The sequence below is a fragment of the Gelidibacter salicanalis genome, from assembly GCF_016469035.1.
Taxonomy (GTDB): domain Bacteria; phylum Bacteroidota; class Bacteroidia; order Flavobacteriales; family Flavobacteriaceae; genus Gelidibacter; species Gelidibacter salicanalis_A.
In genome coordinates this window covers 115344-173014 of the sequence record NZ_JAEHJZ010000004.1, presented here as the reverse complement: position 1 = coordinate 173014, position 57671 = coordinate 115344, and the positions used below count along the sequence as shown (strand labels likewise).

Sequence of the window (57671 nt, the reverse complement as noted above, 5' to 3'; positions counted from 1 at the left end):
GTAGTCTTTACAACCAGAAATACGCTCAAGTTCTGCCGCTAACTCTTCTTGTAACGGATTTTGAATTGCGTTGCTATAAAAACCTAAGTTTTTGACTTGGTTAGAGATGGCCGATACATATTCTGGGTGTGAATGTCCAATAGAAATTACCGCATGACCGCCGTATAAATCGAGATATTCAATCCCTTTATCGTCGTAAACCGCCAAGTCTTTGGCACGCACAGGTGTGATGTCAAAAAGCGGATAGACATTAAATAAACTCATAATTGTTCTTTTTTAATGTTGCTAATTTTATTGTATGAGGCAATCATGCCTTGTATTAAGGACGAGCTCAAGCCTTTGTGTTCCATTTCATTCAAACCTTCAATAGTACAGCCTTTTGGGGTAGTTACCCGATCAATTTCCTCTTCTGGATGGTGTCCATTGGCAATTAGTAAATTTGCAGCACCCTCACTAGTGTACATTGCTAATTCTTGGGCTTCTTTAGCATCAAAACCTAATTGAATTGCCGCTTGGGTTGTAGCTCGAATTAAGCGCATCCAAAATGCAATTCCACTGGCACACACCACTGTTGCGGCTTGCATTTGTGATTCTGGAATAATCAATGAATGTCCCAAACGGTTAAAAATAGCCTGCGCAATTTTAATACGCTTAGTGCCTTGAGCATTACTGCAAATGCAGGTCATTGATTTGCCAACCGCGATAGCCGTATTTGGCATCGCCCTAATGATGAATTGTTCCGCACCAATAAGTGTTTCAATTTTTGGAATTGAAAACCCAGTCACCGTAGAAATGACCACATGCTTTTCAGTAATCATCGGAGCGATATCCTGTAGTACTTTTTCCAAATGTGAGGGTTGAACGGCTAAAATTAAAATGTCAGAATGTTGAACCGCCAACACGTTGTCTGTTGTTAAAAACACATTTTTGTAGCCTTCAAATTCTGAGATGCTATCTGTATTTCTTTTGGTAAGGTATAAGGTGGTAATCGCGTTATTGGTGATCAGCCCTTTTGCGATGGATTTTCCTAAATTTCCTGTACCAATAATTGCTATTTTCATATTTATGACCGTATTTCGACTCCGCTCAATATACACTAGGCGGGTATCTTTTTAATTCAACTTCCATTTTTATTAAATCCATTTTCAGATTTAATTTTCACTAAAAATAATTTGCTTTAAGCAATAGACCCTTAGTTTCCGCAAATCCAAACATCAAATTCATGTTTTGAATGGCCTGACCTGAAGCACCTTTCAGTAAGTTGTCAATAATACTGGTTACTAAAAGCTTGTTATTGTGTTTATGCAAATGAAGGATGCATTTATTGGTATTGACGACTTGTTTCAAATGAATGTCTTCATCAGAAACCACCGTAAAGGCAGCATCCTGATAATAGGTTTTATACAGCGTCTTAGCATCTTCCAAACTGCCTTCAAAATTAGTGTATGCTGTAACAAAAATGCCTCTAGAAAAGTTACCTCTATTGGGCACAAACAGTACTTCTGATTTGGCATTTTTATGTAACTCTTGGATGCGTTCATTGATTTCGCCCAAATGTTGATGGGTAAAGGCTTTATAATGTGAAAAGTTATTATCACGATAGGTGAAATGTGTGGTTTCTGATAGAGAAGTACCTGCTCCTGTAGACCCGGTAACCGCGTTAACATGAACATCGCTTTTTAAAAGTTGATAGGCCGCTAAAGGCAAAATAGCCAATTGAATTGCCGTAGCAAAACATCCAGGATTTGCTATATGGCTCGCTTTTTTAATCGCTTCTCTTTGCAATTCAGGTAGTCCGTAAACAAAATGATGCCCTTGAAACTCGCGATCGCTTTCCAATCTAAAATCATTACTTAAATCAATGATTTTAGTAGTGGACGAGAATTTATGACTTTCTAAAAAGGCCTTCGAGTTTCCATGGCCCAAGCACAAAAACAAAACATCCACATCGGGATTAATACTGCTAGAAAATTCCAAATCTGTGCTGCCCACCAAATCTTGATGCACCTTGCTGATTTTATTTCCAGCGTTAGACGTACTGTAAATAAAATTTAGGTTTGCTTTTGGATGGTTTAAGAGCAACCGGATCAATTCGCCAGCGGTATATCCTGCACCTCCTATAATGCCAACATCTATCATGATTCTGAATTTACTTGGTGATAAATTTTATTTTGATTGCCAATAATTTTTATAAATCCTTTGGCTTCATCTGCGGTCCATCCTTTGTTGAGCTCACCATAACTTCCAAACTTTGCATTCATCAAATCATGAGCAGAGCTGATGCCGTCTAACATAAAATGATATGGTTTTAAGGTCACCACAACATCTCCTGAGACATTTTGTTGACTGCTTTCTAAAAACGCCTCTATGTTACGCATTACAGGGTCCAGGTATTGGCCTTCGTGTAGATGCATTCCGTAAAAACTTGATAGGTAATCTTTGTGTTGCAACTGCCATTTGGTAAGCGTATGCTTTTCCAACAAATGGTGCGCTTTTATAGTAATCAGTGCAGCAGCAGCTTCAAAACCGACACGTCCTTTAATACCGACAATCGTATCACCAACATGAATGTCGCGGCCAATGGCGTAAGCTGAAGCACGGTTATTTAAGGCTTCAATGTTTTTTTCTGGGGAATCAGATTGTCCATTAAATGCAGTAAACTGTCCATTTTTAAAGGTTAAGGTTACTTTTTCTTCTCCCTCTTTCTCTAATTGCGATGGATAGGCGTGTCCTGGTAACGGTTTTTCTGATGTTAAGGTTTCTTCACCGCCCACGCTTGTTCCCCAAAGACCTTTATTGACTGAGTATTTGGCTTTTTCCCAAGACATATCAACACCATTACGTTTTAGATACTCAATTTCTTCCTGTCTGGATAATTTCAAATCTCTTATGGGAGTGATAATTTCAATATGGGGTGCCAAGGTTTGAAAAATCATATCAAATCGTACTTGATCATTACCAGCGCCTGTACTGCCGTGGGCAATATACTGTGCATCAATGCTTTTCGCGTATTCAACAATTTCAATGGCCTGAATGATGCGTTCTGCACTCACCGATAATGGATAGGTATTATTTTTAAGCACATTCCCATAGATCAAATACTTGATCACTTTCTCGTAGTAGGAACCTACTGCGTCAAGATTTTTATACGTAGATACACCCATTTTGTAGGCATTAGCTTCTATAGTATTGATTTCTTCTGATGTAAATCCACCTGTGTTTACACTCACTGCGTGCACTTCATAGCCCAAATCTTTACTTAAATGGACGGCACAGTACGAGGTGTCTAATCCGCCACTGTAGGCTAAAACTAATTTTTTGCTCATGATTTATCTTTTTTTAAAAACAAGGCTTGTTTGATTTGCTTTAATCTCTGAAACGTCTTGGTTTTTACGTGTTGCGGTTCATTGCTGTCTTTTGCCTTAGGGTCATATAACATGCCTGTACATAAGCACATTTTTTGTTCAGTACGTTGAAGTACATCATAGTTTTTACAGGTTTGACACCCGTTCCAAAAACTTTGATCATCGGTTAATTCTGAAAAGGTGACAGGTTTATAACCTAATTCACTGTTCATTTTCATAACAGCCAACCCCGTAGTGATACTGAAGATTTTAGAATCTGGAAATTTCTCTCTAGAATGTTGAAAAATACGTGCTTTTATTTTCTTAGCTAGGCCTTGTTCTCTGTAGTCTGGATGTACAATTAATCCAGAATTGGCTACAAATTTACCATGGCTCCAAGCTTCGATATAGCAAAAACCAGCAAACGTGTCGCCATCCAATGCGATGACGGCATTCCCGTTTTCCATTTTAGTAATGATATATTCAGGCGTCCGTTTCGCGATGCCCGTACCTCTTACCTTTGCTGACTCTGAAATGGCGTCGCAAATGATCTGTGCATAAATAGCATGAGATTTATTAGCAATAACAATGTCCATTGTTTTTGATGTTTAGATTTTAAAAAAAATTAAAGATGTGTTGTCGAAAAACAGAACCGGACTCACCTAAGTTCCAAATATAAAGCGCACCCTTAAGGGCGACGGAACAGTATAGGGCATGTCCTCGCGCGATTGCTATTTAAAACAACTGAATTTGAAAAGTAAATTATGTGTGTTGATTTGTTCAAGGTAAAAAAATAAAAATACGTTAGTGGCTTCTTTTTAAGATTTAGAATGCACAGCGTCTGCGCAAAAATAGTGCGGGACTTGATGGTCGTATTTTATTTTTCATTAGAAACATAAATCAAAAGTAACATTTTATTTTACACCTCAATTTCTTTTTAACTTTTTTTTTAAAGGATATAATCCGTGCTGACAAAATTTGATGCCTTGCTATCTAATAGGTTTTTTAAAATGGCATTGTTATAATCGTTATTTTTAGAAGCGACAAAAGTTCTGATAGAAAAAGAGCGCAAAGCATCATGAACACTCAAAGTGGCCACAGCCGAATCCTTTCGTCCTGTAAATGGATATACATCTGGTCCGCGCTGGCAAGAACTGTTCAAATTCACACGGCATACCAAATTTACCAAGGTATCAATTAAAGGTGCCAAGGTTTTGATGTCACTACCAAATAAACTCACTTGCTGTCCATAATTGGACTCCGCCATATCGTCTAATGGCTCGTCAATATCTTTGAATGAAAGCACGGGAATCACAGGTCCAAATTGCTCTTCTTGAAATACACGCATCTCCTTATTGACAGGATATAGTACAGCAGGAAATATATAGTTTTCAGTGGTTTCGCCACCTTTCTCATTTAATATTTTAGCACCTTTTGCAAGCGCATCATCAATCAATTCCTGGATGTATTGCGGTTTGTCAGGTTCAGGTAATGGCGTTAATTTTACTTCAGCCTCCCAAGGGTTTCCAAATTTTAGAGCATCGACTCTTTCGGAAAAACGCTTATTAAATTCATCAACAATTGCTTCATGAACGTAGACTATTTTTAAAGCCGTACAACGTTGTCCGTTAAATGAGGTAGATCCAGTAATACATTCATCTATGGCCAAATCTAAATCGGCATCTTTAAGAACGATGGCAGGATTTTTTGCTTCCAATCCTAAAACTAGACGCAGCCGATTACTTTTTGGGTGTTCGTTTTGTAAGGCATTGGCAGATTTACTATTACCGATCAGCGCCAACACATCAACTTTTCCTGATTGCATTATTGGTGTGGCAACTGTTCTACCACGACCGTAAATGATATTGACCACACCTTTAGGAAAACTGCTTTGAAAAGCTTCCAACAATGGCGAAATCAATAATACGCCAAGTTTTGCCGGTTTGAAGATGGTTGTATTACCCATAATCAGTGCAGGAATTAAAAGCGCAAATGTTTCATTTAAAGGATAGTTATAGGGCCCTAAACATAGCACGACACCTAGTGGACCTCTGCGAATATGGGCATAAACACCATCATTTTCTTCAAACTTGGCGTTGTCCCTATCCAATTGTTTGTATTCTTCAATAGTATCGTAAATATAATCGACGGTTCTATCAAACTCCTTTTCAGAATCAGGTAATGTTTTACCAATTTCCCACATTAACAGTTTTACAACTTCGTCACGCTTGGTTTTCATTTCGGCTACAAAGGTTTCCATGCAGGCAATACGGTCTTTCACTTTCATAGTGGGCCATAAGCCTTGACCTTTATTATAGGCATTTACAGCAGCATCCATCGCCTCTAAGGCTTCTTTTTCGCCTAAAGTTGGAATGGTGCCCAATAAGGTTGGGGCATAGTTTTCAGTTGAAGAAATGGTAGAATATACCTCTGAGCTTTCGCCAGACCATGCTTTTAATTCGCCATTAACTAAATAGCTGTTTTGGTGTATAAGTGATTTTATTTGGTATTGTTCAGGAATGTTCATAGGTTGTTTTTAGACTAAAAATTGAAATAAATCGGGTTTATCGTTGAGGTAATCGCCATAAAAATTACGGAGTTTCATTTTGGTAATAAGTGGTTCTAAATCGTCCGCTGATTTTAATTCTAAACCCACTACAGCCGCACCGTTTTCACGATTGGTTTTCTTCGTGTATTCAAAATAGGTAATATCATCAGTAGAACCTAATATATCAACTACAAACTCGCGCAATGCGCCCGCCCGTTGTGGGAATTTAATAATAAAATAGTGTTTTAAATTGGCATATAAAAGTGCACGTTCTTTAATTTCAGCTGTTCTGGTAATGTCATTATTACTTCCGCTGATAATGCAAATGACATTTTTACCTTTAATTTCATCCGCATAGTGATCTAAAGCAGCAATACTTAAAGCACCAGCAGGTTCTACTACAATAGCGTCTTTGTTGTAGAGATCAAGGATGGTTTCGCACACTTTACCTTCATCAACCGTAATCATATCGTGCAAATTTTGTTGACAGATGGCGAAATTCAAATCGCCCACACGTTTTACCGCAGCACCATCCACAAAATTCTCAATATTTTTTAATTCGGTATTGCGTTTGTTGGTCAACGAGGTTAACATGGAAGGCGCCCCTTTTGGCTCAACTCCAATGACTTTGGTGTTTGGAGACAGCTGTTTAAATACAGAAGATAATCCAGCTGACAAACCGCCGCCGCCAACAGGAACAAATACATAATGGATTGGATGTTGCGCCTGATCAATAATTTCCAAACCTACTGTGGCTTGACCTTCAATTACTTTTTCATCATTAAAGGGGTGGATAAACGTCTTATTTAAACGCTCACATTCTAACATCGCAGCAGCATTGGCATCATCAAATGTATCACCTACTAAAACCACGTCAATAAAATCTTCACCAAACATGTAAACTTGCTCAATCTTTTGTTTAGGTGTAGGCGAAGGCATGAAAATAGTTCCTTTTGTTTGCAATAATTTGCAGGACAATGCCACACCTTGTGCATGATTTCCGGCACTGGCACATACAATTCCATTTTCAACTTGGGTGGGGCTCAGCGATGACATTTTATTGTAAGCTCCCCTAATTTTATAGGAGCGTACTTGTTGTAAATCCTCGCGTTTAAACATAATATTCGCTTCAAATTTCTTTGAATAACGAAGGTTTTGAATTAACGGAGTTACCGCAGCAACGTCTCTTAATTTTCTCGCGGCTGCCTCAACGGCAGCTATACTTGGGTAATATATTTTGGTTTCAACGTTCATCGTGTTTTTTTAGAGGCAGGAAGCAATTTCTGCCTTAATTATAGCTCCACATTAATTGTTATGCTAACACTGAGTTTTCTGCCTCAGCATCTGTTTTTATCACTTTCATCGCGGTCATGGCTGCTCTCAATCGTTTCCCAACGGTTTCAATAGGGTGGTTTCTAATCGCGTCATTAACTGCAATCAATTCTTGGTTATCCGCACTGTTGGAATCTGCAAACGACTTTCCGATCGTATTTTGATCCACGTTTTTCATGAAGTCTTCTAATAAAGGCTTACATGCATGATCAAACAAATAACAACCGTATTCTGCAGTGTCAGAAATAACACGGTTCATTTCGTATAGTTTTTTTCTGGCGATGGTGTTTGCAATTAAAGGCAATTCATGAAGTGATTCGTAATATGCCGAGTCTTCAATAATGCCTGCACTTACCATCGTTTCAAATGCCAGTTCAACCCCTGATTTAACAAAAGCGACTAACAGCACCCCGTGATCAAAATAATTTTGTTCTGAGATATGGTCTGGGGTTAACGCTGTTTTTTCAAATGCAGTTTCTCCCGTTGCAGCACGCCATTTCAAAAGATTTACATCATCATTGGCCCAATCTTCCATCATGGTTTGTGAGAAATGCCCAGAAATGATATCGTCCATGTGTTTTTCAAACAATGGCTTTAAAATGGTTTTTAATTCTTCTGATAATTCAAAGGCTTTAATTTTCGCTGGATTTGACAAACGGTCCATCATGTTGGTAATCCCGCCATGTTTTAAAGCTTCGGTAATGGTTTCCCATCCCAATTGAATCAATTTTGCAGCGTAATTGGCATTGACACCATCTGCTACCATTTTGTCAAATGCTAAGATTGAACCTGTTTGGAGCACCCCACAAAGAATGGTTTGTTCTCCCATCAAATCACTTTTCACTTCTGCAATAAATGAAGATGCCAAAACACCCGCTCTATCCCCACCTGTTGCCACAGCGTAAGCCTTAGCTTGATTCCAACCTTTTTGTTCTGGATCATTCTCAGGATGTACTGCAATTAATGTTGGCACACCAAAGCCGCGTTTATATTCTTCACGAACCTCGGTGCCAGGACATTTTGGTGCTACCATAATTACCGTTATATCTTCACGAATTTTGGTGCCTTCTTCCACAATATTAAATCCGTGGGAATAGCTTAAAGTTGCTCCTTTTTTCATTAACGGCATAACGGCTTTTACAACGCTAGTGTGTTGTTTGTCAGGCGTTAAATTCAAGACCAAATCAGCGGTTGGGATTAACTCATCATAAGTGCCTACGTTAAACCCGTTAGAGGTTGCGTTTTTATAAGATGCACGTTGCTCTTTAATGGCGGCGTCACGCAAAGTATAGGAAATATCCAAACCAGAATCGCGCATGTTCAAACCTTGGTTTAAACCTTGGGCGCCACAGCCTACAATAACTATTTTCTTTCCTTTTAAAGCGTTGATGCCATCTTCAAATTCTGAAGTGTCCATAAATCGGCATTTTCCCAATTGCTCTAATTGTTGTCTTAATGGTAATGTGTTGAAATAATTTGACATTTTATTTGATTTTTAATGTTGAAATGCTTCAAGCATTTTTGATATTTTCATTTCGTCTTTGGTCACTGCAATACGCCCAGAACGTGTAAATTGCATGATTCCAAAAACACTCAATTCGCGATGTAATAATTCTAATTCCTCTTTACGACCTGATTTTTCAATGACGAAAAACTCTCGGTTGACCGTCACTATTCGGGCGTTACTCTCTTTAATGATATTTTGAATCTCGCGTTCATCAAAAAGTAAATTTGACCTGAGTTTGAACAAGCAGGATTCTTGATAAATGGTCTCCTCTTCGGTATGGTAATAAGCTTTAATGACCTCAATCTGTTTTTCTATCTGACCGATGACTTTTTTCATTCGTTCTTCGGAAAGTTGTAAGACGATGGTCCATTTAGAGACGTTCTCAATCTCAGAAACCGAAATATTAATACTGTCGAGATTAAGATGACGGCGTTGAAAAATAGCCGAAATACGGTTTAGCAAACCAATATTGTTTTCGGTATAAATGGATACGGTATATAATTTAGTTTCACTCATTGTTCTAATAAGATTTTGGATGATAGAGAATAGAGGATAGACTTGATGTTGCTTCATTTTTAAATTTTGATAGCATCATCTCTGTTCTTTTCTCTTTATTCTGTTTTCTCAGTTATAATATTCCTTCAAGTTTCGTGCTTCCAACTTATTCCAAACGCACCTCCGAAACACTCGCGCCACTTGGAATCATTGGGAATACATTGCCTTCTTTCTCTACGCATACCTCTAAAAAGTAAGGGCCTTCGCAAGCCATCATTTCTGCAACGGCATTTTTCAAATCTTCTCTTTTGGTAACTTTCTGCGCATCTATATAGTATCCTTTTGCGATGGCCACAAAATCAGGATTGGTCATTTCAGTGGAGGCGTACCGCTTATCAAAAAACAACTGCTGCCACTGACGTACCATACCTAAAAACTCATTGTTCAAGACGACGATTTTTACAGGAACTTTTTGTTGAAAAATGGTACCCAATTCCTGAATGGTCATTTGGTAGCCTCCATCACCAATAATAGCGACGACATCGCGTTCTGGAGCCGACATTTTAGCGCCAATGGCTGCAGGAAGCGCAAATCCCATGGTGCCCAATCCGCCAGAAGTGATATTGCTTCTGGTGGTGGTGAATTCTGCATAACGGCAGGCAATCATTTGGTGTTGCCCAACATCCGATACAATAGCGGCATTCCCTTTGGTTTGGATATTGATTTCTTTGAGCACTTCGCCCATAGTCAACCCTTCCTTTGTAGGATACAGATCATCTTTAATGACTTTTTCATATTCTATAGCGTACAAATCTTTGAATTTTTGATGCCATTCAGTATGTGAATTCGGTTTTAACAATGGTAAAAGTTGTGATAAACTTTCTTTGGCATCACCTAAAACGGAAACGTCAGTTTTTACGTTTTTATCAATTTCTGCTGGGTCAATATCAAAGTGAATAATTTTAGCTTGTTTTGCATAAGTGGCTAAGTTTCCGGTGACACGATCGTCAAAACGCATGCCGATCGCAATTAAAACATCACAATCATTAGTCAGTACATTAGGTGCATAGTTACCATGCATTCCTACCATACCTATATTTAATGGATGTGCTGTAGGGACTGCCGAAGCACCAAGAATGGTCCATGCTGCCGGAATCCCTGCTTTTTCGATGATGGATTTTAGTTCATTTTCTGCTTTACCAAGAATAACGCCTTGTCCCCAAACAATCATCGGTTTCTTAGCGGAATTTATTAAAAGTGCTGCAGCCTTAACATCGTCTATATCCGTTTTTGGAACCGGGTTATAGCTTCTGACGCGTGTGCATTTTTCATACGAAAAATCAAGTTCCTCAAATTGTGCATCCTTAGTGATGTCAATTAAAACAGGGCCTGGACGTCCGCTTTTGGCAATATAAAATGCTTTAGCGATGATTTCAGGAATTTGGGACGCTTTGGTAACTTGATGGTTCCATTTGGTAACTGGTGTTGAAATGCCAATAATATCAGTTTCCTGAAACGCATCACTTCCCAATAAATGAGACGCAACCTGACCTGTTATACACACCATTGGGGTAGAATCAATTTGTGCGTCTGCAATTCCTGTAATCAAATTTGTAGCTCCCGGACCAGAAGTGGCTATGGCTACACCAACTTTACCCGAAATACGTGCATACCCTTGTGCAGCGTGTGTAGCACCTTGTTCATGGCGCGTTAATACATGATGAATTTGTTCTCTAAACTTGTAAAGTTCATCATAAACTGGCATGATTGCGCCACCAGGATATCCGTAAAGAATATCAACCCCTTCAGCGATAAGACATCTGATGATTGCTTCGCTGCCTGAGATACGGATAGTAGTAGCGGTTTTTGTTTGTTCTTTATTTAAAGTTTTTGTATTCATATTGAAAACTTGTTTTTTTTTATTCCTTCAAAAGGAACCTCAATAATCTATTTTCTTAAGTTTTTACTTCCAACATTTTGCTAAGTGGTTCCTGTTTGCACTTCGGCAAGCTTAGTAATAACCACGCAGGAATTTGTTTAGAATTCATCCGTAACACATCCTTTAGATGCTGACGAAACTGTTTTTGCATATTTGTAAAGAACACCACGATCAAATTTCAACGCAGGTGCTTGCCATTGTGAACGACGCTCCTGAAGTTCATCTTCAGAAACTTCCAGAGATATGGTATTGGTTTCAGCGTTAATAGTAATCAAATCGCCATCTTTTACCAAAGCAATGGTGCCGCCTTCTTGTGCTTCAGGAGTGATATGACCCACTACAAAACCGTGGGTGCCTCCTGAAAAACGACCATCGGTAATCAACGCAACATCATTTCCTAAGCCTGCGCCAATTATTGCTGCAGTAGGTTTTAACATTTCAGGCATTCCAGGGCCACCTTTTGGGCCTTCATATCTAATAACGACGACATCGCCTTTTTCAACTTTACCATCTCTGATGCCATCATTGGCTGCGTATTCTCCTTCAAATACTTTTGCCTTTCCAACAAATCTTAGACCTTCCTTGCCTGTAATTTTTGCCACACTACCTTCCGTTGCCAAATTACCATAGAGCATGCGTAAATGTCCAGAGATTTTAATCGGATTTTCTATAGGCATAATGACGTCTTGTCCTTCTTTTAAATCCTCCACATCCAACAAGTTTTCTGCCATTGTTTTTCCGGTAACAGTCATGCAATCGCCATGAAGCATTCCTTTTTTGAGGAGATATTTTAAAACCGCCGGAATGCCACCAACCGCATGCACATCTTCCATAAGGTACTTGCCACTTGGTTTTAAATCGGCTAAAAATGGGGTATTATCACTAATATTTTGAAAATCTTTAAGTGTAAAATCTATTTGAGCTGCTCTTGCAATAGCTAAAAAATGGAGTACAGCATTGGTAGAACCTCCGAGAATAGTCACTAACCGAACTGCATTTTCCAAAGATTTTCTGGTGATGATGTCTGATGGTTTGATGTCTTTTTCCAACAGAAGGCGCATGGCTTCGCCTGCTTTGACGGACTCAGTTTTCTTGGCATCACTCAACGCTGGGTTTGAAGCGTTATAAGGCAAGGTCATTCCCAATGCTTCAATTGCAGAAGCCATGGTGTTTGCCGTGTACATCCCGCCACAAGCTCCTGCGCCTGGGCATGCTTTTTCCACAATACTTTGATAATCGGTTTCTGTCATGGTGCCAGCTACTTTGCTCCCCCATGCTTCAAATGCTGAAACGATATCTAATTTTTTTCCATTATGACACCCAGAATCGATGGTACCACCATAAACTAAAATACTTGGTCGATCTAACCTGATCATCGCCATTAATGCTCCAGGCATATTTTTATCACAACCAACTACAGTTACCAAACCATCATAACTCATTGCTTGCACTACAGTTTCCATGGAGTCTGCAATGATATCACGAGATGGTAAGGAGTAGCGCATTCCGGGAGTTCCCATTGAAATGCCGTCACTTACACCAATCGTATTGAAAATCAAACCAATAATATCTTCGTTTTTGGTACCTTCTTTCACCAATTTGGCTAAGTCGTTCAAATGCATGTTACACGGATTGCCTTCATATCCTGTACTGGCAATTCCGATCATGGGTTTGAAAAAATCTTCGGTAGTTAGTCCGATGGCGTGCAACATTGCTTGAGCAGCGGGTTGCGTAGGATCTTGTGTAACTGTTTTACTATATTTATTTAATGTACTCATAGCGCTTTTGATAATTTATTTTTGCGTTGTCCTAAAACTTCTTGTTGGTACAACTTCATTAATTTATGACCTAGTGAATCGGTCCATTGTAAAGGAAATTCATAATCGTCCAATGATTTGAGTCCGACAACTTCAGCGGCTGTGCCCGTAAAGAATGAGCTGTCTGCTTGTTTCAGTTCATCCAGTTTGAAATGTCTTTCTTCAACAGGAATGCCTTCTTCCTTACAAATTTCTAAAATGGTAGAACGTGTAATTCCTGCCATAATGCTACCTTTTTTTGGTGTAAATAGCTTGCCATCCTTTTCCATAAAGATATTTGCACCAGAACATTCTGCCACATTACCGTACATATCCAATAGTAAAGCTTCATCAAAACCTGCGTCTTTGGCTTCATTGGTGGATAGAATGGAGTTGATATAATGTCCCGTAACCTTAGCTTCTACAAAACAGGATTTTGGATTAGGGCGTTCAAACGATGAGGTTTTGACACGCAACAATTTATCGCCCATGAGTTTCCCCCATGCCCAACACTGCATAGTCAAAATAGATTCTTTTGAGGTATAGAGTCCCATATTGGCACCTGTACTGATTATTGGTCTTATATAAGCATCCTCAAGTTGGTTTCGTTCTAGTAACTCATGGGTGATGGCTGTTAGTTCTTTAATGGAATAGTTGAAAGGAATACCCATCACTTTAGCACCATATTTAAGACGCTCATAATGTGCCTTAGCTTTAAAAATCTTGGTACCAGCCTCTGTTTTATAAGACCTGATACCTTCAAAAACCCCATTGCCGTAATGCAAGCTTTGGCTATATAAACTGCTAGTTGCGGCTTCAGGTTTCAAAAATTCACCCTTGTGGTAAATAATAGTTTGGTTGTTATAGTATGCGTTCATAATCATTTAAAGTTTAAAATTAGTATAAGGTATGGTTTGAGTATTCCAAAATTGCTGTTTCAGACTAAACTCAGTAATTAAGTTTGTTATTTAAAACCATGACAATCAGTCATTTAGATTAGTTTATTTATGATGTTCAAAATGCTAAAATTTTCAATAAAAAAAGCCTGTATCTCATTGATACAGGCTTTTTATGGAAATAGCATACTGTATCAACTAACTCGAGTTAATAATGACCACGCTAATAATGACTAATACTTGATTCATTGGTAATACTATTTATATTATTCCAATATCGGGACAACATGTTTTGACCGCCATGTTCCGCTCCCGAATTTATCGTGATTCAAAACAGGATCTCACTAAAAAAAAAAGCCTTCCAATGGTGAGGAAGGCTTTAAATTATATTTTTAAATTTAGTGTACCATTCCTCATCGCTGTGACAAAATCACGACGCTAATATTAGAACTGATATTTAAATTTATTTTGTTCATTTATCCTTCAAAAATCAAAAAAGATTTAGATAAAACCTAATTTTTTTCTAGGTAATTTTTAAAAATTCTTAGATTCTAGGCAAATCGTTGTCATCTTTAAGGGGTAAATTGGAGGTGCCCATTAAGTAAGTATCCACATGATACGCAGCTTGTCGGCCTTCTGAAATGGCCCAGACAATTAAGGATTGTCCACGGCGCATATCGCCTGCACTAAAAATTCCAGGAACATTGGTGGCATAATCAGTTGTTGTCGCTTTAATGTTGGTTCTAAAGTCCATTTCCAATCCAAATTGTTCTGCCAATGTTTTTTCAGACCCTGTAAAACCTAAGGCTAACAAAACCATATCGCATTCCCATTGTTTTTCAGAGTTTGGAAGTTCTCTTAATTCTGGACGCTGGCCTTCTTTAAAAATCCATTCTACTTCAACGGTTTTTAATCCGATGAGGTTCCCGTTTTTATCTCCTAAAAATTCTTTTGTTGAGACACTGAAAAATCGTTCCACACCTTCTTGATGAGATGAGGTGGTTTTTAGTCTCATAGGCCAGTACGGCCAAGGTTGATGCGCAGGTCTGCCTACAGAAGGCTTGTTCAAAATCTCAAAATTAGTGACACTCTTGGCACCATGACGATTGCTGGTACCGATACAATCCGAGCCCGTATCTCCACCACCAATCACGATAACATTTTTATCTTTTGCGGATAGAATAGCATCAAAATCAATTAAACCGTCTACATGTTGATTATTTAATTTTAAGAAATCCATAGCCTGATGAACACCTTTCAGGTGATTACCTTTTATAGGAATTCCTCTTCTCTCAGTGGCTCCGCCGCACAATACGACAGCATCAAAATCGGCTTTAATGGTTTCTACACTGATGTTTTGACCAACGTGAGCATTGGTGGTAAATTGGATACCTTCTTCTTCAAGTACAGCAACACGTCTATCAATAATCTGTTTTTCCAGTTTAAAATCGGGGATGCCATAACGCAACAAACCGCCTACTTTGGCATCGCGCTCAAAAACAGTAACCAAATGGCCTGCTCTATTAAGTTGTTGTGCCGCTGCCAACCCTGCAGGTCCTGAGCCAATTACCGCTACTTTTTTATCGGTTCTTGTTTTTGGTGGATGTGCCGTAATCCAACCTTCTTCAAACGCTTTTTCAACGATGTTTTTTTCGATATTCTCTATAGAAACAGGGTCTTCGTTAATGCCCAGAACGCAGGCTTCCTCGCAAGGTGCAGGACATAATCTGCCAGTAAATTCTGGGAAGTTATTGGTGGAATGTAAAATCTGCGCCGCTTCTTTCCATCGGCCTTTATACACTTTATCATTAAAATCTGGAATGAGATTCCCTAACGGACATCCGCTATGGCAAAAAGGAATCCCACAATCCATACACCGTGCGCCTTGATCTTTTAGTTTTTTCTCCTCTAACGGAATGGTAAATTCCTTATAATTTTCTAAGCGTTTCTCAACCGTTATATAAGGTTCATCTACTCTTTCGTATTCTAAAAATCCTGTTATCTTTCCCATAGTCCTATGCGTTTACTTTGTTTTCTTCTTCCAATCTTATTAGTGCTTGCTTGTATTCTTCTGGCATTACTTTAATGAATTTTGGCAATTCTTTTTGCCAGTTCTCCAAAAGTCTTTGTGCCAGTGGACTCAGTGTTGCGTTGTAATGACTTTCGACCAAATTTTTCAAATCGGCGATGTCTTCTGCGGTAGCGACAGGCTCCAAATTCAGACCTTCTTTATTGCAGTTTTTATCGAATGTACCGTTGACATCATATATATAAGCGATGCCACCACTCATTCCTGCACCAAAATTTCGTCCAACTTCGCCCAGAATAACAGCACGACCGCCAGTCATATATTCACAGCCATGGTCGCCAATGCCCTCAACTACGGCATGTGCACCAGAGTTTCTTACACAGAAGCGTTCTCCAGCTTTTCCGTTAATATATGCTTCGCCACTAGTAGCGCCATATAGGGCAACGTTGCCTATGATGATATTCTCTTCTGGTACAATAGTAGATTCTTCAGGCACTTTAACGCTTATCTTAGCTCCGGAAAGCCCTTTTCCGAGGTAGTCATTAGTGTTTCCATTTACAACCAGCGTTAGTCCTTTAGTGGCAAAAGCGCCAAAACTCTGTCCTGCAGATCCTGTAAAGTTGATTTTTAAGGTGTTTTCAGGAAGTCCTTGTGCGCCGTAAATTTTAGAAATCTCGTTACTCAGAATGGCACCAAAAGCACGATCCCTGTTATTGATTTTTGATTCAATAACTGTTTTTTCCTTACGAAACAAGGCGGGATGTGATTGACTTATGATTTTAAAATCCAAAGCTTTTTCAAGCTGGTGGTCTTGTTTTTCAGTATTGTATAATTTAGTGCCTTCCGGCGTGATAACTTGGTGTAGAATAGGGGATAGGTCCAGTCCTAAAGATTTGTAATGATTAATTGTTTTATTGCGATTCAACTTTTGCACCTGACCAACCATGTCATTAATGGTTCTAAATCCAAGCTCTGCCATGATCTCCCGTAATTCCTGCGCCACGAAATACATGAAGTTGACCACATGTTCTGGTTTGCCTTGAAACTTTTTACGTAATTCCGGATTTTGGGTGGCAATACCTACGGGACAGGTATTTAAATGGCATACACGCATCATTACACAACCTGAAGCTACAAGTGGTGCAGTGGCAAACCCAAATTCTTCGGCACCTAAAAGGCAAGCAATCGCTACGTCACGGCCCGTTTTCATTTGTCCGTCGCACTCCAACACCACACGATTTCTCAAATTGTTCATCACGAGGGTTTGTTGGGCTTCAGCCAATCCTAATTCCCATGGTAAGCCTGCATGTTTTAATGAGGTTAAGGGTGAGGCGCCTGTACCGCCATCATGACCTGAAATTAAAATCACATCGCCTTTTGCTTTGGCTACACCAGCTGCAACCGTACCGATACCCACTTCAGAAACCAATTTTACATTGATTCTAGCTTCTCGATTGGCTGATTTTAAATCGTAAATCAATTGAGAGAGGTCTTCAATGGAGTAAATATCATGATGCGGGGGTGGTGAAATTAATCCGACATAAGGTGTAGAATTTCTGGTTTTTGCAATTTCTGGATTTACTTTCGGCCCCGGTAATTGACCGCCTTCACCAGGTTTTGCGCCTTGAGCCATTTTAATCTGGATTTCAGAAGCACTGGTTAGATAGTTTGAAGTTACTCCAAAACGTCCGGAAGCTACTTGTTTGATAGCCGAGTTTTTCCAATCGCCATTGGCATCTTTGTAAAAACGCTCTTCATCTTCACCGCCTTCACCAGAATTACTTTTTCCACCAATTCTGTTCATCGCAATAGCTAAGTTTTCATGCGCTTCCTTACTAATAGAGCCGTAAGACATTGCTCCCGTTTTAAAACGCTTCACAATCTCCGTCCATGGCTCCACTTCTGACAACGGAATAGGATCATAATTGGTAAATTCAAACAAGCCGCGAATAGTCATCAATTGTTTGGTCTGTTCATTGATTAAATCTGAATATTCCTTGAAGCTTGCTGGTTTGTTATTTCTAACGGATTCTTGAAGTTTTGCAACGGTCATTGGATTGAACGCATGTTTTTCGCCGTTACGTCGCCATTTGTAAATGCCCCCAAATTCCAATCCGAGTTCAGCATCGATGTCTTTTGCGTGATAGGCTTGGTGATGACGTTTGTAAATTTCTTTTTCAATTTCTCGAAGTCCGATGCCCTGAATTCTTGTAACTGTATTTGGAAAATAATTATTGACTACTGTGGTGTTGAGCCCAACACACTCAAAAAGTTGTGATCCGCGATAGGAATTAAGGGTGGAAATCCCAATTTTGTTCATCACCTTAAGAATGCCCATGCCAATGGCTTTGTTGTAATTCTTGATGGCAGTAATGTAATCTAAACCTTCAATATCTTGTTTTTCAACTTGATCTTGAACAATTTCATTGACGATATAAGGGTTGATGGCACTAGCACCATAACCAAATAGCAATGCAAAATGATGTACTTCCCGTGGTTCAGCGGATTCAATAATGATGCTGACCTTAGCACGTTTTCCTATTTTATATAATTCATGATTGACGTAAGAACAAGCCATTAATGCAGGAATTGGAGCCATTTTTAGATTGACACCTCGATCCGATAATATGATGATGTTTCCGCCTTCGTCTATCGCTTTTGATGCTTTCTTGACAAGATTAATAAGGGCGCGCTCCAATTCATTCAAGCCTTTATCTACTTCATATAAGATAGGGATTGTAGTCACGACAAAATCTGGGTTTTGTGTGTAGTTCTTAATTTTATCGAGATCATGCTTGGAAATAACCGGATTTTGGATTTTCAGCTTTCGGCATTGATTTTCATTGATTTTGAATATATTGGTATCACTACCTAAAGTTAAACTAATATCCGTAATCAGTTTTTCGCGAATCCCATCCAACGGCGGATTGGTAACTTGGGCGAACAATTGTTTAAAGTAATTATAAAGGAGCTGTGGTTTATCAGAAAGAATAGCGATTGGCGCATCATTTCCCATAGAGCCGATTGGTTCCTTGCCCAATTGTGCCATCGGTTTGATAATAACACTTAAATCTTCTTCGGTATAGCCAAAAACGACTTGACGATTCAATAAAGGCTCTTCATGATGATTAATAGGACCTTTTTTTGCAGGAATATCTGCCAAATGCACCAAATTTTTCTGCAACCACTCCTGATAAGGATGTTTCGAAACAATGGCGTCTTTGACTTCTTCGTCTTTTATGATCCGACCTTGATTCATATCGACCAAAAACATTTTGCCAGGTTCCAATCGGCCATGGTGTTCCACATTTTTTGGGTCTATTTCAATCACACCAGTTTCGGAAGACATAACCACAAAACCATCTTTGGTAACGGTGTAACGTGATGGACGCAATCCGTTTCTGTCCAAAACGGCACCTATATAATTGCCATCAGTAAACGGAATTGAAGCCGGACCATCCCAAGGTTCCATAATACAGGAATTATATTCGTAAAATGCTTTTTTAGCTTCAGGCATGTCAGGGTTTTTCTCCCAAGCTTCGGGCACCATCATCATCATAACTTCGGGTAGAGATCTGCCCGTCATCAGCAACAATTCCACGACCATATCCATTTGTGCCGAATCAGACTTTCCAGGAAGAATGATTGGAAAAATGCTTTTGATATCGTCGCCAAACCAATCGCTCTCCATCAATTCCTGACGTGATAAGGTACGGGAGACGTTGCCTCTCAATGTATTGATTTCTCCATTATGACACATATACCTGAAGGGTTGCGCCAAATCCCAAGTTGGGAAAGTATTGGTTGAAAACCGTTGGTGCACTAATGCCAAACGTGTTACTAGTGATGGGTCCTGAAGGTCCTTATAATAAAGTTTAATGTCTTCAGGCACCAATAATCCTTTAAAAATAATGATTTTAGTGGATAAACTTGGGAGATAAAAACGTGGGCTTTCAGACAGTTTGGAGGCGTTAATATGGTGTTCTGTTTGTTTTCTTGCAGTGAATAGTTTTAGGTTGAAGCTAAAATCGTCCTGGTGTTTATCCGTTTTTCCTATAAAAATCTGTTTTACAAAAGGTTCTGTCAATGCTGCAACACTTCCTAATACCGTAGAATCGACTGGAACATCTCGCCATCCTAAAATAGGTAAACCTTGGGCTTCCATATAATGTTCCAGTTTATCAATACAATAGTTGCGTTGGTTTTCTTTTTTTGGAAGGAACACATTACTAACGGCATAGTCACCAAATTTCGGCAAACTGAAATCACAATTTTTAACAAAGAACTCATGCGGAATATCTATTAAAATTCCTGCACCATCCCCCGTTTTGCCATCAGAACTTACGGCACCACGATGTTCTAATTTTTCTAAAATTTCAAGCGCTTTATGAATGATGCCATTAGATGTATTTCCTTTTAAACTACATATAAATCCGGCGCCGCAATTATCATGTTCAAATTCTGGTAAATAAAGTCCTTGTTGCTTAAGCATATTTTGGAAAATTTAGTGGTTTTTAACCTTTAATGAGAATGTAAGATATGAGCAAAAACTTGATATTGAAAATTGTAAGGTCACTTTTCCGAGATTGATAGTGAGAAGGCCTATAATTATCAGATAAAGAATTCAAAGAGTGTTTCTCTGATATATTCTCAATACAAAAAACGCATCGAATATCCATTTTAATTAAATTAAAATTAGTTGTCAAGGCTTTATTGTGAATTTTTTACTTCAAAATCAACAAATTCAAAACAATTCTTCATTTTATCAATTATCTATTTATTAAAATCTGCTCATCAAACAAGTTTAACCCATAAATTTAGGGGGTACAAATATATAATATCATAAAAATAACAAATACAACCCTATTAGTTAGGGGGTGTTGAATCAAAATAATATAGATTTGGCCTATAAATTTTTAAAAATTAGACCTCATGAAATCAAAATTTACATTTTTATTAGTGTTCTTTTCACTTCTACTCTGCGCTCAAGAGCAGCAGGAAAAAAAATTCACAATTACTGGAAGCGTTGATGTGTATTTCAGAACTAATCTCACAGGACCCAATGAGGCTTATAAGGATGAAGAAGGAAATAGCATCTTTTTAAATCCAGGAACTTCATTTGCAAATAGAAGTGGCTTTAGTCTCGGGATGGCCAATGCTATTTTCAGTTATGAGGGAGAAAAAGTAGGCTTTGTGGCTGATCTGGTTTTTGGACCAAGAGGTGAAGATGCCGTCTTTCTATCCACAGGATCTGCCAATATTATCAATCAACTTTATGCCTATTGGAATGTGACTGACAGGGTGCGGTTAACCTTAGGTAATTTCAATACCTTTCTGGGTTATGAAGTCATCTCGCCAGCTGGTAATTTCTATTATAGTACGTCTTATATGTTTTCCAACGGACCATTTTCCCATACAGGCTTAAAGGCAGATGTGGAACTTTCTGATGAATTATCTCTCCTTCTCGCCGTGATGAACAGCACAGATTATACAGAAATTAATCTTGATGGCAGCTATACCCTTGGGGGACAATTAGGGTTTAAGGACCAGTATTTAAATTTTATCTATGGGAATCAAACCGGAAATTCTGAAGCCACTTTTCAGGTAGATTATACTGGAGGAACAGATGTGAGCAATGCTTTTTTCTTAGGAATCAACGCTACCTACAACACTACCGATGGCAGTGGATTTTATGGTGCAGCGCTCTATCCTAAATATACCATTTCAGAGACTTTTGCCTTGGGTTTAAGAGGAGAATATTTTGGCTTGCACAGCGAAAACTTTGATGACGATACCGTTTTTGCAGCAACATTATCTGCCAATTATACCATTCAGGAATTAACGATCATTCCAGAACTGCGGGTGGACAACTGGTCTGAGGATGCTTATGTGGATACCAATTTTGATCCCACAAAACACCTCGCCTCCTTCTTAATTGCTGCAGTTTACAAATTTTAAAACTAATTATAAATGAATTTATTATGAAAAAAATAGAAGCTATAATCAGAAAATCGAAATTTTCTGAAGTGAAAAAAGCACTGCATGAGGTTGGTGTCAATTTCTTCTCTTATTGGGATGTTACCGGATTGGGCAATGAAAAGGAAGGCCATGTTTATAGAGGTGTTTCTTACAGCACCAGTGATATTCAACGGCGCTACTTGTCCATAGTTGTGAATGACGATTTTGAACTAGTGACCATTAACGCCATTTTGAAATCTGGAGCAACTGGTGATGTTGGTGATGGTAAAATATTTGTCTCTCACATTGATGAGGTTTATAGAATACGTACGGGAGAAAAAGGAGCAAACACATTAAAATAAAATAGAACATATGGAATTACTAACTACAAATAATGTATGGATGATGATCTGTACAGCACTCGTTTTTTTTATGCATCTCGGATTTTCATTGCTAGAAATCGGATTAACACGACAAAAAAACACCTTGAATATTTTATTTAAAAACATATTTATTATCACCATTGGCTTATTGCTATATTGTCTTGTGGGGTTCAATTTGATGTACCCAGGAGAATTTAATGGCGTTTTGGGGTTTGCCGGCTTCGGGTTAGAGGCTCCTTTGACCAGTACAGGCGCATTGGACTTAACCTATAATTCTGGCTATACCTATTGGACAGATTTCTTGTTTCAGGGTATGTTTGCCGCTACCGCAGCCACCATTGTGTCTGGAGCAGTTGCAGAACGTATAAAAATAGGACCCTTTATGGTGTTCGTTATTTTATATGTGGGATTGGTTTATCCAATTGCCGGATCTTGGAAGTGGGGCGGGGGCTTTTTGCAAACGCTAGAAACACCATTTTATGATTTTGCAGGATCTACATTGGTGCACTCTGTAGGAGGGTGGGCAGCTCTAGTTGCTGTTTGCTTATTGGGCGCCAGAATAGGAAAGTTTAAAGATGGAAAAATTCAGGCCATTCCTGGGCATAATATTCCGTTGGCAACTGCGGGCGTGTTGATCTTGTGGTTGGGTTGGTTCGGGTTTAATGGCGGTTCTGTGCTTTCAGCAGATCCTGCAATAACCTCACTGACCTTGGTAACTACCTGTCTTGCAGCTGCATCAGGAGGTGTTGTTGCTGCATTGGTAAATGCGCTTAAATTTAAAAATTTAGACTTGACGATGTTTCTCAATGGTATTTTAGGAGGCCTAGTAGGTATCACTGCTGGTGCTGACCAGATGGGTCCTACAGATGCGATAATTATTGGAGCAGTGGCAGGCATCATCATTGTATTTGCGGTGTCTTTAATTGATAGATTGGAATTGGATGACCCTGTTGGTGCTATTGCCGTACATTTGGTATGTGGAATTTGGGGCACATTGGCAGTTGGGATTTTTGGAAACCTTGCCGGCGGTGCACAGTTTGTAAGCCAGTTAATAGGCGTTGTATCCTACGCAGTGATCTGTATTGTTTCTTCTTTCATCATTCTTTTTGTCTTAAAGAAAACTGTTGGAATTAGAGTGTCAGAACGTGAAGAAATTGAAGGTTTGGATGCCCATGAACATGGGATGGCTGCGTATCCTGATTTTAGATTGAATGATAATTAGAGATTATTTAGACACGAATTTCACGAAGTGACATGAAGCTAATTTCGGGATATTTAGTTTTTGAAAGTCTTTTGATAATGTAAAACTATTCGTTTAATTTCAATAAAAAACCCTCAACATTTTAACTGTTGAGGGTTTTTCTTATATCAACATTTTTTTTAAAATGCTCCCGTTTAAATCGTTGTTCTTGATTCCAACAGCGAAGCGGTCTTGGTTCTTATTAAATTAAGCCGAATTTCTACTTGCATTAATATTTCCAAATAAGGAACGCATCACAATCTTTTCGTAGACTGCTATTTGTGCATCGTCTTTAGGCGACTCTTTTTCCAGTTCTTGAATTTTTTTCAAGGCAAATTGTTGAATGGTTAAAAGGGGTAATACAATGGATTCCCTTACACTAATGGAAGCCTTACCGGCTGGTTCCTCCTGCATCAATTCCGTATAGCCTGTTAATTTAAGAATCAAACGTTTGGTGATGACATATTCATCGTGGATAATGTTCCAAAATTCTCCGTATTCAGGATCGTCAGCCATGTATTTTGTCAAATCAAAAAACGATTTTGAGAGCGACATCATACTATTTTCTATCAGTGTTTTAAAGAAGTTTGAGGTTTTGAAAAGCTGTTGTACTTTTTCAAATTCGCCTGAATCTTCATAATGTTTTAATGCTGTCCCCACACCAAAAAATCCAGGAACGTTTTGTTTGAGTTGGCTCCATGATCCTACAAACGGAATCGCTCTTAAATCTTCAAATACCAATCCTTCAGCTTTTCCACGTTTGGAAGGTCTGCTGCCAATATTGGTCTTGGCGTAATATTTTAAGGTACTCATATTCTCTAAATACGGAATGAATTTTGGATGCGCTTTAAAGTCGGCGTAAGCCTTATAACTCAACGTTGCCAAATTACCCATAACCTCTCTGTTTTCGGATTTCATTCGCAAATCAGTATCACTTAACCTATTGTGAATGCCAGAACTGATCAACTGTTCCAAATTGTATTGTGACGAATCCAACGTTCCGAAATTAGAACTGATGGTTTGCCCTTGAATGGTTAATTGTACTTCTTTGTCTTCAATAGTTGGTCCTAAGGACGCATAAAAATTATGTGTTTTTCCACCGCCACGAGCAGGAGGGCCACCACGACCATCAAAGAAAATAGCGGTTACATCGTATTTACGAGAAATTTCGGTAAGCCGTTCTTTAGCTTTATAAATAGCCCAATTGGCCATTAAGTAGCCACCGTCTTTGGTACCATCACTAAAGCCGAGCATGATGGTTTGCTTGTTGCCTCTCGATTTTAAATGTGCGCTGTAGGCAGGATTTGTATAAAGGTCTTCCATCACCAAATGAGCATTCTCTAAATCTGTAATGGTTTCAAAAAGAGGTCCAATATCTACAGTTAATTTGTCGTGAAATGCGACCAATTTTAACATGGCAAACAGTTGCATAACGTGCAGCGTGCTTTGGTTGTTACTAATGATATATCTGTTTGAAGCTTGTTCACCATTGTTTTCTTGAATGGTTTTAATAGCTTCCATGGTTTCTAAAGTTTTAAGTGTTTCTTCATCTGTGATTAAAGATAAGTCAATCTTGCCTTCAACTTTTGAAAGCACGTCCACCTGTTCGTTTTCGGAAAGCTCGAAATAATTTTTAGGAAAAATAGTACTGCCATTTGCCAATAAAGTGTCTACCAAATCGGTAAATACTTTCTCGTGGGCGCGACTATCCTGTCGGATATCCAAGGTTGAAAAGTGGAACCCAAATAGATGTATTTTATTAAGTACACTGTTAATTTCTGAATGGTATAAGGATTGGTGGTCTTTAATGATGACCTCCTTAATTGAAATTAATTCTGCTTTAAAACTTTCTAATGTCAAATCAGAAGGATTGCCAATCATGAGTTCATACAGCTCTTTTTCAAGGACTGACATACGCTCTTCAATACCTGAAAACGTGAGTTTACGCTTGAGGCTTCTGACGTCGCGATAGTAATTTTTAATTATGGTTTCTTTTAAACGTACTGCAACCTTAAGGGTAATTTCAGGGGTTACAAAAGGGTTTCCGTCTCTATCTCCACCTGGCCAAAAACCAATATTGATGATGTTGTTGTCAATCTGTTTACCATCAAAAATATTTTGTTGGATATAATCATAAATGTCTCCAAATGACTTATAAAAAACGTTCTCCAAATACCAGATTAAACTAATCGCTTCATCATAAGGCGTTGGTTTTTTATGTTTAAAAAATGGGGTTTTTCCTAATTGTGCCAATAGATCGTTAATGCGAAGCAAATCATTTTCTTTAATAGCTTCGGTCAAATCTGTAATAATACCCAAAACTGATCCTGGGTAAAATTGCGTAGGATGGGCGGTTAAAACAATACGCACCTTAAATTCTTCCAAATATTTTTGGAGCAGTTCCATTTTGTTTTCAGCGGTAGCACTTTCTTTTAAACTCCTTAAAGTTCCAATCCCGTCCATGTTGTTGACATTCGGGAATGCAGCGTCTTCAATAGCATCGAACAGGACGACTTGGCGTTCTATATATTGAATAAAACGAAACAACAGATTGATTTGACTTTCTGGAGTGCGGCGCGCTTGGTATTTTTTGAAAAATGAATTGACAATGGAGGTGGGGTCTTCGCCAGCCTTGAAACCTTTTTGGCAAGTTTCATGAAATAAGGGCAATAAGACACCGGTTTTAGTTACGGCATCAAAAGGCAAGGTCATGAAAATACCATTGTAGATTTGATATTTTGATAAAACACTTTGATTGAAACGTGTTAATTTTGGCTGTGTGGACATGATGTGAAATTTATTTAGAATCTTTAAAATTACTAAAGCTAAGCGTAACAGTTTACATATTTTAGATTTTTACTGAATAACGAAATTATGGAACGCTGGCTTTAGAATATCGCAATAAACAAGGGTCTGAAGTATTATAATCATAGCCCAATTGAAAGCAGATGATGAGATCTACGCTGTTTTGAGCATTGTGGATAATAAAAGTGTACCAACCACCAATAAAATAATGGACAATAATCCGCCAATTATTAAGAAGTGTCTGAATTTATAAGCCCCGGTTCCATAAATGAGCGTATTGGTTTGGTAGCCCATAGGGGTGAAAAAACTAAAGTTAGCGGCAAACATCACGGCAAGGATAAACGGCTTTGCGGGCAAGTCCAATCCGGCAGCGAGGGTAATGGCGATTGGTGTTATAATTACCGCAGTGGCGTTATTGGAAATAAACCCACTCATGATCATGGTGATACCAAAAAGCACTCCTAAAATAATGATGTTGTTTTGACCGGTAAGCAAGTCTAATAACACCTCTGATATCCAAATGTCTGAGCCGGAGTTGTTCATCGCAATGCCCAGCGGAATCATACCTGCCAATAAAAAAATGATCTGCCAGTTGACTTTTTTGTAAATCTTTGATAGGTTGATACAGTCCGTAATCAACAACAAAGCTACGCCAGTTAGGGTACTTGTAAGGATGGTTAAAATACCACTTGCAGCCAATCCTACCACCATAACCAAAGCAAATAAACTTATGGCCCGTTTGTAAGGGTTGATGTTGTAATCTTCCTCATGATGTCTTAAGACAAGCGCATTGTCTAAAGAGTATAAGTGCTCAATTTCATCTTGTTTGGCCTTTAAAAGTAATTTATCTCCCGCTTGTAAATTGGTATTCTTTATAAACTTTGGAAAATTTAAACGCATGCCTTTTTGAAACTGTCTTCTGTTCTGAATGCCCAAAGGACGCGCCACATTATACAGCATATTTTTTATTTCAGAAAATGATTTATCAATAAATTCTGAGCCTGGAAGAATGAGCAATTCAATATAACTAAAAGGGTTTTTCTTTTCTTCCTTAGGATCTGTTTCATCTGGAAAGTATAGTTCGTTTTCAGCAGTAAGCGCGAACTCACTTGTGGAAATTGAAGCGTAGGCTTTAACATCACTCAATACCACCAACTTATCATGAGCTCTCAACGTTGTATTAGGGCCAGGGTTGTCATTGACAATATCATCTCTAATAAGTTTTAAAACACGTATATCAGGGTTTTTATAAAACTTAGCATCAGAAATAGCAGTCCCAATAAGTTTCGATTCTACCCTAACCGTTAAGGTGAATAGGAAGGTGTTGTCTATAAAGGTGTCAATAAGTCCCTCATTATTGGCCTTTGGTAACCATCTGCTGGCAATGGTCATAAAAACTACCCCCACGGCTAAAAGGATAAGACCATAAATGCTGAATTCAAAGAATGAAAACTGTTCTGCACCTAACTTTTTAGCTACTGAATTTACCAAAATGTTGGTTGAGGTTCCCATCAGTGTACAGCTGCCTCCTAGAATACCGGCAAAGGAGATGGGCATAAGTAGTTTGGGGGATGAAAAATTATATTTTTCAGAGAGCTGTGCAATTATCTTTATAAAGATGACCACCACAGCAGTAGTACTGATAAAGGCTGAAATGGATGCCGATATGAGCATAAATATCGGCACCATCAAGACCACTGGCAAAATTTTTAACCTCTTAATAGATTGGGTCAAGAGATCAATAACCCCATTGTCTTCAAGACCTATGGCCAAAATCATGAGCATCAATATGGTGATGGTTGCCGGGCTTGAAAATCCGCTTATGGCCTCTTCTGGTGAGGTCAACCCGGATAAAACTAATGCCACAATGATAAGAAATGCTATCTTATCAATGGGCAAAGCTTCTGTTGCAAAGAGTAGAATGGTAACTCCTAGAATGATAAACACAAGGATGATTTCAAAACTCATAGCAACGTCTATTTAAGCAGATTAATTAAAAACCAAAGCCTAAGCCAACTTGTAAAATGGCATCTTCTTCAGACACAAAATAACCCGCATTTACTGAAAATGCATTTAGGCTACCAATCCAAAAGCCACCACCAACGGAGTTGTGCCAGGTATTTGAATTCTGTTCAGGCATCCACACACGACCATAATCAAAACCACCAAAAATTCCGATGGTAATTGGCGTTATTGCTGTAACATATTCTTTTAAACGCAATTTCAAATCTGAACTGTGGTAAAACGATGTTTTTCCGGTAAAACGTTCGTTTCTATAGCCTCTCAATCCGGTGTCGCCACCAATAGATTGTCCGTGATAGAATAAAAAGTCATCTCCAAAATTGGTGCTGATCTCTGCTTTAGAACCTAACACTAGATCTCCTGAAGGAATCAATTTCTTATCAAACCCCAACTTTAAGGTTGCATATCCAAATTGGTTATCATCCAATTTTAAGTTTTTCTTGTAGCCAAGCACGGCATTAAAGTAAAGTCCGCGTGTTGGAAAGTCCCTGGCGTCAGCATTTTCATATAATATATCAGCCTCAGCACCTATGTAATTTTGATTGTCAAAAACGGCAGGTTCATTAAAATCAGTGGTATTGAACATTCGGTCTAAATTGTTCTCCACTTTATAGTTTTCAAATAGGGCATGAAAATGGATACTTCTATAAGCTATTCCTGTTCTTAACTCCAATTGTTCTACCCGTGCTCTATTAAAGTCTTTACCTACGGCGTCTTCATCATAGGCGGTGTCATTGCCATACCCAAAAAAGTTATTGGCAAATTTTGCACTTGTATAATAGCCTTGAGCTTCAAAATTCCAATTCGGAATAATGTTGGCAAATGTGCCGGCATATTCCAATTCTACAGCCCCATAATTAAAGAAGTAATTAGCAGACAAGAAATGCTTGTATCTAAAATCTTCACCATTAAAACCGTGGTTTGTATAGGTGTCTTTTGCTCCTATAAATAAACCATCATCTGTTTTAAATCCAATATTTGGGAAGAATACATTGGAGTTTTCTATAAACTCTCTGTAAATAAAAGTGTTGGTTTCATAAAGCTGTGTAAATTGTTTAGAAGGTGTTTTATCAGTGAATACTGCTTTTTCATGCTTCCAATCATACACTTTTAGTTTTTTACGATTGCTTACTTCAAAAACATCATCACCATAACCACCAACTAACCGAATCATAATTTCACGGTCGCCTTCACCTGAAACGACAAACTTATCGTCATCATTTAAACCATAGATCCAAAGTTCTTTAGTTGCGTCTCTGTCAAAGGTACGCTCATAAAATACTGGATTGGGGGCATCCGTTTTTAAGCGTTTTAGGACCACTTTGGTTTTTCCTTGTGGAAGTCGTGTAATTTCAATTTTATCATCTTTATGCGTACCGTGAATAACCACAACTTGCTGCATGCGGTCGCCGTAGCGCTTGGCAATGTCATCGAGATTCTTTAAACGGCCTTTTAATTTATTTTTAATGTCTTCTGAAGCATCATCCTGAACTTCTACAGGTAATCTTGTAAATGCTTGGTCAATGGCCTCATCAGTCATGTTGGCTTGAATGCTTTTGGCTTCTTCTACCCAAACAGAGGCATCGTGTTTATTTAAAAAGGCCATATCTAGGTTATTACCCTCGGCATTAAACCATTTGATATTTTTAATATTGGTGTCATAAGATTGCCAAAAACGAACGTCTGGCAATAACATTTTTATGATGGGAATGGCAACACCATCAAATTTTGAAAAGGCAGCATCTCTATCTCTTGGGATAGGGATAAACCGCACGTCATCATCACTGATTTCATATTCCATCCAACGCCATTGGTCATAATGACGGTCCCAATCGCCAATAAGCATGTCAAACAATCGCGCCCGAATGTAAGCACGCTGGTCAATAGTATATTTTTCGTCCTCATTTAATTTTTCAAGCACGTCAGTCGTACTTTCAAAGTTGACTATTTTTCCGTCTTCCTTAGGCGTTGAACGGTTGTAGCCTTCATAATCTTTTTGCTCATCACTTGGTCGCTCTTCAATAAAATACAGTTGATCGCCATAATTATCACCTAAAAATTTAAATCCAGGCTGTTTTGGCAAATAGTATAATTGCGTGTTGGCGTGGTTGACACCTGCTGATTTTGCTAGCGGATTGATGACCAATTGCATGTAAGGGTGGGTTGTGGTAAAGAAGTCATAGACTGCAGTTTCAGGAAAAGAACCCCTAAAGTCTTCTTCCACATAAGCCACTCCAGGTACTTTGAAACGCAAAAATTTAAGCGCATCCTTTTCGAGACCTCGCATAGCGTATTCTCGGTCTTCAGCATCTGCAAGACGGGCTGAATACGATTGATGTCCACCACCTTTTTGAGTGATTTTTAAACCTGTATATAAAGTGTCTAAGATTGCAATATCAGCAGTTACAGGCTTTCCAAAATAACTGCGGTAACGGTCTCCCCAAATAAATTTGTAAAAACCAGATTTATCCAATTTTTGTTCATCGGTTGTAATTGGTACTGTTTTGGTAGTTTCTGTAAAGGATGGAATTGGGTATTCTGCTTCTTTTTCTGGAAACTTGTCGTTCATATCAAATGCGAAGGTGTCTGCTTCTGTAATGAACTTCACGTCAGATGATCCATCTTCATAATAATTGATAATGGCAAATCCTTTCTCACCATAGCTAAATTTCCCTTCAAAATCCAAAGAGCCCCCAACATTGGCGATGGTGCCTGGCGATAATTTAGTTCCTGTACGTGATCCTAAAGAACCACTGATGACTTGTCGAATATTGTTGCTGGCTAAATATTGTAAACTTTCTTCATGGCCAGAAACAATAGTCACTCTATCATTATCCTGTGCCAAAGAACTCACCACGGTCCGTAAATAATTATAACGGTGTGAATTGGCTTGCTGCTTAGAAAAGCCGCCTAAATTTTGAATTTCATCTACGATAGGTCCAAGTATTGGAAGCACCATGCTTTCTCCAAACGTACGTTTGCCCGCATATTTCCCATTACTAAAAAGTGGATGGTGCATAACAATCAAAAGGTTTTTACCTCTTGAATCTTTAATGTATCCTTCAAATTCCTCGTTAAAGCGTCTTTTGGTGTTGATATCAGTACATTTTTCATTGATGCCATCTACGTGATCCCAATTGATAGAAAACCAGTTAGAATCGACATAGAGAATGTCCAAGGTTTCATTGACTTCAACATATTCTAAAGGACATACATTGTTGGGCTGTACTTCAAAATTCTTAATCTTGTTATCTTTTAAATAATCTTCAACCCATTCAATTTCTTTAGTGTCATTGCTGCTCCACTCATGATGGCCAGGGGTAAACACCGTATGCCCTTTAAAATCTTTAGCAATGTCTACTTGAGCTTTGATGTAGGTTTCGCGGGTGCTTTTGTTAGCATCTTTCGGGATATAATCGCCAGTATACAATAGGGTGCTTTCTTTTTCAGCCTTGTCTAAATAAGACTTTAACAATTTTTGAAGTTCCGGATTCGCATCTGACGCTTCAGTGCCAAGTCCGCCAGCTACAAAAAACGTATGGATTGGTTTTTTTGTGGTGTCTGACTGTAATGCTATTTTAGATTGTGGTTTGTAGGTTGCACAAGCCGTAACTGTAGCAATACATATAAGCAGCAACATCTTATTCACTGAAAATTTGAAAGCGTTATTTATCATAAAAATGTGGTGTTTGCATTGTAAAAAACTTGTCAAAAATACTAAAGATTTGAAAAAGTCTGCATATTATAAATTGTTTAAAACTTAAACGTATCCATTTAAGATTAATGTTGACTGCAATGTTGGTAATAACTAATTATGGCCTAATGAATGCCGTACTTTTCTGAACGACCTTTTCCAAGGGAGCCGGAAGAACTTCCGGTTGCCAAGGGTGAGAGGCGCCAAAAACGTGGTCGCTGTTTTCAATTGGAAAAAGTATGCTTTTAGTATTCCAAGAGTGCAGGGCTTCAGCTTCGCTAAACGCAACTGAGGGATCGTCTTTTGCATGAATGATGAGATGCGGAATGTTAAGTTTCTTAACTGCTTTTTCAATGTTTAAACGGGATTCATTCGCTTTAAAATCTTCATAAAACTGATAGTTATGAGGCATTTGCTGCTTAGTTCTGCCATTGAGAACATATTTCACCCCGTCTTTTTGCCATTGCTCCAGTTCGCCAGAGGTGGCTGTGCGTTTCCCAAAATCACTTACACTTGCCCAAGTGATCACTTTCGTGATCCGATCATCTTCTGTAGCTTTAATGGTAACAATGCCGCCACCGCGAGAGTGTCCAATCAATATCAGTTTATTAGGATCAATTTCAGCTTGAAAAGGATTGGAAGTGGAGCGAAAAAAATTGATCAGATCCTCTAAATCTTCCAATTCCTTTGAATAATTATTTTCGGCAAAAGCTTCTAAGTCGGGAAAATCAATAGGTTGCTCCATGGTGCCGCCATTGTGCGAAAAATTGAATTTCACAAAAAATAGATCGGCCTGAGCAAATGCTTCCCCTACCAAATCCCACGCACCCCAATCTTTAAACCCCTTGTAGCCATGACAAAAGATGACCAAAGGTTTTTGAATTCCGGTGGCATTATAAAAAGCGTCCCATAGGATTGGTTTTTTAGATGCTCTATTTAAGATGTTGTTTTTATGAGTCATGATCCCTTTAAAATTACGGTATTATTTTCGTTTGTCAATAACCAGCATTGGTTTTCGGCTTAATTTTGGGAAGCGCAAAGCGTCAATCTCTTTTTTGTCGCACCACTCCAATTTTGGAGTGACCCGCAGTTTGGCTCTAAAATGGTCCTTAATTTGTCCTAATAGTAGTTCTGAAGGCGAATGTGAGGCGATTTTAATTAAAATTTCGTCAGTGCCAATGGCGTTGTGACTAATTTCAATAACAAAACTCTCCAGGGCATTAAAATTATTGAGGACATTTTCCATAGCTGGTGGATATAAAGTAGTGCCTTTATATTTGATCATTTGTTTTCGTCGTCCTGCAATTGGTCCAAGGCGCAGAGTGTTTCTTCCACATTGACAAGCTGCGTGGTGCGCTTTCATCATATCGCCTGTTTTAAAACGCAGCAATGGCATGGCTTCAACAGCTAAGGTGGTGATGGTCAATTCTCCCGTTTCACCTTCTTTTACAGGGGTATTGTGTTCATCCAAAAGCTCCGCAATGATGAGTTCAGGATGCAAGTGTCCGCCTTGTTGTGCATCACATTCCGTAAAGGCGGTACTCATTTCAGTAGAGGCATAGGTCGAAAATAAATCGATTGGCCAATGTTCGGTGATTTTTTCACCCAACGTATTGAGGGTGAAATCTTCATTTCGGATGGCTTCTCCAATACAAATGGCGCCTTTAATTCCAGAAGTATCGAGATTAATATCGTGCTGTTGTGCGTATGCAATCATTTTTAATAAAAACGATGGTACCACGATGAGGTAAGTGGGTTGAAATTTTATAATGGAATCCCATTGCAATTCAGGGATTCCGGCGCCAACCCTAATAATCCCGGCACCCATTTTCCGGACGCCTAAAAAATAAGCTAATCCCGCCATAAAACGACGGTCCATGGTGGTCATTAACTGTAAAGTGTCTCCCGAACTTACACCCGCACACGCAAATGAAATCGCTTCGTTATAGGCCAAACGTTCCAAATCGGCATCAGTCAATACATAGGTTACAGGATCGCCTAAAGTGCCAGACGTAGTGACATAATCAATGATTTTAGATTTTGGGACACAAATAAAATCGTCATTAAATTGTTGTAAGTCGTCCTTTGTGGTGACGGGAATCTTTGTCAAATCCTCAAGGGTTTGAATCTCTGATATCGAAAGTTGATGTGTTTCAAAATGCCGCTTGTAAAAAGGGGAATTTTTGGACAGATAATCCAAAGTAAGCTTCAATTGGGTTTCCTGAAAGACTTTTATTTCAGCGGTAGATTTGGTTTCGATATCAGGAATCATTTGAGTTTTCGTTTTGATTTTTTAATATATTTTGCAACTTGTTCAGCATCAGGAATTGTTGTGATTTCCTTGGTGGAAGCGGTTTCAAAATTTTTGAGTGCTATCGCATAATTTTGGTGCTCATAATGGTAGAGCCCTGCAAGATAGTAGGCTTTCCAATAGTTTGGATTTAATTCCGACAACTTTTGCAGTGCGGTTTCATCTATTGTTTCTTTATCCTTTAAGAGATGTTCCACCTTTCGCTCTAAAACACGATACGCTTCGTAATTTTTATAGGCATCAGTTTCCAAAAATGGGTCTTTAGGTATATTTAATTCTGCATTGGACACCGTTACTGTGGAAGGATTACCGTTTCTGTGGTTAAAAACGGTGTTCAAATCATAAGCCACAAACTCACCCAACTGGTACGGATTTGCGGACACCCAAACCTTGAGCTCTTCAGGTTTAAACACAATACCGTGGTGTGCCAACAGTTGATTTAGGGCTTTCTCATTACCCAATCCGATAGCTTTATCATCTAAACCATCTTTATTTCGTAGCACTGAGACGGCTTTTTCAGGAGTCATTTTATCTTTTTCTTCCAGTAATTGCAGCATTCTATCGTATCGGTATTGGGAATGGCTATTTTGGATGGTCTTTCTATTGCGACGGTCGTTTTTATAGGCGTCACTTTGAAAATGGTTGGAACAAATCAATTCATCAGAATTTTCGACCTCGTAAACCCCAAAGTTTTTCGGCGAAACTTCAATTAACACGGCTTTTTGATCAATCGCGCTGCCTACCATAATGGCTTCAGACACGAACACCTCGCGTTTTTTGGCAATGGCAATGGCTTCGGCAATGGTGGAGGCGTATTGTAAAATTTCACGTGTCACGATGGAAATTGGTGTTTTGGCAACTAACGGAATTTTAGATTTCCCAGCATTTATGGTCACGGTCAATCCTTTTTCATTCATCCCAGAAACCACGCCTATAAAACCGCTCCAAGAAATGGACATAAATTTATAACCTTGGTCAGGATTTATAAACGAGACCACTTTATCTTCTGCAAATTTATCACCCGCATAAAAATCGAAGTTCCTACCAATGAGCAATTGGCCGTCTTCGGTTTTTTCATCCCAAGCCGCAAAAGAGGTGCAGCCTACCAAGGCTAAATCTTGTAATGCATGCCCAATATCGTGGGCGCCATGGAGGTATAAAGCTCTTAAATACGGTGTGGCAATGGCATCATAATCATCAGACATATAACGTGAAATCCCATAAATCTCTGCTTTAAATTCTTCCGGAATATGTTTGTACATTTTGCGGTTGTACCAAGAAAGAAACTTTTTCAGGAATTTCTGCTGCCCTTCAGAAGGCACCAAACTCTCAATTTTATCTAAAAAAACGCCTTCTTGTTTATAAATGATCTCTTCTGATAAACGACCTGATATGAGGCCACGCTCCAGCGCATCGCCTTCCACATAAAGTTCCCAAATACCTTGTTTGTTCTTGGTCAGAAAACTGTTGCCTACAACATAAGTGGAATCATTGACTTTAATGCGCTCGGGAATAGAGGCGTTATAGATGCTAACATCGGGGAGATTGTTAAGCGATTTCCGAATGCCACAAGACGACAAAAAAAGTGTCGCCAGTCCGCAGAAAAGAACTTGTATGAAAGGATGCTTAGGCATCTGAATGCTTTTTCTTGTAATTTTTGTTCATGCGCTTGACCATCTGATCTTCTTTATAATCCACCCAACCTTGCCCAACGGTACGACGCATCACGTTTTCAAAGGTTCGCATAAAGACAATATTGGAAAATAGTTTGGCCAAACGTCCTACTTTTCTTGGAAAAGCGCGGAGGGTGATGGAAAATCCGCCATCTAAATAGGTAATATAATGCCAATAGCCACTAGGCATATACAGGGCATCTCCGTGCTTCATTTCTACCGAAATCCCTTCTGCCAATTGCAGAGCAGGATATTTTTCAAAATCAGGATGGTCCATATCAATCGTTTCTAGATTATGGACCGTAAAAGGTACTTTATAGAGATGCTTGGCTTGGTCTGGCGCAAAAAGCGTGACTTGCTTATGGCCATGAAAATGAAAATGCACCAAATCGGCCAAGTCCATATCATAATGTGCCAAAACTTTAGAGCCTTTACCTCCAAAAAACATCACCGGTAATTTCTTAAAAAACTTTAAACCAATGTCGGGGTAACTGAAATCATTCAGCAACACGGGCATTTTTTGAAGGACGTTAAAGAAAAACATACGCAAGTCAGTAGGCTGCGTTTTTAAGATTTCAATATAGTCTAACAGCTTCATTTTTTTTGCTGGCACCACCGAGTTTTGGCGTCCTTTAGTCGGCTCATTGTTGTATAAAGGCACAATTTGATCTCCCGCCAAACTTTGGATATAGTCTAGGCTCCATTTTTCGTAAGCAGGCCAGTCTTTGGTGAGGTCTTCAATTAAGACAGGTTTTTGAGGCTTAAAATACTGCTCAATAAAATCTTCTTTGCTGATGGATTTTACTTTGGTGATTGGTGTGGTTTTAATCGTTCCCATTTTTCGGTTTTAAAATAAGAAATTTATATAGCAATGGCTGAATCGTAAACGTAATGAACATTGCTGACAATATACCAATTATAGAGATGCTTGCCAACGAATGTAAGGCAGGATGTTTCGCAAAAATTAAAACGCCAACGCCCAAAATTGTAGTCAAAACGGATAAAATGATAGAGGTTTTATGCGTGGTCATAGATGCAACTCCTGATTTCATGCCGTTGGTCATAAAAATACTGTAATCTACGCCCAATCCAAAGATAAAGGTGGAAATGATGATGTTAAAAATGTTGAACTCCAAATGGAACAGGCCCATAATCCCAATGGTGACCAGCCAAGTGATGGTAATTGGAATGACGGTAACCAGCGTTAATTTCAGATTTCTATAAAACAGCAATAATAACAGCGCCACCGCAATTAAACAGTAGCCTAAGAGCTTATTAAAATCGTTTTTGAGATGTCCCAATAAGGTTTCATTAATGGCTTGACGATCGATAACGAGAGTATTTTTCGAATTTTTAAACGCGTCTTTTACTTCTTGAATTTTGTTGTTTTCCACGTTTACTACTGAAGAAACAGTCATGAAATTACCATCTTTTGCGATAAAATCGTCGATGGGAATCACATTGATGTCTGTGTACGCTTCGATAGTTAGCGGTTGAAAATCATGATCTAAAAGCTCATAAAATTCTTGAAACGTCGAGTGTTTAAATCCGAAAGTAGTGCCGTTTTTAATCAGCTCAGCTTGGGTTTGTTTCTTGAGTTCTTGCGTCCAGAAGTGGTTCCAAGTAACAATGTGTTCCTGCTGGGTTTTATCTGATGCCGCCAAAGCACCCACTGAATTGTAACTGATAAGCTCTTGTTGCTGCTCCAGTTTTTGAAGGGTTCTAAAGATACTATCATTCGTTTCTAAAACCAGTTGTTCATCGGTTCCAAAAGCCACCACGTATAAGGATTTTGAGGAGATGTTGATGAGTTTGTCCAATTCCGCTTCCGCAGATTTGATCCGTTCCGGTTGAAAATTTAGGTTTGAAATATCTTTATTGAAGTCCACCCGATGATAGGTAAATGCGCTTAACAGCAGTAGCGCTCCAATACCGCCGATGACCAGTTTGTTTTTATGAAAGTCATACGACGCCATTCGGTCTAAAATTGTAGACTTTGAATCGCCTTTTAAACTGCCCTTATAGGCTTGTGGAATAAAAATGAGGGCAAAAATAGAAGCTCCTATGACACTAATTGCCGCAAAAATCCCTAAATCCTGAAGCGCTCGCGAATCGACAAACAATAAACACAAAAATGCTAAAGCAGTGGTTAAGCTGCTCATTAAAATCGGTTTTGAAACGCCATCAAACAGTTCCTTAACGGTTTCATTGTTCCGAATGTGGGTGAGGATGTGCAGAGAATAATCGAGCGTGACGCCCAGAAGCACCGCGCCAATTCCCAAGGAAATGGCAGAAATCTCCGTACGAATGACGGATAATGTCGTAATGGCCAATAAACCACCAAAAATTGTGGGCACAAATAGAATGATCGGAATGGTCAACTTTTTATAAAAAAGAATAAAAACAGCCATAAGTAACACCATCGCAATGGAGACGGTCAGTTGAATGTCGCTTTTAATTTGTTGTGCGTTGGCCACGGCAATGAGCGTTCCCCCATAATAAGAGCTTTTTACTTTGCTGGAATAGCCGCTGTTCAATTCCTCTTGTAGTTGGTAGAGTTGCGCTGAAAAAATGCCGTTTTCATTAGTATTGCTGCTCGGATATTCTGGGGTGATAAATAGCAAGATGTGCTGTTCATCCTTACTGACTAAAAATCCATCTTTAAGGGTGAACGCGTCAGAAATCCCGAGTTGTTCCAAATGTTTGATCCCCATTAAAGAAATTCCTAACGGATCTTTAACAATGGTTTTTTTGGCAACAATCCCAGAAGGTGAAATCAATGTTTTGTAATTACTCTCGGTGATTTTGGCAATAGAATCAGGATGTAATTTGTTTGCGAGTAGATTATAGTCTGCTTCCCTTAAAAAGAGCGGCGCATTAGTGTAAACAAAATCTAAGGTTTCAAAAATGGTTTCATCTTCTATTTTCCCTTGGATGTCTTTAACGTAATTACTTGAACGCTCAGAAAGTGAATCTAAAAATTGTGTGGCATAATCGGTTAAATCTTCCGTAGAGCCGTTGTCTTCCCTCTCAATATTAACAATGATTTTATCTGCGAATTGAACCGTTTTTAAAACTTTTTGGAGTTGCTCATTTTCAGAATTGGATGGAATCAACTTGGAGATGTCTTCGTCAAATTTTAGCGTAGAAGCCATCCAAACAAGCATTCCAAAAACAACACATAGCCCTACTACAAAGACTGATTTGCGTCTTTGAATACTATTGTATAATTTATAGAACAACTTAGCCATGGGTGAGCACATTTTTTCGATCGATGATTGAGAAAAATAAGTATCCTAACACACCAAAGATGGCTGCGGAGGTTGTGGATAGTACAATACTGCCCACAAGGTAGGCTTCTATATGTTGCATCAAATCAAAATTCTCTTGAATGCCTTCCAACGTGTAATGGGATTCAATGCCTAATACCCAATTTCCTACTTGTAAACTCAATAAAAGAACTAATGGAATGAATGGTGGAAAGCTAATATTAGAGAAAGCAAAGGCTATTACTTTATTAAGTCTGAGTAAAATTGCTAAGAAAATGACAATGACGGTATGAAAGCCCCAAAGTGGTGATAATCCCAAAAGGATACCTAGTGCGATCGATAATGCTTTCTTTTTAGGCGAATCCTGATTTCTTAAAAAATCTTCAAGAAAGAATCGTTTTAGTCCTTTTTTTTTTAGTTTCCTAATAAGGTTTCGGGGGATGATGTAGACTATTCTTACAAGTAAAAACCAGGTGTAAAGCACCACCATTCTGGCAATATCGTTGAATGGCCTGAAGTGCGAGACCCGCTCATTTAAGTCATAGAGGATTTGAATAGGTACATGCATAATGTCAATTCCTGCCCAATACGATTTGACGATCACCTCAATTTCAAATTCGAACTTTTTGGTGGAATCCATAAATTGTATGGAGGACATTTCCTTTATGGGATATAATCGAAATCCGGATTGTGAATCTTGAAGTTCCAGTCCTGTAGCGGCTTTCATCCAAAACGTAGATACGCGATTGCCTTTCGCACTTGTCGCCAAAACATCCGCATTATTCATGTTGCGGTCGCCAATCATCAACACCTTTTTGTTCTCTGAAGTGTCAAGAGCCTCGATAAAATTGGGAATGTCTGATGGAAAATGTTGTCCGTCCGTGTCCAAAGTAATCGCATAGACAAATCCTAAATGAACAGCATGTTTAAACGCCGTTTTTAAGGCATTGCCCTTACCTACATTTTGAGATAGATGGATTTGAATGGTCTGTGGGAACTTTTGCAAAATTTCTGCTGTCCCGTCGGTTGAACCGTCATTAACGATAATAATGTCTCCAGTGTATTCTAAAACGCCAGTGATTACCCGTTCTAAAGTTTTCCCATTGTTAAATGTGGGTAGGACCACACAACAGCGATAAGATTCTATTTTGGATTGGATTTCAGAAGGCGTCATTGATCAGGACCGTGATTAGCGTTTGACAAAGGTAACATTACATTTCAAAACTGGTGTTCCGTCCTTAAAAGAAGTGTTATTTTTTATCTTGATATGTTGCCCGTCTTCCTGAATAGCAATGTTAAATTTTAAGCTGGCATTGACATTGGGGTCAACCACGGCTAAAAACTTGACATTGGATGCTGATTTTAAAAATAAGGACTGCTGCAGATGGTTTTCCGTGAGTTCTTTGATGATTTGAAGCATGGCAACGCCAGGAGTTACAGGGAAATTGGGAAAATGGCCTTCAAAAACGGGATGTTCCTTTTGAATTGTCACGGTTGTTTCAAAAGACTGCGGTTCAATCGATTGAGACGCAACGATAGTGTAGAAATGTTGTAATAGCATGGCGTTTTAGATCGTCGCGTGAGGTTTTTAATTTATAAAAGCATTCTCAGAAACTGGTGTGTTTATTTTACGGTTGGCGAAGGTTATTAAGGTATAATCATTATTTGGCTCAATCAATTTCACCTCTTTGACTTCCGCATCAGACTTAGAAAATTTAAGTTCAAAAGACGCTATAAACTTTTTCATACGCTTGTCTTTCGGAACAAATGTCACCAAATAGCCTTCTTCAAATTTGAAATAGGCCAAATCAAACTGAGTCTCATCAAACATATCGCCTTTAATACTGTTGACAATGAGTGTGTTTAAACTTTTAAAGATTTTATTGGAGCTCAAGTCGATTTTATCTTTTTTACCTTCATTGTTCACCAGGAGTTGATCATCTTTAAAGATAGCAATATTTTGATACGGTTTGACATATTCCCATTTGACCAGGTTTGGCGCTTTATACACCAACTTTCCTTCAGAGGAAATGACATTGTCCAACACGCTTAAATGTTTGGTTTGGGTAAAATCGCTGACAATGGTTTGGGTGCTTTTTGCCGTGTTTTCAACCTTTGTTTTGAATTCTGTTTGTTCAGATGCCGTCAGTTTTGTTTGTGCCATCCCATTAAACGCAAACATAATGGTTAAGGTTAAAGTGAAAAGATACTGTTTAATTTTCATTGAGAAGTTCATTTATTGTGACCGCTTGATAGGCTTGTTTTTGGAGAACTTGCAATAAATGTTCCAAAACAGGCAAAACGTTGGTTTGTTTATCGTGCAACAAAATAACCGCGCCTGGTTTAAGCTGTTTGGTGATGTGTTTAACGATGAATTCTGGGTTCTTGGTCACCGTATCGAAGGACCGAATGCTCCACCCAATCACTTGATGTTCAGTTATTGCTAATGCCTGCGCCAGTTTGGGAGTGGTGACACCAAATGGCGGACGGAAGAGCGTTGGTTTTTTACGCGTAATTTTATGAATGGTATTGTCGGTTTGTTTGATTTCATCGAGCCAATTCTCTGCCGAATTAAAATCGATCATCAATTCGTGAGAAAATGAATGGTTTCCAATATCGTGACCTTGAGCAACGATAGCTTTGAAAATTTCTGGATACCTTTCAACATGTTCACCAATACAGAAAAAGGTGGCTTTGGCGTTATACTGCTTCAGAATATCCAATACTTTAAGGGTAAACTCCGGGTTTGGGCCATCGTCAAAAGTAATGGCGACATTCTTTTTGGATATATTTTTATTTGAAGTAAACGCTGTCACATAAAAACCCCAACTCATATTAAAACTCGCTAAGGCTATTATTGAAAACCAAAGGATTAATAACAATATATACCACCACAGTGCGATCCCGACGGTCGTATCGAGAATGACCAAGAGCAAAAACAGGCTTATGGTTACGAAACTGGTCATTTTGAAATTTTTCATCGTTTTAATAGGATAAAACTATGGTCGCGTCCTTTAAATTGATTGTAAAGTAAAATGGTACTGATTTTAGATTTCGTCTCCCCTTTATAAATTAAAGGTTTTGGTATGTGCTGACGATTCAGAATTCTAAAAGCGGTCCATAAACTAAAAGATGACGCCGTATAAAACTCGCCAATCAAGTGTTTGTAGTGAAGTTCAGTGGGGTTTTTAAATAATGTAGAGATGCTGTCGTAATAGGGATCAAAAACATCCCCATTTCTACCGGCAATCAACACATCAATATCAGACGCTTGAACCTCATTATTATTTAAAAAGCCATTTAATTTTTGTTGTATCGTGTTTTCCGAAGCAGTACTACAAATGTCCATATCCACTAATTGAATGGCTTTTGCTTCTGAAGACACCACAAAAAACGAAGCGCCTTCCCCAAACGGCACTTGAATACCATTAGTGTTAGCATCTTCCATGTGTCGTACATGGCTGATAATTTCGGTGCCCAGTTCGTCAACACCGCCCACTAAAACATGTTTTGCTTCCTCTTGTTGTAATAGTAATTGTGCATCCAACAATGCCGATTCAAAAGACAAGGCAGCATGCACATAGGTGTTGTTGTAAGCTTTACATTTAAGTCCCAAGGCAATTTGAGCGCCAACCGTGTTGTGGGTGGATTGGATAAAAGCGGTAGGGGTTAAAAATTCTTCCGCATTGCCAATAATGGAATTAAGAAATTTTTCGGTGTCTTCAATACAGCCCATTCCTGTTCCGGTGATGATGGCATCGGGTTGCGTCAATTGTGCGTTATACAGTGCTTTACTTGCGGCTGAAACACCCATTTTGACACCCGTTGCCATACGTCTCGAGGCCATTGGTGCTATAAAATCTTTATAATTTGGATATTGTGCAGGCACTGTACTTCCTGAGATAGGTTTCATATCTTCCAAAAATCCGTCGCTATCAAAGGTGTTTTGAGCTGAAATACTGACGGCGCTATGGAGATATACGTTTTTCATGCCTTCGAAAAAATAAGTGTGGAGCAGTTGCCTCCAAATCCAAACGAATTGGACAAGATATGTTGCACCTCTATTTTGACTACTGAAGTTACTGGTTTTAATCCCGTTTCAGGCATTGGCGACTTAAAATTTAGATTTGGAAAAATAGTTTGTTCTTGTAGGGCGATGATTGCAAAAACGGCTTCAACCACGCCAGCCGCTGCCAAGGTATGCCCGGTAAATGATTTGGTAGAACTAAAATCAGGAACATGGCTTCCAAACACCCGCTGCAGGGCAACGCTTTCAGACAGATCATTATTTGGGGTTGCGGTGCCGTGGGCATTGATATAATTGATGTGTTCAGGAGTTAGTCGCGCCAATTCTAGCGCTTTTGTCATCGCTAAAAAAGCACCTTCGCCATTTTCAGAGGATGCAGTTTGATGAAAGGCATCGTTGGCATTGCCGTATCCAGAGAGAAAGGCCAATACTTGCTTTTGTTCTTTTGCAATCACGTCGTCAGATTCTAAAACCAAATAGGCGGCGGCTTCTCCAAGGTTCAAACCTTTACGATTGGCATCGAATGGCGCACAATGGTCATCAGATTGGATCATTAAAGTTTTAAATCCGTTGATGGTAAATTTTGATAAGGCATCCGTGCCACCTACCACAACCCGATCCAATTTTCCAGCTTTAATTAAGCGCGCACCCAACATAATCGCATTGGCGGCAGATGAACATGCTGTACTGATAGTAGTTACAAATTCCGTGATGTTAAGGGCATCCGCTATTTTTTGAGTGGAATCTCCCGCGTGATGACTCTGAATGTATTTTTGTGCCTCAGGGTCGGTTGCAAATTGTTTTAAATAGAGTTCCGTCATATCCATCCCGCCAACAGTAGTGGCTGATATGAGTCCTGTTCGGTATTCGGAAATAGCACTGATTTGGGCATCTTGGAGAGCTGCTCTAGCCGCAAAAAGTCCCAATAAACCGGTACGGGTATAATTGTGGTCTTTGGGAAGTTGCAATTGTGTGGTTAAGTCCGCATTTGAAAGCGTAATCTCACCAACTTTAATTTGATCCGAATGTTTGGTTTGAATATGCTTTAGCGTACCAATGCCACTTTTTGGAGCCAATAAAGACGTCTTGCTCTCTGCAACGGAATGACCAATTGCAGAAATTATGCCCATTCCGGTAATCGCAACGCCCATAGTTTTGGTCTTATTTAGCTCTCTTGTCCGTAATATAATCGGCCAACACAGCCACAGATTTAAAAATCTCTTTTCCTTCTTTGGGGTCCGTCAATTGGATGCCGTAATCTTTATCCAACATCACAATGAGTTCTAAAGCATCAATGGAATCTAATCCTAAACCATCACCAAAAAGCGCGTCATCATCAGCAATATCAGCAACCGTGAACTCTTCTAAATTCAATTGCTCTATAATCTTCTCCTTCAATTCTTGTCTTAACTCTGTCATGTTTTGTATAATCTCTTAATGTCGTTAGGGCTATGTGCAATAATACCATTTTCTGCTACCAAATATAAGAAAGCTTCGTAATTTTTATCATCAAAATCGATCCAACCACATAAGACTTTTTCGGCTTTTTTTCGCTTTAGAAGACTCTGTGCGTTGATCCATAAATGATCGGCATTAAAGCGGTCAAAGATAAAAAAACAATTCTCAGAATGAAGCTGGTGTTTGATGCTAATTTCTCCCATACAAATGTTTGGCAAAGTGTAGACAAAAACCGACGGACTTGGGAAAAAGTTGTCAGGGTCAGTGATGGAAGCTTGATAGGTTCTATCGGTATCTAGACTTGAGGCCTTGTTTGATAATATAATGGCAATGTTGTGTTCTGTTTCTACGGATAAATTGGCGTTTTTTAAAAGGACATCCGCTGCTAAAAATGCCAATTTACTCAAATGGTCCATTTTGTAAAATTTGGGATAAGCGGTCTCCAAATGTTGTACGGCACTTTTTATAAATGCTGAAAATTCCTGAATGGGACTTGCATACAGGAGCTTCCCATTTAAAAAAACACTGCTGTTTTTAATGTGACAATAGGATGATATATGATAGGTTTGTTCCAAAAATTCTTAACTTTTTTTACAGACGAGCATGGTATGATATTCACCAAGTGCTAAATCTTCTTCGATGGTTAGTCCAGCCTTTTCAATCAATGTTTCAAACACCGTAGCAGGATACATTTTACTGTTGCCATTGGCCATCACTGTAAAATATAGCGATGTGGCTTCGAGGATGAATTTTGACATCGGGAATTCCTGACGGTCGGTAAAAGTTTCAATGATGATCAATTCTGTATGTGCATCCATAGATGCGACACATGTGGATAGAATTAACAAAATTTCATCTTCTGAAAAACAATCCAAAAACTGACTCATCCAAATCACGTCCGCGCCTGTTGGAATTTGAGGGTTTGGTTTTAGCCAATCAATTTCCTGTCCGCTAATGCGATTAGCAAAGCCTGCATCTTTAATGTTTTTTAAAGCTTTATTCAACTGTCCAGGTAAATCAATGATTTTTACCTGAATATTGTCGTCATAATTAAAACATTGTAACGCAAACTTTCCAGTATTGCCGCCAATGTCGAACAAGAACTTTGGTTGGTTTTTAAACACACGTTTCAAGGCTTCTTCAAAAATGCCATCCGAATAAAAATGGTCAAATTCAAACCACGATTGTTGTTCTTTTGGTGTCAATTGCGAAAGGCCCTCATAAATAGTATCCCATTGTCCCAGCTCTTTTAAACCTGAAGGTTCTCCAGTTTTGATGGCCTCATCAAGATGAAACAAACCTTTGTAACAAATGTCGTGCGTAAAGTTTAGGTTGACGTTGACGTCTTTACTGTAATTTAAAAAATAGCCTGTTTTGGTAAGTTCGTAAATGCCATTTTCAGATGTACTGACAATACCGGCGCTTTCAGAAAATTCCAAAAGCACACCAAGTCCGTAGCGACTGATGGAGAGTTGCTCAGAAATATCGTCAATGGTGACGCCTCCGTTGTGGCGCCTATCAAAAATCAGGTCAAACACGCCCAATTTTTTTAAGGTGACTGATGATTGAAATATAAAAGGTGCGAAGGCTATTTTTTGTGCTTCCAGTAAAGCATCTGCGGCTCTAAGTTCTTTTTTCGACATAAGGGGTTATGATAATGTTCTGAAGAGTACTGCAGTATTGCAACCTCCAAATCCAGATGCGGTTTTTAAAAATGTTCGTAATTCTTTTGTTGTTGTTTCTTTGATAATGTTCAGCGGTTTTGAGACACCTAAGGTTTCAAATCCAGCGCAAGCAATTAAGGTGTTGTGATGTAATGATTGCATGCCAATTATGGTTTCCAATAACCCCGAAGCACCCAAGGTGTGTCCGAAATAGCCTTTTAAACTGTTTAGTGGTGTGTCCTGCAATCCTAATCTGTTGAATGCGATGGCTTCCATTTCATCATTAAAAAGCGTGGCTGTTCCATGGGCTGAAATATAATCGATAGTGTTGGAATCGATGTTCGCTTCTGCCAAAGCCGATTGTACACTTCGATACAAGCCTTCGCCAGTGCGCGACGGCCCAGAGATATGGTTGGCGTCATTACAGCTGGCTTCGCCCAAGAGTTCCACAGCGTCTTCAGAGAGATTATTTTTGTTTGAAGTTATCAATACGCTAGTAGCCACTTCGCCTAGGTTTATTCCTATCCGGTTTGTATCATAAGGTTTACTAGGAGCGTCACTCAAGGCATGGAATGAATTGAATCCAGAAATCACGAAATCAGAAACCAAATCTCCAGCAACCACAAAAACCTGATCGTAAATTCCTTCTTGAATGTAGCGTTTGGCAATAGCAACCGATAAAATCCCTGAAACACAGGCGTTAGAGATAACAATCGCCTCATTTTTGAAGCCAAAATAATTTTGGACAATTTTTCCTAGTTCACTCAAATACGCACGTTCTTGGGGAAATTGGCTTTGGGGACCCAATACGTCGATATTTCCTTTGGTGGTGGAGATGATGAGTCCGACACGGTCAGAGAGGTCAATTTCTGAGGCGTTTAAGGTTTTAGAAAGTGATAACAGCAACATCTTTTCTAGACGGGTGTATTCAGTGTTCGGTTCTAAAGTTTGAAATACAGAATTTAAGATTTCGGTTGGGATGACGGCTCCAAAAAATGGTTTGTAAAAACGAGAAGTATCTTCTACAAATTGAATCGCACGTTTTCCTTTCTTGAGATCCTCAAAAACGGTCGCGCTGTCAAACCCTAATGACGACGTCATATTATGGTATGATATATAGCACTTAGTCATGCAATAATGCGTGTTTTTCTTTCCAACTTTTATAGAATTCTGGCAGATTTAATGCCATATCACTCGTATCAAAATTGGTGAACACTTGAGTGGTTTCGCCGGTGCAGACTGTTTGGCCTTTTTCGTTTGTAATTCGGTAAGCGAACATGAGTTTTGCTGCCCGCGAATTGAGGTATGTCGTTTCAACTGTGGCCACCTCGCCATAACGTAAGGGCAATTGGTGTTCTAATACTGTTTTCACAATAGGAGTCGCATATCCATGAGTTTTTGCATCAAGATAAGTCAATTCAAAAGCCCTACCAAAAGCTTCACGACCTTCCTCAAAATATTTGACGTAGTGGCCATGCCAAACAATATTTAAAGAATCGACCTCACTAAATCGCACTCGGATTTGATGGGAAATTTTCAATGAAGAATTTTCCTGTTTTTCTGACTTTTTCATTTTTATACGTTAAGCACGAGATTCATTTCGGCGTTGGCAATTTCAATATTGCCGTTAAATATAGAAAGTTTTACGGTGGTGAGATGCATTAGTTCATAGACAATAGCAACTTCAGTTTTTAGACATTCATTTACTTTCGGCAATTGCTGAATGCTTAATGTTTTGATGGAGGCGATAAAGCCTTCTTTTGCAGGTTGATTTTCGGCATAATTTTTATAACCGGTGTATAAGGCCGCGGCTTGCGCCATATGTTCAATTAATCCGGTTTCTGAGAACTCATTATTTGCTACAAATAGATTATCCTTTAATATGGTAAAGCCTACGGTGGCTCTCCCTGCTGAAAATTCTAATAAAGAATCTACCATCATCATGGGTTCACGATGCGGCAGTAACTTTTTTATGCTTGTTATGTCAGTAATTGGTGTTTTCATTTTTTATCGTCCCAAAAATCATAAAAATTAAACCATTGCAACGGATATTTCGCGATCATTTGCTCCACATTTTCGGTATATTTTTTCAAGAGGTCATTCATGTCGCCTTTGTTGTAATCTATCCATTTGGCGTATAAATGATAATGTCTTTTTGGTTCTCGCATCACATATACAAACAACACAGGAACTTTCAACCGACTAGCTAAGTAGAAAGGCCCTAAGGGGAATTTTGCTTTTTTACCGAGCAACGTTTCCTCCAAACATTTGGTGTTATTCATATACCGATCTCCAGCAATACAAATAATCCTGTTGTTGGCCAAAGCTGCATTAATTTCAAAAATATGCGACAAATCATCCTTTACAACAATAAAATGGGTTTCTTTTTTTACATATTGCCCCAGATAGTCTTTTATTTCCTCATGATCTTGGTCGGTAATCACAATGCTAATCGAATCCTTTGCCAATCGCTCTTTGAAAAAATACTGTGCCAGTTCAAAATTACCAATGTGGGCACTGATTAGAATGCCGCCTTTGTTCATGGCTAAAACTTCAGCAATTTTAACTTCACCATCAAATTCATAAGTATAATTGCTTCTAAGACCCGAAGAAATGGCTATTTTATCAACTAAGGTCTGCCCAAATGTATAATAGGTTTTATAGATGCTCACCATGGTTTTCAATCGCGAATAGTGGAGCCTGTTTCTGAAATAATAGCGTAAACCGCGCACATTTTTTCCAGAAAACAAACAGAAATAAGGTACAGGAAGGTGCATCAATGCATAGGCCGCGTTAATTCCGAAATTCTTTATAAAAAACACGAAGACCTTAAAACCGAAAACAGTGCCCCTCGATTTTCCATCCCATTCTGCCATTTTGAGTGTGATATTTGGGCTTGATGTAAGCGCATTATTAAAGCGACAAATTTACGTGAATTTTTCGGTTCTGAAATGGTAGTAGATATTAGTGAATTCCACCAGTAATACCAATGACTTCACCGGTAATATAGGATGCTTTTTTCGAAGACAGGAACGAGACTAAATGCGCAACTTCTTCAGGTTTTCCAAAACGATTGGCAGGAATCATCTTTTTAAGAGTGGCTTCGTCCAAGTCTTCTGTCATATCTGTTGTGATGAATCCAGGAGCCACGGCGTTTACGGTGATGTTGCGTTTGGCAACTTCTTGCGCTAATGATTTTGTCGCTGCGATAACTGCGCCCTTCGCAGCGGAATAATTAGTTTGACCAGATACACCTTTAAGCCCAGAAATAGACACCATATTAATGATGCGGCCATAACGGTTCAACAACATTTTTTCGATAAGCTGATTGGTCACATTGAAGAATCCGTTTAAACTGGTGTTGATGACGTCATTCCATTCTTGAGGTTTCATCCACATAAACAGCCCGTCTTTGGTAATACCGGCGTTATTCACCAATACTTCAATGATGGCATCTGACTGTTGTTCCTGCCAAGTGTTTAATGCTGTTTGAACACTTTCGAAATTGGAAACATCAAACTGTATGATTTGCCCAGAACCTCCAGCGGCTTCGACCTCTTTTAAAGTTTGAAGTGCCGCTTCTTTATTGGCGTTGTAATTGATGAGAATTTGATAGTCTGAATCTTTGGCGAGTTGAATGCAAATAGCTTTCCCAATGCCTCGAGAACCTCCGGTGATTAGGGCGTATTTATTTTGTGTGGACATAGATTAGTTTTTGATTTCCTACAGAATATATCTGTGAAAAATTTTAGCCTTGTTGATTCATAAGAAATGCTTTAACCGCATTCACATACGGATACATCACAACATCTTCCTTAAAAATAGGAACAATCTCACGAATGGCATCATAAGTCGCTCGTGTTTTTGAAGAGACAGCCTCTTTTACGTCCAAATATTCAATAGCCTGAACTATAGTAATCAACTCGATGGCTAGTACTTCGTAGGTGTTTTCAATTACTTTTTTGGTAATCAGAGCAGCGTTGGTGCCCATGCTCACAATATCCTGATTGTCATTGTTATTGGGAATACTGTGTACATACATTGGGTTGGATAACATTTGGTTTTCGGCCGTCGTTGAGGTGGCGGTAAATTGAACGCCTTGCATCCCGAAATTTAATCCGAGTTTCCCCAAGTTAACAAAAGGGGGTAAAATGTTGTTGAGACTAGGATTGAGCAAATAGTTTAACTGGCGTTCGGCAAGCATAGAGGTCTTGGTTACCACCAATTTTAATTTGTCCATTTCCAAAGACACATAATCGCCGTGAAAATTCCCACCATGATAGACATTTTTATTTTTGACATCCACTATAGGATTGTCATTGGCAGAATTGGCCTCTTCAATTAAAATAGTTTCTACCTGATTGAGGGTGTCCAAAACAGGTCCTAATATTTGCGGCACACAACGTAAGGAATAATATTCCTGAACTTTATCTTCAAAAATAAAAACATCTTGAACGTCATTATACAAATGGTGTTCGCGTTTTTTTATTAAGCTGCTGTCTTTTAGATGGGCGCGCATGAGTTCTGCAATGTCACGCTGACCTTTATGTTTCTTGGTTTGATTCAATTCAAAAGAGAGGTGATCATCATAAGCTTTTACAATTTCATTAATGGCTGATGATGCGGTTATCGTCCAATTTAATAGCTGACGTGTGTAAATGGTGTTGACAATGCCAATACCTGTCATCACCGAAGTGCCGTTCATAAGGGCCAAACCTTCACGCAGCTCGATGGAGATGGGTTTTAGATTTTCCATTTTGAAGACCTCTTCTGTTGGGTGTCTTTTGTCCTTATATATAACCTCGCCTTCGCCAATCAAAACGAGTGCTAAATGCGCCAATTGTACCAAATCGCCGCTCGCACCAACGCCACCATGTTCATAAATGACAGGTGTAATGTCTTTATTGATCAATTGCACCATCAATTCTACAACCGACTTATGCACGCCAGAATACCCTAAACAAAGTGTGTTCAGTCGTGCCAACATGGCTGCTTTAACATAAAGCGGAGGAATTGGGTTCCCCGTTCCTGAAGCATGACTCCTTATTAAATTGTATTGAAGTTTTTGGCGCTCTGAATCTTCAATTTTATATTGGGCCATTGGGCCAAAGCCTGTATTGACGCCATAAATAATTTTGTTTTGTGAAAAGGTTTTTAAAAATTCAAAACTTTTTTCAACCGTTTCAAGTACGTTTTCGTTAATTTGAATGGATTGCTTTTCAAATAAAACGTGTTTGAAATCATCAATTTCTAGGGTTCCGTTAAGTGTGACCATTTAGAGCGTATTCACAAAGTTTTTTAAATAGTAGAATAACCAGAAGTAAAGTGGTTATTTTTGTGCTACAAATGTAAAATAATAAATCATTTAAATCCATTTGCAGTATGAAGGATGTTCAGGTTGATGTTTTGATTATCGGTGCAGGACCATCAGGTTGCGTGGCGGCAGCTTATTTACATAAGCATCAGGTGAATGTAAAAGTGGTTGAAAAAAATGTGTTTCCTAGGTTTGTTATCGGAGAAAGTTTATTGCCACGCTGCATGGATCATTTTGAAGAAGTGGGCTTATTGAACGCCTTGATTGCCCAAAATTTTGAGATTAAAAGTGGTGCACGATTTATTAAAGGTGATACGATTTGTGAATTTGATTTTGCGGAAAAATATACTGCAGGCTATGATTGGACCTGGCAAGCGCCGAGAGCAGACTTTGATTTTGCTTTAACTGAAGAATTGAAAAAGCAAGGTGTAGACATTGCTTTTAATCAGGAAGTGGTAGCTGTAGAATTTGATAAGGATGGGGCATCACAAACAACGGTGAAGACGGAAAATGGGGATGAATATAATATAAAAGCCAAATTTATCATCGACTCTAGCGGTTATGGGCGGGTTCTGCCCAGATTATTGAAACTTGATAAACCTTCCACAATTCCTGAACATTCGTCAATATTTAGTCATGTAAAAGAATTATATCGTCCACAAGGGACGGAAGGTACGTTTATAACCTTTGACGTGCTCGATACAGACACTTGGTTTTGGGTCATCCCGTTTAGCAATGGCAACACGAGTATTGGTTTTGTGGGTAAAACAGACTTTATCAATAGTTTTGAAGGAACACCCGAAGAACGTTTGGCTGAAATGTTAAAGAAATCGTCCTATTATTATGAGCGATTTAAAAATGTTGATTTTCTGTTTGAACCTAAAATCATTCAGAATTATTCTAAATCGGTAACCCAACTTTATGGGAAAGGCTATGCTTTAACCGGTAACAGTGCCGAATTTTTAGATCCTGTATTTTCCTCCGGTGTTACGTTTGCTACGGAATCTGGATTAAAAGCAGCCAAATTAATCACTAGAGAATTGAATAATGAACCTGTTGATTGGGAAAAAGAATATGCCGAGTATATAAAAAAAGGAGTCTCAGTATTTGCTTCCTACGTTAAAGAATGGTACACGGGAAATTTACAGACCATATTTTTTGAGGGTGCAGATAACAAGGAAATAAAACGCCAGATTTGTGCGGTATTGGCTGGGTATGTATGGGATGAGACGAATCCTTTTGTGAAAAATCATCATCGATTGATCAAGACAGTGGCTAATATTATCCGTTTAGAAAAGAGGTCTACCCAATAATAGTGTCTATTTTATCTAACTAATTCACGGTTCAAGAAATAATTTCTATTGCACATAATCTCAATTACTTTTTATCGTTCAATTTATGTATTCTAACTAAAATCCGAGCAGATAATTGTTCCCCGTATTAATTGTTGCTATTTTTAGGTAGATAAATAGTAGTGTTGGTCAAAATAAATGTTTGATATAGACAAAGTTACTGCTTCAAAATTAGAACTACATAAATACGTTTAAACCTGATTCTCTCGCGTGTTTTTTAGGTTTTATTTCGCTAAGGAAATTTATTTTTTATATTTGCTCGATAATGATTGTCCACAACAAAAAAAATATTGCAACCACCTTGGCGCTGTGCATAAGTGTTATTAACGCTTTTGCCTATATTCAGGAACCACCGATGCCTGAAGCGAGAGATGGTGGTGGTCCTCCTCCTCCTGTAGGCGTGCCCATCGACAATGGTATACTCATCTTATTTGCAGTTGCTATCATTTATGGAGTCTATAAAATCCTAAAACGTTCTAAAAAACAGGTTTAAACTTACAATTTCAGCTCATAAAGTCTTTTTATATATTTCCCTAAGACATCAAATTCCAAATTCACCACACTACTCTCTTCCAAAGTTTTAAAGGTTGTATGTTTATAGGTATATGGAATAATCGCCACGCTAAATTCGTTTTTCTTACTGTTGACTACCGTAAGGCTGACGCCATTGACTGTTATGGAACCTTTTTCAATAGTCATATTATTTAAAGAAGGATCATATTCAAAAGTAAACAACCAACTCCCATTTTGAAATTCGATAGATTTACAAACGGCAGTTTGGTCTACATGACCTTGTACGATATGTCCATCTAGCCTGTCGCCAAGCTTCATGGCACGCTCTAAATTAACTTCAGCACTCACATTTAAGTCACCCAAATTGGTTTTAAGTAGTGTTTCTCTGATTGCCGTAACCGTATAAAGGGCATCGTTTAAAGAGGTTACTGTTAAACACACACCGTTGTGAGCAACACTCTGGTCAATCTTCAATTCTGAGGTAATATTGCTTTTTATGGTGATGTGAAGGTTGTCATGATCTTGTTCTAAATTTGTAATGACTCCTAAATCTTCAATGATTCCAGTAAACATAATGTCGAATAATTGGTTAAATTTGCATTTGTGCAATGGTTTACAAAGATATGACTTTAATGAGTATTAGAGGTTGAAGTCATTTAGAAAGCACATTTAATCCGAGTGCCATTGTCAAGTATAATAAAAATTAGAATGAAAAAAGACGAGCGAATTAAAGTAGGAATTTCCATAGGTGATTTAAATGGTATCGGATCAGAAATTATCTTAAAGACTTTTGAAGACTCTAGAATGCTTGAATTTTGTACCCCTATTATTTTTGCCTCGATTAAAACGATGTCTTTTTTCAAAAAGCATTTTGATAGTGCCATCAACTTTCATGGCATTAACGATTTGACTCAAATTATTGATGGTAAAGTGAACGTGTTGAATGTTTGGAAGGAGAATGTGGACATCGCTTTTGGGGAAGAAGACTTGAAAGCCGGAGAATACGCAATAAAATCTTTAGAGAAAGCTACTGAAGCTTTAAAAACTGATGTTATAGATGTGTTGGTAACCGCTCCTATTAATAAATTGACAATTCAATCCGATACATTTAAATTTCCTGGGCATACAGATTACTTAGCCAAGGAACTCGGCGGAAACAGTCTTATGTTTATGGTTACTGATAAACTTAAGGTAGGATTATTGACGGACCATGTTCCGGTTAAAGACGTCCCGCAACATATTACTGCAAAGCTCATTGAAGAGAAAGTGCAAACCGTTTATGACTCTCTAGTAAAAGATTTTAGGGTCAACCGACCAAAAATAGCCGTAATGGGTATCAATCCACATGCAGGGGATAATGGTGTAATTGGGGGAGAAGACGAGAAAATACTCAAGCCAACACTTCTAAAAATTAGAGAAAAAGGCAAATTGGTATACGGCCCTTACGCTGCTGATAGCTTCTTCGGATCTAAAAACTATAAAAATTTTGACGCCATTATTGCCTCCTATCATGATCAGGGGCTCATTCCGTTTAAAACCATTACTTTTGGCGAGGGCGTTAATTATACTGCCGGACTTAATAAAGTAAGAACGTCGCCAGATCATGGTACGGCTTTTGAAATTGCTGGAAAAGGGACCGCAGATGAAACTTCTTTTAAAGAAGCGGTGTTTACTGCCATTCAGATTTTTAAGAACAGAAAGGAGTATCAAGAGCTTTCTAAAAACCCTTTAAGAAAAGCGTCCAAAAAGATATAAACATTTTTTGTTAATAGCTTCTTTCCAATACAAAAATATTTTCTATATTTGCAGGCTCAAAATGAATGCGATCATGAAGCCTTTGAAAGAATACGATATACAGTTTGTAGGTCTAAAATTAGGAAAGCACCATTTTGATTATCAAATTGGTAAGGAGTTCTTTGAGCATTTTGAGTACGATGATTTTAATGATGTAAATGTAAAAGTGGACTTGCTTTTTGAAAAGAAAACAACATTTTTAGAGTTGCATTTTGAAATTTTGGGCACTGCAAATATCAATTGTGATACTAGCAATGAGCCCTACAATCAAGAAATTGAAGGCGAATTTAATTTGGTTGTCAATTTTGGAGAGGAATATAATGATGAAAATGAAGACATTTTGGTGCTGCCCCATGGAGAGTATGAAATTAATGTGGCCCAAAATATTTATGAATTGATAATTTTATCAATGCCAATTAAACGGATTCATCCAGGAATAGCAGACGGCACGTTGCAGTCAGAAGTACTTAAGAAATTAGAAGAGTTGAGCCCTAAAGGCTTGGAAGAAAAAGAAAAGACAGAGGAGATTGATCCTCGTTGGAATACATTAAAAAAACTATTAACGGATAAATAACAATTTAAAATGGCACATCCTAAAAGAAAAATTTCTAGAACTAGAAGAGATAAAAGAAGAACACATTACAAAGCAGTAGTTCCTACAATTGCAACGTGTCCTACTACAGGGGAAGCACACTTATTCCACAGAGCTCATTGGCATGAAGGAAAACTTTATTACAGAGGTCAAGTGCTTATCGACAACTCTGAAAAAGAGGAAAATTTAGCATAATTACTATGCATGCATATAATAAAACGCTCAATCTTGAGCGTTTTTTTGTGTTTAATTTTCGAAAGTCTTAAAAACAACTTAATTTGCATCATATCTGACTAAGTTTTAGTAAATTCATTAATTATTTACTGCTTTTGACTGCTTTCAGTCAAATTTTAGGTCATTCTAATATAAAATAATGAGTAAAATCACTGCTGCAATTACTGCCATAGGTGGATATGTACCCGAATATGTATTGACCAACCAAATTTTGGAAACTTTAGTTGATACAAATGATGAATGGATAACCAAAAGGACAGGAATTAAAGAAAGAAGAATCCTCAAAGAAGATGGCAAAGGCACTTCTTATTTAGCCATCAGAGCCGCTCAAGACCTCATACAAAAGAAAGGGTTGGACCCTTCTGAAATAGAATTGGTAATTGTTGCAACCGCAACACCCGACATGAAAGCTGCTGCTACAGCTGCTTATACCGCCACGCAAATAGGTGCTATAAATGCATTTTCATTTGATTTGGAAGCGGCATGTTCAAGTTTCTTATACGGTATGTCTGTTGCTGCGCGCTATATTGAATCTGGAAAATATAAAAAAGTCCTTTTGATAGGTGCAGATAAAAACTCGTCAATGATCGATTATAAGGACAGGGCTACCTGTATTATTTTTGGTGATGGCGCAGGTGCTGCGCTGTTTGAGCCAAATATGGAGGGCTTCGGACTTCAGGACGAAATATTAAAAAGTGATGGCAACGGAAGAGAATTTTTACAAGCCACCCATGGTGGTTCTTCGTATCCTCTAACCCCCGAAGATGTAGCACAAGGCAAACACTTTATTTATCAGGAAGGAAAAATGGTATTCAAGAATGCTGTGTTTAACATGGCTGATGTTACTGAAAAAATATTGGAGAGAAACAATCTGGTAAACGATGATATTGCTTGGTTGGTAGCACATCAGGCCAACAAACGTATTATTGATGCCACCGCCAACAGAATAAATCTTGATGAGAGCAAGGTGATGGTGAATATCCATAAATATGGAAACACGACGTCAGCAACACTGCCGTTACTATTATTTGACTACGAGAAGCAACTAAAAAAAGGCGATAAATTGGTATTTGTGGCTTTTGGAGGTGGTTTTACTTGGGGCTCAGTTTACTTAACATGGGCGTATGATTCATAAACTAACTAACTTTAAAATATTTAAAATTCAATTATTATGGATATAAAAGAAATTCAAAACTTAATCAAGTTCGTGGCTAAATCTGGCGCGAGTGAGGTTAAATTGGAGATGGACGATATCAAAATTACCATTAAAACTGGTAGTGATGATAAAGGAGAGTCCACAACTTATGTGCAACAAATACCTATGGGGCAAGCTCATATTGCACAAGCTCCTGCACCGGCACCTGCACCAACGCTAACACCAGTGCCTGTAGTAGATGAAAATTCAAAGTACATTACCATTAAATCTCCAATTATTGGAACGTTCTATCGCAAGCCCTCTCCAGACAAGCCAATGTTTGTAGA

Annotated in this window: 48 protein-coding genes (2 of these 48 cut by a window edge); 10 read left to right on the top strand and 38 right to left on the bottom strand. The window is 38.6% G+C overall.

The features are described 5' to 3' along the window. From JEM65_RS02790 to gltB, 14 genes are all read right to left on the bottom strand, one after another. Positions 1 to 264: the start of an aspartate aminotransferase family protein gene (locus JEM65_RS02790; protein WP_199597046.1), read on the bottom strand. 882 nt of this gene lie to the left of the window's left edge; the window shows 264 of its 1146 coding nt (coding positions 1-264); it begins with the start codon at positions 262 to 264; its stop codon lies off the left edge, out of view. Further along, positions 261 to 1061, bottom strand: coding sequence for a pyrroline-5-carboxylate reductase (proC, locus tag JEM65_RS02785; protein ID WP_199597044.1), 801 nt, complete (start codon positions 1059 to 1061; stop codon positions 261 to 263). Before proC ends, JEM65_RS02790 begins: the two co-directional genes overlap by 4 nt. Before the next feature lie 100 nt (positions 1062 to 1161). Beyond that, positions 1162 to 2139 carry an N-acetyl-gamma-glutamyl-phosphate reductase gene (argC, locus tag JEM65_RS02780; protein WP_199597042.1) on the bottom strand — a complete coding sequence of 326 codons (978 nt, stop codon included), beginning with the start codon at positions 2137 to 2139 and terminating at the stop codon, positions 1162 to 1164. Next, positions 2136 to 3326 carry an argininosuccinate synthase gene (locus JEM65_RS02775; protein ID WP_199597040.1) on the bottom strand — a complete coding sequence of 397 codons (1191 nt, stop codon included), beginning with the start codon at positions 3324 to 3326 and terminating at the stop codon, positions 2136 to 2138. The genes argC and JEM65_RS02775 overlap by 4 nt, the downstream gene beginning before the upstream one ends. Continuing rightward, positions 3323 to 3940, bottom strand: coding sequence for a GNAT family N-acetyltransferase (locus tag JEM65_RS02770; RefSeq protein ID WP_199597037.1), 618 nt, complete (start codon positions 3938 to 3940; stop codon positions 3323 to 3325). The genes JEM65_RS02775 and JEM65_RS02770 overlap by 4 nt, the downstream gene beginning before the upstream one ends. A 353-nt stretch (positions 3941 to 4293) precedes the next feature. Next, positions 4294 to 5871 carry an NADP-dependent glyceraldehyde-3-phosphate dehydrogenase gene (locus JEM65_RS02765; RefSeq protein ID WP_199597035.1) on the bottom strand — a complete coding sequence of 526 codons (1578 nt, stop codon included), beginning with the start codon at positions 5869 to 5871 and terminating at the stop codon, positions 4294 to 4296. Between the two features lie 9 nt (positions 5872 to 5880). Next, entirely contained in the window at positions 5881 to 7146 is a 1266-nt protein-coding gene (gene ilvA, locus JEM65_RS02760) for a threonine ammonia-lyase IlvA (RefSeq protein ID WP_199597033.1), read from the bottom strand. A 58-nt stretch (positions 7147 to 7204) separates the two neighbouring features. Continuing rightward, positions 7205 to 8707 carry a ketol-acid reductoisomerase gene (ilvC, locus tag JEM65_RS02755; RefSeq protein ID WP_199597031.1) on the bottom strand — a complete coding sequence of 501 codons (1503 nt, stop codon included), beginning with the start codon at positions 8705 to 8707 and terminating at the stop codon, positions 7205 to 7207. A gap of 12 nt (positions 8708 to 8719) precedes the next feature. Beyond that, positions 8720 to 9247: an acetolactate synthase small subunit gene (gene ilvN, locus JEM65_RS02750; protein ID WP_199597221.1), complete on the bottom strand. Its 528-nt coding sequence runs from the start codon at positions 9245 to 9247 to the stop codon at positions 8720 to 8722. 145 nt (positions 9248 to 9392) lie between these two features. Beyond that, on the bottom strand, positions 9393 to 11126 hold the full coding sequence (gene ilvB, locus JEM65_RS02745) for a biosynthetic-type acetolactate synthase large subunit (protein WP_199597029.1): 1734 nt from the start codon (positions 11124 to 11126) through the stop codon (positions 9393 to 9395). 137 nt (positions 11127 to 11263) lie between these two features. Further along, positions 11264 to 12943 (bottom strand): dihydroxy-acid dehydratase, encoded by a 1680-nt coding sequence (gene ilvD / locus JEM65_RS02740; RefSeq protein WP_199597027.1) that lies wholly within the window; start codon positions 12941 to 12943, stop codon positions 11264 to 11266. Further along, on the bottom strand, positions 12940 to 13839 hold the full coding sequence (locus tag JEM65_RS02735; protein ID WP_199597025.1) for a branched-chain amino acid transaminase: 900 nt from the start codon (positions 13837 to 13839) through the stop codon (positions 12940 to 12942). Before JEM65_RS02735 ends, ilvD begins: the two co-directional genes overlap by 4 nt. A gap of 562 nt (positions 13840 to 14401) precedes the next feature. Next, the gene (locus JEM65_RS02730; protein WP_199597021.1) at positions 14402 to 15868 is read right to left on the bottom strand and encodes a glutamate synthase subunit beta; all 1467 of its coding nucleotides are present in this window, start codon (positions 15866 to 15868) and stop codon (positions 14402 to 14404) included. 4 nt (positions 15869 to 15872) lie between these two features. Then, positions 15873 to 20378, bottom strand: a complete 4506-nt coding sequence (gene gltB, locus JEM65_RS02725) for a glutamate synthase large subunit (RefSeq protein ID WP_199597019.1) — start codon at positions 20376 to 20378, stop codon at positions 15873 to 15875. Positions 20379 to 20818: 440 nt separating this feature from the next. On the opposite strand from gltB, the gene JEM65_RS02720 reads away from it, so the two are divergent. From JEM65_RS02720 to JEM65_RS02710, 3 genes are read left to right on the top strand one after another with little or no spacing between them, the layout of a single operon-like run. Then, positions 20819 to 21844, top strand: coding sequence for an outer membrane beta-barrel protein (locus tag JEM65_RS02720; RefSeq protein WP_199597017.1), 1026 nt, complete (start codon positions 20819 to 20821; stop codon positions 21842 to 21844). A gap of 23 nt (positions 21845 to 21867) precedes the next feature. Next, complete coding sequence (locus JEM65_RS02715; protein ID WP_199597015.1) at positions 21868 to 22206, top strand: P-II family nitrogen regulator; 339 nt, start codon at positions 21868 to 21870, stop codon at positions 22204 to 22206. A 10-nt stretch (positions 22207 to 22216) separates the two neighbouring features. Further along, on the top strand, positions 22217 to 23449 hold the full coding sequence (locus JEM65_RS02710) for an ammonium transporter (protein ID WP_199597014.1): 1233 nt from the start codon (positions 22217 to 22219) through the stop codon (positions 23447 to 23449). Positions 23450 to 23674: 225 nt separating this feature from the next. On the opposite strand, the gene JEM65_RS02705 is transcribed toward JEM65_RS02710, so the two are convergent. The 23 genes from JEM65_RS02705 to JEM65_RS02595 form a co-directional block, all read right to left on the bottom strand. Next, positions 23675 to 26254, bottom strand: a complete 2580-nt coding sequence (locus JEM65_RS02705; RefSeq protein WP_199597013.1) for a phosphoenolpyruvate carboxylase — start codon at positions 26252 to 26254, stop codon at positions 23675 to 23677. A gap of 171 nt (positions 26255 to 26425) precedes the next feature. Beyond that, the gene (locus JEM65_RS02700; RefSeq protein ID WP_199597012.1) at positions 26426 to 28240 is read right to left on the bottom strand and encodes an SLC13 family permease; all 1815 of its coding nucleotides are present in this window, start codon (positions 28238 to 28240) and stop codon (positions 26426 to 26428) included. 25 nt (positions 28241 to 28265) lie between these two features. Next, entirely contained in the window at positions 28266 to 31970 is a 3705-nt protein-coding gene (locus tag JEM65_RS02695; RefSeq protein ID WP_199597011.1) for a ShlB/FhaC/HecB family hemolysin secretion/activation protein, read from the bottom strand. Positions 31971 to 32106: 136 nt separating this feature from the next. After that, positions 32107 to 32949: an alpha/beta hydrolase family protein gene (locus JEM65_RS02690; RefSeq protein ID WP_199597009.1), complete on the bottom strand. Its 843-nt coding sequence runs from the start codon at positions 32947 to 32949 to the stop codon at positions 32107 to 32109. A 21-nt stretch (positions 32950 to 32970) separates the two neighbouring features. Continuing rightward, on the bottom strand, positions 32971 to 34260 hold the full coding sequence (locus JEM65_RS02685; RefSeq protein WP_199597008.1) for a phenylacetate--CoA ligase family protein: 1290 nt from the start codon (positions 34258 to 34260) through the stop codon (positions 32971 to 32973). Further along, positions 34257 to 35933: a C45 family peptidase gene (locus JEM65_RS02680; protein WP_199597007.1), complete on the bottom strand. Its 1677-nt coding sequence runs from the start codon at positions 35931 to 35933 to the stop codon at positions 34257 to 34259. Before JEM65_RS02680 ends, JEM65_RS02685 begins: the two co-directional genes overlap by 4 nt. Beyond that, entirely contained in the window at positions 35926 to 36810 is an 885-nt protein-coding gene (locus tag JEM65_RS02675) for a cupin-like domain-containing protein (protein WP_199597006.1), read from the bottom strand. The genes JEM65_RS02680 and JEM65_RS02675 overlap by 8 nt, the downstream gene beginning before the upstream one ends. Then, entirely contained in the window at positions 36797 to 39223 is a 2427-nt protein-coding gene (locus JEM65_RS02670; protein ID WP_199597005.1) for an MMPL family transporter, read from the bottom strand. The genes JEM65_RS02675 and JEM65_RS02670 overlap by 14 nt, the downstream gene beginning before the upstream one ends. After that, the gene (locus JEM65_RS02665) at positions 39216 to 40415 is read right to left on the bottom strand and encodes a DUF2062 domain-containing protein (RefSeq protein WP_199597004.1); all 1200 of its coding nucleotides are present in this window, start codon (positions 40413 to 40415) and stop codon (positions 39216 to 39218) included. The genes JEM65_RS02670 and JEM65_RS02665 overlap by 8 nt, the downstream gene beginning before the upstream one ends. 15 nt (positions 40416 to 40430) lie before the next feature. Next, on the bottom strand, positions 40431 to 40802 hold the full coding sequence (locus JEM65_RS02660) for a 3-hydroxyacyl-ACP dehydratase (protein WP_199597003.1): 372 nt from the start codon (positions 40800 to 40802) through the stop codon (positions 40431 to 40433). Positions 40803 to 40829: 27 nt separating this feature from the next. Then, positions 40830 to 41465 (bottom strand): LolA family protein, encoded by a 636-nt coding sequence (locus JEM65_RS02655; protein ID WP_233530494.1) that lies wholly within the window; start codon positions 41463 to 41465, stop codon positions 40830 to 40832. Beyond that, on the bottom strand, positions 41455 to 42222 hold the full coding sequence (locus JEM65_RS02650) for a polysaccharide deacetylase family protein (protein ID WP_199597002.1): 768 nt from the start codon (positions 42220 to 42222) through the stop codon (positions 41455 to 41457). Before JEM65_RS02650 ends, JEM65_RS02655 begins: the two co-directional genes overlap by 11 nt. Beyond that, complete coding sequence (locus tag JEM65_RS02645) at positions 42219 to 43232, bottom strand: beta-ketoacyl synthase chain length factor (protein WP_199597001.1); 1014 nt, start codon at positions 43230 to 43232, stop codon at positions 42219 to 42221. Before JEM65_RS02645 ends, JEM65_RS02650 begins: the two co-directional genes overlap by 4 nt. After that, positions 43229 to 44419: a beta-ketoacyl-[acyl-carrier-protein] synthase family protein gene (locus JEM65_RS02640; protein WP_199597000.1), complete on the bottom strand. Its 1191-nt coding sequence runs from the start codon at positions 44417 to 44419 to the stop codon at positions 43229 to 43231. The genes JEM65_RS02645 and JEM65_RS02640 overlap by 4 nt, the downstream gene beginning before the upstream one ends. A 10-nt stretch (positions 44420 to 44429) precedes the next feature. Further along, positions 44430 to 44687 carry a phosphopantetheine-binding protein gene (locus JEM65_RS02635; RefSeq protein ID WP_199596999.1) on the bottom strand — a complete coding sequence of 86 codons (258 nt, stop codon included), beginning with the start codon at positions 44685 to 44687 and terminating at the stop codon, positions 44430 to 44432. Then, positions 44684 to 45301 (bottom strand): 3-oxoacyl-ACP synthase, encoded by a 618-nt coding sequence (locus JEM65_RS02630; RefSeq protein ID WP_199596998.1) that lies wholly within the window; start codon positions 45299 to 45301, stop codon positions 44684 to 44686. The genes JEM65_RS02635 and JEM65_RS02630 overlap by 4 nt, the downstream gene beginning before the upstream one ends. 6 nt (positions 45302 to 45307) lie before the next feature. Further along, a complete protein-coding gene (locus tag JEM65_RS02625; RefSeq protein ID WP_199596997.1) occupies positions 45308 to 46369 on the bottom strand; it encodes a methyltransferase in 1062 nt (353 codons plus the stop codon). A 6-nt stretch (positions 46370 to 46375) separates the two neighbouring features. Next, a complete protein-coding gene (locus JEM65_RS02620) occupies positions 46376 to 47521 on the bottom strand; it encodes a beta-ketoacyl synthase N-terminal-like domain-containing protein (RefSeq protein WP_199596996.1) in 1146 nt (381 codons plus the stop codon). After that, positions 47514 to 47963: an acyl-CoA thioesterase gene (locus JEM65_RS02615; protein ID WP_199596995.1), complete on the bottom strand. Its 450-nt coding sequence runs from the start codon at positions 47961 to 47963 to the stop codon at positions 47514 to 47516. Before JEM65_RS02615 ends, JEM65_RS02620 begins: the two co-directional genes overlap by 8 nt. A gap of 2 nt (positions 47964 to 47965) precedes the next feature. After that, entirely contained in the window at positions 47966 to 48394 is a 429-nt protein-coding gene (locus JEM65_RS02610; RefSeq protein ID WP_199596994.1) for a hypothetical protein, read from the bottom strand. Then, positions 48391 to 49266: an LpxL/LpxP family acyltransferase gene (locus JEM65_RS02605; RefSeq protein ID WP_199596993.1), complete on the bottom strand. Its 876-nt coding sequence runs from the start codon at positions 49264 to 49266 to the stop codon at positions 48391 to 48393. The genes JEM65_RS02610 and JEM65_RS02605 overlap by 4 nt, the downstream gene beginning before the upstream one ends. Before the next feature lie 88 nt (positions 49267 to 49354). After that, entirely contained in the window at positions 49355 to 50095 is a 741-nt protein-coding gene (gene fabG, locus JEM65_RS02600) for a 3-oxoacyl-ACP reductase FabG (protein WP_199596992.1), read from the bottom strand. 43 nt (positions 50096 to 50138) lie between these two features. Further along, complete coding sequence (locus JEM65_RS02595; protein WP_199596991.1) at positions 50139 to 51665, bottom strand: HAL/PAL/TAL family ammonia-lyase; 1527 nt, start codon at positions 51663 to 51665, stop codon at positions 50139 to 50141. A 107-nt stretch (positions 51666 to 51772) separates the two neighbouring features. Between JEM65_RS02595 and JEM65_RS02590 the strand changes: the two genes are divergently transcribed. Further along, a complete protein-coding gene (locus JEM65_RS02590) occupies positions 51773 to 53017 on the top strand; it encodes an NAD(P)/FAD-dependent oxidoreductase (protein ID WP_199596990.1) in 1245 nt (414 codons plus the stop codon). A gap of 304 nt (positions 53018 to 53321) precedes the next feature. Continuing rightward, complete coding sequence (locus tag JEM65_RS02585) at positions 53322 to 53549, top strand: PID-CTERM protein-sorting domain-containing protein (protein WP_199597239.1); 228 nt, start codon at positions 53322 to 53324, stop codon at positions 53547 to 53549. Between the two features lie 2 nt (positions 53550 to 53551). Here the strand turns inward: JEM65_RS02585 and JEM65_RS02580 are convergent, their stop codons facing one another. After that, on the bottom strand, positions 53552 to 54142 hold the full coding sequence (locus tag JEM65_RS02580) for a riboflavin synthase (protein ID WP_199596989.1): 591 nt from the start codon (positions 54140 to 54142) through the stop codon (positions 53552 to 53554). Between the two features lie 135 nt (positions 54143 to 54277). On the opposite strand from JEM65_RS02580, the gene pdxA reads away from it, so the two are divergent. The 5 genes from pdxA to accB form a co-directional block, all read left to right on the top strand. Continuing rightward, complete coding sequence (pdxA, locus tag JEM65_RS02575) at positions 54278 to 55324, top strand: 4-hydroxythreonine-4-phosphate dehydrogenase PdxA (RefSeq protein WP_199596988.1); 1047 nt, start codon at positions 54278 to 54280, stop codon at positions 55322 to 55324. A 73-nt stretch (positions 55325 to 55397) separates the two neighbouring features. After that, positions 55398 to 55937 carry a YceD family protein gene (locus JEM65_RS02570; protein ID WP_199596987.1) on the top strand — a complete coding sequence of 180 codons (540 nt, stop codon included), beginning with the start codon at positions 55398 to 55400 and terminating at the stop codon, positions 55935 to 55937. 9 nt (positions 55938 to 55946) lie between these two features. After that, positions 55947 to 56150 carry a 50S ribosomal protein L32 gene (gene rpmF, locus JEM65_RS02565; protein WP_027127661.1) on the top strand — a complete coding sequence of 68 codons (204 nt, stop codon included), beginning with the start codon at positions 55947 to 55949 and terminating at the stop codon, positions 56148 to 56150. Positions 56151 to 56328: 178 nt separating this feature from the next. Then, positions 56329 to 57324, top strand: a complete 996-nt coding sequence (locus JEM65_RS02560; protein WP_199596986.1) for a beta-ketoacyl-ACP synthase III — start codon at positions 56329 to 56331, stop codon at positions 57322 to 57324. A gap of 36 nt (positions 57325 to 57360) precedes the next feature. After that, positions 57361 to 57671, top strand: the 5' portion of a protein-coding gene (gene accB, locus JEM65_RS02555) for an acetyl-CoA carboxylase biotin carboxyl carrier protein (RefSeq protein WP_199596985.1). The gene runs 166 nt beyond the window's last position; only the first 311 of its 477 coding nucleotides appear in the window; the start codon lies at positions 57361 to 57363; its stop codon lies beyond the right edge, outside the window.

Bases quoted from the DNA above. Each gene is read 5' to 3' on its own strand.
- JEM65_RS02665 (WP_199597004.1), bottom strand. From the start codon at position 40,415: ATGACGCCTTCTGAAATCCAATCCAAAATAGAATCTTATCGCTGTTGT.
- JEM65_RS02645 (WP_199597001.1), bottom strand. From the start codon at position 43,232: ATGAAAAACGTATATCTCCATAGCGCCGTCAGTATTTCAGCTCAAAAC.
- JEM65_RS02690 (WP_199597009.1), bottom strand. From the start codon at position 32,949: ATGACTCATAAAAACAACATCTTAAATAGAGCATCTAAAAAACCAATC.
- JEM65_RS02650 (WP_199597002.1), bottom strand. From the start codon at position 42,222: ATGAAAAATTTCAAAATGACCAGTTTCGTAACCATAAGCCTGTTTTTG.
- JEM65_RS02610 (WP_199596994.1), bottom strand. From the start codon at position 48,394: ATGAAAACACCAATTACTGACATAACAAGCATAAAAAAGTTACTGCCG.
- ilvD (WP_199597027.1), bottom strand. From the start codon at position 12,943: ATGAGTACATTAAATAAATATAGTAAAACAGTTACACAAGATCCTACG.
- JEM65_RS02570 (WP_199596987.1), top strand. From the start codon at position 55,398: ATGAAGCCTTTGAAAGAATACGATATACAGTTTGTAGGTCTAAAATTA.
- gltB (WP_199597019.1), bottom strand. From the start codon at position 20,378: ATGCTTAAGCAACAAGGACTTTATTTACCAGAATTTGAACATGATAAT.
- JEM65_RS02580 (WP_199596989.1), bottom strand. From the start codon at position 54,142: ATGTTTACTGGAATCATTGAAGATTTAGGAGTCATTACAAATTTAGAA.
- JEM65_RS02625 (WP_199596997.1), bottom strand. From the start codon at position 46,369: ATGTCGAAAAAAGAACTTAGAGCCGCAGATGCTTTACTGGAAGCACAA.
- JEM65_RS02660 (WP_199597003.1), bottom strand. From the start codon at position 40,802: ATGCTATTACAACATTTCTACACTATCGTTGCGTCTCAATCGATTGAA.
- proC (WP_199597044.1), bottom strand. From the start codon at position 1,061: ATGAAAATAGCAATTATTGGTACAGGAAATTTAGGAAAATCCATCGCA.
- JEM65_RS02715 (WP_199597015.1), top strand. From the start codon at position 21,868: ATGAAAAAAATAGAAGCTATAATCAGAAAATCGAAATTTTCTGAAGTG.
- pdxA (WP_199596988.1), top strand. From the start codon at position 54,278: ATGAAAAAAGACGAGCGAATTAAAGTAGGAATTTCCATAGGTGATTTA.
- JEM65_RS02615 (WP_199596995.1), bottom strand. From the start codon at position 47,963: ATGAAAAAGTCAGAAAAACAGGAAAATTCTTCATTGAAAATTTCCCAT.
- JEM65_RS02720 (WP_199597017.1), top strand. From the start codon at position 20,819: ATGAAATCAAAATTTACATTTTTATTAGTGTTCTTTTCACTTCTACTC.
- JEM65_RS02635 (WP_199596999.1), bottom strand. From the start codon at position 44,687: ATGACAGAGTTAAGACAAGAATTGAAGGAGAAGATTATAGAGCAATTG.
- JEM65_RS02590 (WP_199596990.1), top strand. From the start codon at position 51,773: ATGAAGGATGTTCAGGTTGATGTTTTGATTATCGGTGCAGGACCATCA.
- JEM65_RS02770 (WP_199597037.1), bottom strand. From the start codon at position 3,940: ATGGACATTGTTATTGCTAATAAATCTCATGCTATTTATGCACAGATC.
- JEM65_RS02775 (WP_199597040.1), bottom strand. From the start codon at position 3,326: ATGAGCAAAAAATTAGTTTTAGCCTACAGTGGCGGATTAGACACCTCG.
- JEM65_RS02695 (WP_199597011.1), bottom strand. From the start codon at position 31,970: ATGATAAATAACGCTTTCAAATTTTCAGTGAATAAGATGTTGCTGCTT.
- ilvC (WP_199597031.1), bottom strand. From the start codon at position 8,707: ATGTCAAATTATTTCAACACATTACCATTAAGACAACAATTAGAGCAA.
- JEM65_RS02605 (WP_199596993.1), bottom strand. From the start codon at position 49,266: ATGGCAGAATGGGATGGAAAATCGAGGGGCACTGTTTTCGGTTTTAAG.
- JEM65_RS02620 (WP_199596996.1), bottom strand. From the start codon at position 47,521: ATGACTAAGTGCTATATATCATACCATAATATGACGTCGTCATTAGGG.
- JEM65_RS02655 (WP_233530494.1), bottom strand. From the start codon at position 41,465: ATGAAAATTAAACAGTATCTTTTCACTTTAACCTTAACCATTATGTTT.
- JEM65_RS02675 (WP_199597006.1), bottom strand. From the start codon at position 36,810: ATGGGAACGATTAAAACCACACCAATCACCAAAGTAAAATCCATCAGC.
- JEM65_RS02710 (WP_199597014.1), top strand. From the start codon at position 22,217: ATGGAATTACTAACTACAAATAATGTATGGATGATGATCTGTACAGCA.
- ilvA (WP_199597033.1), bottom strand. From the start codon at position 7,146: ATGAACGTTGAAACCAAAATATATTACCCAAGTATAGCTGCCGTTGAG.
- JEM65_RS02765 (WP_199597035.1), bottom strand. From the start codon at position 5,871: ATGAACATTCCTGAACAATACCAAATAAAATCACTTATACACCAAAAC.
- JEM65_RS02670 (WP_199597005.1), bottom strand. From the start codon at position 39,223: ATGGCTAAGTTGTTCTATAAATTATACAATAGTATTCAAAGACGCAAA.
- JEM65_RS02680 (WP_199597007.1), bottom strand. From the start codon at position 35,933: ATGCCTAAGCATCCTTTCATACAAGTTCTTTTCTGCGGACTGGCGACA.
- JEM65_RS02595 (WP_199596991.1), bottom strand. From the start codon at position 51,665: ATGGTCACACTTAACGGAACCCTAGAAATTGATGATTTCAAACACGTT.
- fabG (WP_199596992.1), bottom strand. From the start codon at position 50,095: ATGTCCACACAAAATAAATACGCCCTAATCACCGGAGGTTCTCGAGGC.
- ilvN (WP_199597221.1), bottom strand. From the start codon at position 9,247: ATGAGTGAAACTAAATTATATACCGTATCCATTTATACCGAAAACAAT.
- JEM65_RS02585 (WP_199597239.1), top strand. From the start codon at position 53,322: ATGATTGTCCACAACAAAAAAAATATTGCAACCACCTTGGCGCTGTGC.
- JEM65_RS02685 (WP_199597008.1), bottom strand. From the start codon at position 34,260: ATGATTCCTGATATCGAAACCAAATCTACCGCTGAAATAAAAGTCTTT.
- argC (WP_199597042.1), bottom strand. From the start codon at position 2,139: ATGATAGATGTTGGCATTATAGGAGGTGCAGGATATACCGCTGGCGAA.
- ilvB (WP_199597029.1), bottom strand. From the start codon at position 11,126: ATGAATACAAAAACTTTAAATAAAGAACAAACAAAAACCGCTACTACT.
- JEM65_RS02730 (WP_199597021.1), bottom strand. From the start codon at position 15,868: ATGGGAAAGATAACAGGATTTTTAGAATACGAAAGAGTAGATGAACCT.
- JEM65_RS02560 (WP_199596986.1), top strand. From the start codon at position 56,329: ATGAGTAAAATCACTGCTGCAATTACTGCCATAGGTGGATATGTACCC.
- JEM65_RS02700 (WP_199597012.1), bottom strand. From the start codon at position 28,240: ATGAGTTTTGAAATCATCCTTGTGTTTATCATTCTAGGAGTTACCATT.
- rpmF (WP_027127661.1), top strand. From the start codon at position 55,947: ATGGCACATCCTAAAAGAAAAATTTCTAGAACTAGAAGAGATAAAAGA.
- JEM65_RS02735 (WP_199597025.1), bottom strand. From the start codon at position 13,839: ATGAACGCATACTATAACAACCAAACTATTATTTACCACAAGGGTGAA.
- JEM65_RS02640 (WP_199597000.1), bottom strand. From the start codon at position 44,419: ATGGGCGTTGCGATTACCGGAATGGGCATAATTTCTGCAATTGGTCAT.
- JEM65_RS02705 (WP_199597013.1), bottom strand. From the start codon at position 26,254: ATGTCCACACAGCCAAAATTAACACGTTTCAATCAAAGTGTTTTATCA.